Origin of the sequence: Micrococcus terreus, from assembly GCF_900116905.1 — a bacterium.
GTDB lineage: Bacteria > Actinomycetota > Actinomycetes > Actinomycetales > Micrococcaceae > Citricoccus > Citricoccus terreus.
Genome location: NZ_FPCG01000002.1, coordinates 55,495 through 112,238, shown reverse-complemented (window position 1 = coordinate 112,238; position 56,744 = coordinate 55,495). Strand labels below are relative to the sequence as shown.

Annotated in this window: 50 protein-coding genes, 4 tRNA genes, 1 other RNA gene and 1 pseudogene (2 of these 56 only partly in view); 32 read left to right on the top strand and 24 right to left on the bottom strand. The window is 68.5% G+C overall.

Annotation, left to right across the window (positions count from 1 at the left end; all coding sequences use genetic code 11):
- Positions 1 to 1,285, top strand: the 3' portion of a protein-coding gene (gene gndA, locus BM355_RS02950; RefSeq protein ID WP_245760588.1) for an NADP-dependent phosphogluconate dehydrogenase. 167 nt of this gene lie to the left of the window's left edge; only the last 1,285 of its 1,452 coding nucleotides appear in the window; its start codon lies off the left edge, out of view; its stop codon occupies positions 1,283 to 1,285.
- Positions 1,286 to 1,419: 134 nt separating this feature from the next.
- Complete coding sequence (locus BM355_RS02945) at positions 1,420 to 2,610, top strand: M14 family zinc carboxypeptidase (RefSeq protein ID WP_091695241.1); 1,191 nt, start codon at positions 1,420 to 1,422, stop codon at positions 2,608 to 2,610.
- A gap of 91 nt (positions 2,611 to 2,701) precedes the next feature.
- On the opposite strand, the gene epsC is transcribed toward BM355_RS02945, so the two are convergent.
- The 3 genes from epsC to msrA all read right to left on the bottom strand — a co-directional run bounded on the left by epsC (position 2,702) and on the right by msrA (position 4,942).
- The gene (epsC, locus tag BM355_RS02940; protein ID WP_091694321.1) at positions 2,702 to 3,298 is read right to left on the bottom strand and encodes a serine O-acetyltransferase EpsC; all 597 of its coding nucleotides are present in this window, start codon (positions 3,296 to 3,298) and stop codon (positions 2,702 to 2,704) included.
- A gap of 64 nt (positions 3,299 to 3,362) precedes the next feature.
- Positions 3,363 to 4,298 (bottom strand): cysteine synthase A, encoded by a 936-nt coding sequence (gene cysK / locus BM355_RS02935; RefSeq protein WP_091694318.1) that lies wholly within the window; start codon positions 4,296 to 4,298, stop codon positions 3,363 to 3,365.
- A gap of 122 nt (positions 4,299 to 4,420) precedes the next feature.
- Entirely contained in the window at positions 4,421 to 4,942 is a 522-nt protein-coding gene (gene msrA, locus BM355_RS02930) for a peptide-methionine (S)-S-oxide reductase MsrA (protein ID WP_091695238.1), read from the bottom strand.
- A 183-nt stretch (positions 4,943 to 5,125) separates the two neighbouring features.
- On the opposite strand from msrA, the gene BM355_RS02925 reads away from it, so the two are divergent.
- The 3 genes from BM355_RS02925 (at position 5,126) to BM355_RS02915 (ending at position 7,791) form a co-directional block, all read left to right on the top strand.
- Entirely contained in the window at positions 5,126 to 6,004 is an 879-nt protein-coding gene (locus BM355_RS02925) for a Nif3-like dinuclear metal center hexameric protein (RefSeq protein WP_091695235.1), read from the top strand.
- 67 nt (positions 6,005 to 6,071) lie between these two features.
- Positions 6,072 to 6,815: a zinc ribbon domain-containing protein gene (locus BM355_RS02920; protein WP_091694313.1), complete on the top strand. Its 744-nt coding sequence runs from the start codon at positions 6,072 to 6,074 to the stop codon at positions 6,813 to 6,815.
- Positions 6,816 to 6,834: 19 nt separating this feature from the next.
- Entirely contained in the window at positions 6,835 to 7,791 is a 957-nt protein-coding gene (locus BM355_RS02915; protein ID WP_245760560.1) for a reverse transcriptase-like protein, read from the top strand.
- Positions 7,792 to 7,882: 91 nt separating this feature from the next.
- Here BM355_RS02915 and BM355_RS02910 read toward each other — a convergent pair whose 3' ends face one another.
- On the bottom strand, positions 7,883 to 8,683 hold the full coding sequence (locus tag BM355_RS02910; RefSeq protein ID WP_091694309.1) for a YaaA family protein: 801 nt from the start codon (positions 8,681 to 8,683) through the stop codon (positions 7,883 to 7,885).
- A gap of 44 nt (positions 8,684 to 8,727) precedes the next feature.
- Here BM355_RS02910 and rnpB point away from each other — a divergent pair.
- The 5 genes from rnpB (at position 8,728) to BM355_RS14910 (ending at position 12,242) form a co-directional block, all read left to right on the top strand.
- An RNA gene (rnpB, locus tag BM355_RS02905) (RNase P RNA component class A) lies at positions 8,728 to 9,129 on the top strand.
- 290 nt (positions 9,130 to 9,419) lie between these two features.
- Positions 9,420 to 10,859: a glyceraldehyde-3-phosphate dehydrogenase gene (locus BM355_RS02900; protein WP_091694305.1), complete on the top strand. Its 1,440-nt coding sequence runs from the start codon at positions 9,420 to 9,422 to the stop codon at positions 10,857 to 10,859.
- A gap of 236 nt (positions 10,860 to 11,095) precedes the next feature.
- Positions 11,096 to 11,338: a hypothetical protein gene (locus BM355_RS02895; protein ID WP_091694300.1), complete on the top strand. Its 243-nt coding sequence runs from the start codon at positions 11,096 to 11,098 to the stop codon at positions 11,336 to 11,338.
- A 394-nt stretch (positions 11,339 to 11,732) separates the two neighbouring features.
- Positions 11,733 to 11,873 carry a hypothetical protein gene (locus BM355_RS14040; protein WP_245760559.1) on the top strand — a complete coding sequence of 47 codons (141 nt, stop codon included), beginning with the start codon at positions 11,733 to 11,735 and terminating at the stop codon, positions 11,871 to 11,873.
- A gap of 117 nt (positions 11,874 to 11,990) precedes the next feature.
- The gene (locus BM355_RS14910; protein WP_091694297.1) at positions 11,991 to 12,242 is read left to right on the top strand and encodes an HNH endonuclease signature motif containing protein; all 252 of its coding nucleotides are present in this window, start codon (positions 11,991 to 11,993) and stop codon (positions 12,240 to 12,242) included.
- A 102-nt stretch (positions 12,243 to 12,344) separates the two neighbouring features.
- On the opposite strand, the gene def is transcribed toward BM355_RS14910, so the two are convergent.
- The 9 genes from def to orn all read right to left on the bottom strand — a co-directional run bounded on the left by def (position 12,345) and on the right by orn (position 19,063).
- Positions 12,345 to 13,001 (bottom strand): peptide deformylase, encoded by a 657-nt coding sequence (gene def, locus BM355_RS02885; RefSeq protein ID WP_091694294.1) that lies wholly within the window; start codon positions 12,999 to 13,001, stop codon positions 12,345 to 12,347.
- Positions 13,002 to 13,114: 113 nt separating this feature from the next.
- Positions 13,115 to 13,525 (bottom strand): four-helix bundle copper-binding protein, encoded by a 411-nt coding sequence (locus BM355_RS02880; RefSeq protein ID WP_091694291.1) that lies wholly within the window; start codon positions 13,523 to 13,525, stop codon positions 13,115 to 13,117.
- Positions 13,526 to 13,582: 57 nt separating this feature from the next.
- A complete protein-coding gene (locus tag BM355_RS02875) occupies positions 13,583 to 13,879 on the bottom strand; it encodes an antibiotic biosynthesis monooxygenase family protein (RefSeq protein ID WP_091694288.1) in 297 nt (98 codons plus the stop codon).
- A complete protein-coding gene (locus BM355_RS02870; RefSeq protein ID WP_245760558.1) occupies positions 13,827 to 14,405 on the bottom strand; it encodes an MFS transporter in 579 nt (192 codons plus the stop codon). The genes BM355_RS02875 and BM355_RS02870 overlap by 53 nt, the downstream gene beginning before the upstream one ends.
- 281 nt (positions 14,406 to 14,686) lie before the next feature.
- Complete coding sequence (locus BM355_RS02865; RefSeq protein ID WP_091694283.1) at positions 14,687 to 16,381, bottom strand: alpha-amylase family protein; 1,695 nt, start codon at positions 16,379 to 16,381, stop codon at positions 14,687 to 14,689.
- Positions 16,382 to 16,415: 34 nt separating this feature from the next.
- Positions 16,416 to 17,372, bottom strand: a complete 957-nt coding sequence (locus BM355_RS02860; RefSeq protein ID WP_091694280.1) for a TIGR03885 family FMN-dependent LLM class oxidoreductase — start codon at positions 17,370 to 17,372, stop codon at positions 16,416 to 16,418.
- Between the two features lie 43 nt (positions 17,373 to 17,415).
- Entirely contained in the window at positions 17,416 to 18,246 is an 831-nt protein-coding gene (locus BM355_RS02855; protein ID WP_091694276.1) for a CPBP family intramembrane glutamic endopeptidase, read from the bottom strand.
- A 60-nt stretch (positions 18,247 to 18,306) separates the two neighbouring features.
- Positions 18,307 to 18,382 (bottom strand) — tRNA-His (locus tag BM355_RS02850).
- 57 nt (positions 18,383 to 18,439) lie between these two features.
- The gene (gene orn, locus BM355_RS02845; protein WP_218154297.1) at positions 18,440 to 19,063 is read right to left on the bottom strand and encodes an oligoribonuclease; all 624 of its coding nucleotides are present in this window, start codon (positions 19,061 to 19,063) and stop codon (positions 18,440 to 18,442) included.
- A gap of 73 nt (positions 19,064 to 19,136) precedes the next feature.
- Here orn and mptB (BM355_RS02840) point away from each other — a divergent pair, with 73 nt between their 5' ends.
- Genes mptB (BM355_RS02840) through BM355_RS02830 form a run of 3 tightly spaced genes read left to right on the top strand, consistent with a single transcriptional unit; the run spans position 19,137 to position 23,754 of the window.
- Positions 19,137 to 20,687, top strand: a complete 1,551-nt coding sequence (gene mptB / locus BM355_RS02840; protein ID WP_091694268.1) for a polyprenol phosphomannose-dependent alpha 1,6 mannosyltransferase MptB — start codon at positions 19,137 to 19,139, stop codon at positions 20,685 to 20,687.
- Positions 20,621 to 22,357 carry a polyprenol phosphomannose-dependent alpha 1,6 mannosyltransferase MptB gene (gene mptB, locus BM355_RS02835; protein WP_091694264.1) on the top strand — a complete coding sequence of 579 codons (1,737 nt, stop codon included), beginning with the start codon at positions 20,621 to 20,623 and terminating at the stop codon, positions 22,355 to 22,357. Before mptB (BM355_RS02840) ends, mptB (BM355_RS02835) begins: the two co-directional genes overlap by 67 nt.
- Positions 22,357 to 23,754 (top strand): glycosyltransferase family 87 protein, encoded by a 1,398-nt coding sequence (locus BM355_RS02830; protein WP_143109397.1) that lies wholly within the window; start codon positions 22,357 to 22,359, stop codon positions 23,752 to 23,754. Before mptB (BM355_RS02835) ends, BM355_RS02830 begins: the two co-directional genes overlap by 1 nt.
- Here the strand turns inward: BM355_RS02830 and BM355_RS02825 are convergent.
- A complete protein-coding gene (locus BM355_RS02825; protein ID WP_091695223.1) occupies positions 23,742 to 25,259 on the bottom strand; it encodes a DUF2079 domain-containing protein in 1,518 nt (505 codons plus the stop codon). The two genes, BM355_RS02830 and BM355_RS02825, sit on opposite strands and share 13 nt — an antisense overlap.
- Before the next feature lie 147 nt (positions 25,260 to 25,406).
- A tRNA-Arg gene (locus BM355_RS02820) sits at positions 25,407 to 25,482 on the bottom strand.
- A gap of 237 nt (positions 25,483 to 25,719) precedes the next feature.
- On the opposite strand from BM355_RS02820, the gene BM355_RS02815 reads away from it, so the two are divergent.
- Positions 25,720 to 26,313: a single-stranded DNA-binding protein gene (locus BM355_RS02815; protein ID WP_091695219.1), complete on the top strand. Its 594-nt coding sequence runs from the start codon at positions 25,720 to 25,722 to the stop codon at positions 26,311 to 26,313.
- Between the two features lie 114 nt (positions 26,314 to 26,427).
- Positions 26,428 to 28,110 carry an energy-dependent translational throttle protein EttA gene (gene ettA, locus BM355_RS02810; protein ID WP_091694261.1) on the top strand — a complete coding sequence of 561 codons (1,683 nt, stop codon included), beginning with the start codon at positions 26,428 to 26,430 and terminating at the stop codon, positions 28,108 to 28,110.
- Positions 28,111 to 28,205: 95 nt separating this feature from the next.
- Here ettA and BM355_RS02805 read toward each other — a convergent pair whose 3' ends face one another.
- From BM355_RS02805 to BM355_RS02790, 4 genes are all read right to left on the bottom strand, one after another.
- Positions 28,206 to 29,249, bottom strand: a complete 1,044-nt coding sequence (locus tag BM355_RS02805; protein ID WP_091694257.1) for a glutathione synthase — start codon at positions 29,247 to 29,249, stop codon at positions 28,206 to 28,208.
- Positions 29,250 to 29,303: 54 nt separating this feature from the next.
- Positions 29,304 to 30,509, bottom strand: coding sequence for a peptidase MATCAP family protein (locus BM355_RS02800; RefSeq protein ID WP_177227806.1), 1,206 nt, complete (start codon positions 30,507 to 30,509; stop codon positions 29,304 to 29,306).
- On the bottom strand, positions 30,506 to 31,384 hold the full coding sequence (locus BM355_RS02795; protein ID WP_091695214.1) for an N-formylglutamate amidohydrolase: 879 nt from the start codon (positions 31,382 to 31,384) through the stop codon (positions 30,506 to 30,508). The genes BM355_RS02800 and BM355_RS02795 overlap by 4 nt, the downstream gene beginning before the upstream one ends.
- 76 nt (positions 31,385 to 31,460) lie before the next feature.
- Positions 31,461 to 32,468: an acyl-CoA thioesterase gene (locus BM355_RS02790; protein ID WP_091694250.1), complete on the bottom strand. Its 1,008-nt coding sequence runs from the start codon at positions 32,466 to 32,468 to the stop codon at positions 31,461 to 31,463.
- Positions 32,469 to 32,578: 110 nt separating this feature from the next.
- Between BM355_RS02790 and BM355_RS02785 the strand changes: the two genes are divergently transcribed.
- A complete protein-coding gene (locus BM355_RS02785; protein WP_091694245.1) occupies positions 32,579 to 33,289 on the top strand; it encodes a DUF8185 domain-containing protein in 711 nt (236 codons plus the stop codon).
- Positions 33,286 to 34,032: an aminoglycoside 3'-phosphotransferase gene (locus BM355_RS02780; protein ID WP_245760557.1), complete on the top strand. Its 747-nt coding sequence runs from the start codon at positions 33,286 to 33,288 to the stop codon at positions 34,030 to 34,032. Before BM355_RS02785 ends, BM355_RS02780 begins: the two co-directional genes overlap by 4 nt.
- A gap of 3 nt (positions 34,033 to 34,035) precedes the next feature.
- Here the strand turns inward: BM355_RS02780 and BM355_RS14520 are convergent, their stop codons facing one another.
- From BM355_RS14520 to pepN, 3 genes and pseudogenes are all read right to left on the bottom strand, one after another.
- A complete protein-coding gene (locus BM355_RS14520; RefSeq protein ID WP_375544984.1) occupies positions 34,036 to 34,533 on the bottom strand; it encodes a globin in 498 nt (165 codons plus the stop codon).
- A 123-nt stretch (positions 34,534 to 34,656) separates the two neighbouring features.
- A pseudogene (locus tag BM355_RS14430) lies at positions 34,657 to 35,001 on the bottom strand (OsmC family protein); the annotation flags it as partial.
- Between the two features lie 192 nt (positions 35,002 to 35,193).
- Positions 35,194 to 37,791, bottom strand: coding sequence for an aminopeptidase N (gene pepN, locus BM355_RS02770; RefSeq protein ID WP_091694233.1), 2,598 nt, complete (start codon positions 37,789 to 37,791; stop codon positions 35,194 to 35,196).
- A gap of 201 nt (positions 37,792 to 37,992) precedes the next feature.
- On the opposite strand from pepN, the gene BM355_RS02765 reads away from it, so the two are divergent.
- Both BM355_RS02765 and BM355_RS02760 read left to right on the top strand, forming a co-directional pair.
- Positions 37,993 to 38,466, top strand: coding sequence for a ribose-5-phosphate isomerase (locus BM355_RS02765; RefSeq protein WP_091694228.1), 474 nt, complete (start codon positions 37,993 to 37,995; stop codon positions 38,464 to 38,466).
- Between the two features lie 36 nt (positions 38,467 to 38,502).
- Positions 38,503 to 39,480, top strand: coding sequence for an Fpg/Nei family DNA glycosylase (locus BM355_RS02760; RefSeq protein ID WP_091694225.1), 978 nt, complete (start codon positions 38,503 to 38,505; stop codon positions 39,478 to 39,480).
- Between the two features lie 72 nt (positions 39,481 to 39,552).
- Here the strand turns inward: BM355_RS02760 and BM355_RS02755 are convergent.
- Positions 39,553 to 39,623: transfer RNA gene (locus BM355_RS02755), tRNA-Gly, on the bottom strand.
- Between the two features lie 212 nt (positions 39,624 to 39,835).
- Here BM355_RS02755 and BM355_RS02750 point away from each other — a divergent pair.
- The 7 genes from BM355_RS02750 to BM355_RS02720 all read left to right on the top strand — a co-directional run bounded on the left by BM355_RS02750 (position 39,836) and on the right by BM355_RS02720 (position 45,915).
- Positions 39,836 to 39,909, top strand: a tRNA-Pro gene (locus BM355_RS02750).
- A gap of 58 nt (positions 39,910 to 39,967) precedes the next feature.
- Positions 39,968 to 41,749 carry a trigger factor gene (gene tig / locus BM355_RS02745; protein ID WP_091694222.1) on the top strand — a complete coding sequence of 594 codons (1,782 nt, stop codon included), beginning with the start codon at positions 39,968 to 39,970 and terminating at the stop codon, positions 41,747 to 41,749.
- 290 nt (positions 41,750 to 42,039) lie between these two features.
- Complete coding sequence (locus tag BM355_RS02740) at positions 42,040 to 42,633, top strand: ATP-dependent Clp protease proteolytic subunit (RefSeq protein WP_091694220.1); 594 nt, start codon at positions 42,040 to 42,042, stop codon at positions 42,631 to 42,633.
- A gap of 80 nt (positions 42,634 to 42,713) precedes the next feature.
- Positions 42,714 to 43,400: an ATP-dependent Clp protease proteolytic subunit gene (locus BM355_RS02735; protein ID WP_091695210.1), complete on the top strand. Its 687-nt coding sequence runs from the start codon at positions 42,714 to 42,716 to the stop codon at positions 43,398 to 43,400.
- Positions 43,401 to 43,620: 220 nt separating this feature from the next.
- Positions 43,621 to 44,937, top strand: a complete 1,317-nt coding sequence (gene clpX, locus BM355_RS02730) for an ATP-dependent Clp protease ATP-binding subunit ClpX (RefSeq protein WP_091694216.1) — start codon at positions 43,621 to 43,623, stop codon at positions 44,935 to 44,937.
- Positions 44,938 to 44,999: 62 nt separating this feature from the next.
- Entirely contained in the window at positions 45,000 to 45,629 is a 630-nt protein-coding gene (locus tag BM355_RS02725; RefSeq protein ID WP_091694213.1) for a mycothiol-dependent nitroreductase Rv2466c family protein, read from the top strand.
- A gap of 4 nt (positions 45,630 to 45,633) precedes the next feature.
- Entirely contained in the window at positions 45,634 to 45,915 is a 282-nt protein-coding gene (locus BM355_RS02720) for a hypothetical protein (RefSeq protein ID WP_091694210.1), read from the top strand.
- 91 nt (positions 45,916 to 46,006) lie between these two features.
- Here BM355_RS02720 and valS read toward each other — a convergent pair whose 3' ends face one another.
- A complete protein-coding gene (gene valS / locus BM355_RS02715) occupies positions 46,007 to 48,697 on the bottom strand; it encodes a valine--tRNA ligase (RefSeq protein WP_091694207.1) in 2,691 nt (896 codons plus the stop codon).
- Between the two features lie 237 nt (positions 48,698 to 48,934).
- Here valS and BM355_RS02710 point away from each other — a divergent pair, with 237 nt between their 5' ends.
- The 6 genes from BM355_RS02710 to ndk form a co-directional block, all read left to right on the top strand.
- The gene (locus BM355_RS02710; RefSeq protein ID WP_245760556.1) at positions 48,935 to 49,939 is read left to right on the top strand and encodes an NAD(P)-dependent alcohol dehydrogenase; all 1,005 of its coding nucleotides are present in this window, start codon (positions 48,935 to 48,937) and stop codon (positions 49,937 to 49,939) included.
- Positions 49,940 to 49,961: 22 nt separating this feature from the next.
- Positions 49,962 to 50,750, top strand: coding sequence for an SDR family oxidoreductase (locus BM355_RS02705; RefSeq protein ID WP_091694203.1), 789 nt, complete (start codon positions 49,962 to 49,964; stop codon positions 50,748 to 50,750).
- A gap of 274 nt (positions 50,751 to 51,024) precedes the next feature.
- Positions 51,025 to 54,420, top strand: a complete 3,396-nt coding sequence (gene ileS, locus BM355_RS02700; protein WP_091694201.1) for an isoleucine--tRNA ligase — start codon at positions 51,025 to 51,027, stop codon at positions 54,418 to 54,420.
- A 20-nt stretch (positions 54,421 to 54,440) separates the two neighbouring features.
- Positions 54,441 to 56,027, top strand: coding sequence for a bifunctional folylpolyglutamate synthase/dihydrofolate synthase (locus BM355_RS02695; protein WP_091694197.1), 1,587 nt, complete (start codon positions 54,441 to 54,443; stop codon positions 56,025 to 56,027).
- The gene (locus BM355_RS02690) at positions 56,024 to 56,476 is read left to right on the top strand and encodes a DUF4233 domain-containing protein (RefSeq protein WP_091694194.1); all 453 of its coding nucleotides are present in this window, start codon (positions 56,024 to 56,026) and stop codon (positions 56,474 to 56,476) included. Before BM355_RS02695 ends, BM355_RS02690 begins: the two co-directional genes overlap by 4 nt.
- A 49-nt stretch (positions 56,477 to 56,525) precedes the next feature.
- A protein-coding gene (gene ndk / locus BM355_RS02685) for a nucleoside-diphosphate kinase (RefSeq protein ID WP_091694191.1) crosses the window boundary here: on the top strand, positions 56,526 to 56,744 show its 5' portion. The gene runs 204 nt beyond the window's last position; 219 of the gene's 423 nt are visible here — the first part of the coding sequence; its start codon is at positions 56,526 to 56,528; its stop codon lies off the right edge, out of view.

Genomic DNA, 56,744 nt, shown 5'->3' with positions numbered 1-56,744 from the left:
CCGGGTGCTGGTGATGGTCAAGGCCGGCCAGCCGGTGGACGATGTCATCGAGCAGCTGATCCCGCTGCTGGAGGCCGGGGACATCGTGATCGACGCCGGCAACTCCCACTATGAGGACACCCGCCGCCGTGAGGCCGCGCTGGCCGAGCAGGGCCTGCACTTCGTGGGTGTGGGCGTCTCCGGTGGCGAGGAGGGTGCACTCAACGGCCCGGCCATCATGCCCGGGGGCCCGAAGGAGTCCTACCAGGCCCTCGGCCCGCTGCTGGAGAGCATCGCCGCGGACTACGACGGCGACCCCTGCTGCGCGTGGATCGGCACCGACGGGGCCGGGCACTTCGTGAAGATGGTCCACAACGGCATCGAGTACGCGGACATGCAGGTGATCGGTGAGGCCTACGACCTGCTGCGCCGCGTGGGCGGGTACGAACCGGCCGAGCAGGCCACGATCTTCGATCAGTGGAACCGCACCGAGCTGGCCAGCTACCTGATCGAGATCACCTCGGACGTGCTCTCCCAGGTGGACGTGGAGACCCAGCGCCCGCTGGTGGACCTGATCGTGGACGAGGCCGGGCAGAAGGGCACCGGGCGCTGGACGGCGATCTCCGGCCTGGACCTGGGCTCCCCGATCGCCGCGATCGCCGAGTCCGTGTTCGCCCGGTCCCTCTCCAGCCAGACCGCCGTGCGTGCCCAGGCCCAGAAGACCCTGCAGTCCGGACTGGACGAGGCCGATGTGGCCCGCCTGGCCGAAGGGGAGGACCGGGAGGCGTTCGTGGAGGACGTCCGGCTGGCGCTCTACGCCTCCAAGCTCGTCTCCTACGCGCAGGGCCTGGACATGCTGCAGGCCGCCGGCGCCCAGTACGGGTGGAGCCTGGACCTGGGCACCATCGCCTCACTGTGGCGCAACGGCTGCATCATCCGCGCCGACCTGCTGGACACCATCATGAAGGCCTACGGGGGGCGGGACACCGAGCGTCACCCGGAGCCGGGCACCGTGGCCGAGGGACAGCCGCTGAACCTGCTGTTCGCCCCGGAGTTCACCGAGGCGATCGCTCAGGCTGTCCCCGCCTGGCGGCGCGTGGTGGCCCGTGCGGTGGCCGCAGGAGTGCCCGTCCCGGTCTTCTCCTCGGCCCTGGCCTACTACGACGGTCTGCGCCAGGACCGACTGCCGGCCGCCCTGACCCAGGGGCTGCGCGACTACTTCGGCGCGCACACCTACCGCCGCACCGATCGCGAGGGCGCCTTCCACACCCTGTGGTCCGGCGACCGCTCGGAGATCACCGCCTGATCCGGTCCGGCCGGGAGACGGATTGACCGTGAGCCCGTCTTCCCGCCACCGGATGTCTGCTACCGGTCCGTAGCCGCGCCGAGTGCGGTCGAGTCCGTTGATCGGTCAGGTTCCAGAGGACTAGCGTGCGTGAGATGGATCACACTTGCATCATCTCCCAGACTCCTTCAGGCCCTCAGATCTCCCGCCGGACAGCACTGACCGCACTCGGTGCGCTCGGCGCACTGGCCGCCACCCCCGCTCTCGCTGGCCCAGCGGCGGCCACCACCTACCCCAACCCGAACAACACCCCCACCAGCGCCATCCGCACCTACGGGGACATGATCAAGGGGTTGGAGCAGCTGCAGCGCACCTCGCGCGGCGCGGTCACGGTCACCACCCTGCGCGAGGTCGGCACCGCCGAGTACCTCTCCGAGCAGGGGCGGGAGCTGTACGTCGCCCAGGTCGGCACCGGCACGCGGCATCTGTGGATTCAGGGCCGCATCCACGGCGACGAGCCCTATGGCCTGGACTCGCTGATGACCGTGCTGAGGTCCCTGGTCTCCAGCGGCAGCCCCACCTACCGGCAGATCCGTGAGCAGTTCACCATCCACTTCATCCCCGTCTACAACCCCGACGGCTCGGAGATGAACACCCGCACCACCACCCTGTGGGACGAGACCACGAACCAGCCTCGCCTGGGTGCCAACGGCCGTCCGCTCACCGTGGACCTGAACCGCGACTGGGCCGTCAACGGCTTCCGTGCCCGTGAGTCCCGCGCCTGGTACGAGTACTGGACCATGGTCAAGCCCGAGTACGCCCTGGACATCCACCATCAGGGCATGAAGGTGGACCGGACCACCGGAGAGGCCATCACCCTGTCCCTGGGCGTCTCCCTGGCTCCGGGCGGACCCACCCTGCCGGGCATCCGCGGCGGGGAGTATGACGTGCTGACCCGTCAGATGGCCGGCCATGTCTGGCAGCAGGTGGACCACCGTGGCCACATCACCACCGACCGCTACGACGTCGGTGAGGGAGTGGTGATCGACATCCATGGCGGCGTGGTCTCGGCCATGATGATGGGGCTGAACTGGAACGGACTGAACCCCACCGGCCACTCCAATGCGGCCATCTTCTTCGAGACCTCCGGCAACACCCGTGACGGCAGCCTGGGCCAGAAGGCTCGCGGCAAGCTGATCCAGCAGAACGTGCTGGGTGTGGAGGCCTGGCTCTCCGGTCTGGCCACCGGCGCCGTGCAGCGCCTGGACCCGGAGATCTGGGAGCAGATCCCGCATGATCCGGTCCAGTACTACTTCACCGACTGGGGCGGGACCATCCCCGCCTGAGCGGGCTGGTGCGACTCAGCACACCCCTGCCACGACGACGCCCGTCACCTTCAGCGGAAGGTGACGGGCGTCGTCGGGCTGGGTGCTCAGATCAGATCCACATGGCGGGGTCCACGTACTCCGCCGGGTCCACCGCCGCCTGGTGCTCGGAGGCGCCGCGCACGCGGAAGGTGGCGGGGATGCCGGTGGCGATCGAGTCCGGGGGAGTGTCCTTGACCACCACGGCGTTGGCGCCCACGGAGGATCCCTGACCGATCTCCACCGGACCCAGGATCTTGGCCCCGGCTCCGACCACCACGCCGTCATGCAGGGTGGGGTGGCGCTTGACCTTGGCCAGGGACCGGCCGCCGAGGGTGACCCCGTGGTAGAGCATGACGTCATCGCCGATCTCGGCGGTCTCACCGATCACCACGCCCATGCCGTGGTCAATGAAGAAGCGCCGGCCGATCTGCGCACCGGGATGGATCTCGATCCCGGTCACCGCCCGCGCGGCCTGCGAGACCAGACGGGCCGGGGTCTTCAGCCGTTCGTGCTGCCACATGGCGTGCGAGACGCGGTGGGCCCAGATCGCGTGGAGACCCGAATAGGCCAGTGCCACCTCCAGGTCGCCGCGCGCGGCAGGGTCGTGCGCGCGGGCGTTGGCGATGTCTTCCTTCAGGGTGTCCTTCAGGCGGGAGATCAGTCCCATGCGGGGCCTTTCGGTGGTGCTGGCATCAAGTGGTGCGGTGGCGGTCCGGGGTCGGAGGGACCGGTCAGCCGCGGATGTCCTCGTACAGGACGGTGGAGATGTAGCGCTCACCGAAGTCGGGGACGATCGCCACGATCAGCTTGCCCTCGTTCTCCGGCTTCTTGGCCTGCTCCAGGGCGGCCGCCACGATCGCACCGGCGGAGATGCCGCCCAGGATGCCCTCCTGGGTCCCCAGGGCACGGGCGGTGGAGACGGACTCCTCCAGGGTGGCGGTGTAGACCTCGGAGTAGATCTCGGTGTCCAGCACCTCAGGGATGAAGTTGGCGCCGATGCCCTGGATCTTGTGCGGACCGGGCTTGCCGCCGGAGAGGATGGGGGAGTCGGCCGGCTCCACGGCCACCAGCGTCACCTCGGGCTTCTGCTCCTTGAGGTAGCGTCCAGCGCCGGTGATGGTGCCGCCGGTGCCGATGCCGGAGACCAGGATGTCCACGGCGCCCTCGGTGTCCTCCCAGATCTCCGGCCCGGTGGTGTCATAGTGGGCCTGCACGTTGGCCTGGTTGGCGAACTGCTGGGCCCAGATCGCGTTCTCGGTGGTCTCCACGATCTGCTGGGCCTTCTCCACCGCTCCACGCATGCCGTCCGCGCCCGGGGTCAGCACGATCTCCGCGCCGTAGGCACGCAGCATGACCCGGCGCTCGTTGGACATGGTCTCGGGCATGGTCAGCACCACCTTGTAGCCGCGCGCGGCGCCGACCATGGCCAGGGCGATGCCGGTGTTGCCGGAGGTGCCCTCCACGATGGTCCCGCCGGGCTTGAGCTGGCCGGAGGCCTCAGCGGCGTCCACGATGGCCGCGCCGATCCGGTCCTTCACGGAGTTGGCCGGGTTGTAGAACTCCACCTTGACCGCCACCTGCGCGGGCAGGCCCTCGGTCAGGCGGTTCAGGCGGACCAGGGGGGTGTGACCCACGGCCTCGGTGATGTTCTCCAGGATCTTGCCCATGAGTGCGGTGTCCTTCCGATGGGGGGATGTGATGTTGACGGGTGAGGGGTGCTGCTCAGCGTGCTGACCTTCGCGGAGGCACAGATCCGGTCCAGCCTAGAAGCGTCGCGGACCGAGGCCTCTCAGTCCAGCCACTGGGCGTAACGTTGCCGGACCTTGGCCAGCTTGGGGTTGATGACCACCTGGCAGTAGCCGTTGTACGGCTGACGGCTGTAGAAGTCCTGGTGGACCTCTTCAGCGCGGTGCCAGGGACCCAGGGGCTCGATGGTGGTGACGATCGGGTCCTGCCACAGGGGCTGGTGGCGTTCGATCGACTCCCGGAAGAGCTGCTCGTCGGCGGCGTCTGCAGGGAACAGTGCCGAGCGGTACTGGGTGCCGATGTCATGGCCCTGGCGGTTCAGGGTGGTGGGATCATGCCCGGTGAAGAACAGGTCCATGATGACCTCAGCGGGGACCACGGACTCATCGAAGAGCACCCGGACGGCCTCGGCATGACCGGTGGTCCCTGAGCAGACCGATCGATAGTCCGGGTCCTCGGTGTGCCCACCGGTGTAGCCGGACTCCACCGCCTGCACACCCCGCACACGGCGGTACACGGCGTCCAGGCACCAGAAGCAGCCGCCGGCCACCGTCAGTTCACGCAGGGTGGAGCGGCCGTCACCTCCGACCGAGCGGTCGGCGGCGTCGGGCGCGGGGGAGGTCTGGTTCTCGCTCACACCCGGGTCAGCAATCGGCAGGCCCCGATCATTCCCGGACCGCTGCGTGCGGTGGGCCAGGCACCCGGCCAGCCTGCCGTCGTCGGGCGTGACACGCGGCACAATGGGGACATGAGCACCGATCAGACGCTGTCAGCCTCACCCTCCACTCCCACCCTCGCCCAGGTGCTGGAGGCGGTGGAGGAACTGTGGCCGCAGAGCCTGTCCGAGGGGTGGGACGCCACCGGACTGGTGGTCGGCCGTCCGGAGAGCCCCGTGCAGCGGATCCACTTCGCGGTGGACCCGGTGATGGAGGTGGTGGACGAGGCCGTGGGCGCCGGTGCCCAGCTGCTGATCACCCACCACCCGCTGCTGCTGCGCGGAGTCAACACGGTGGCGGCCACCTCCTACAAGGGACAGCTGGTCCACACGCTGATCGAGGGCGGCTGCGGACTGCTGACCTGCCACACCAACGCCGACTCCGCGGTGGGTGGGGTCTCGGATGTGATCGCCGAGATCCTGGGACTGGAGGACCTGCGTCCTCTGGCTCCGGCGAAGGACGGACTGCCGGAGGAGGGGATCGGGCGCGTGGGCACCCTGCCGCAGGCGCTCACCCTGGCCGACTTCGCCGCGCGGGTGTTCTCCGCCATGCCCGCCGTGGCCGGAGGCGTCCGTGTGGCCGGCGACCGGGACGGCCTGGTCAGCACGGTGGCAGTCTGCGGCGGTGCAGGGGACAGCCTGTTCGACCAGGTCCGTGCCTCCGGTGCCGACGTCTACATCACCGCCGATCTGCGCCACCACCCGGCCTCGGAGGCCCGCGAGACCGCCCTGCTCAACGGGGGCCGTCCGTATCTGATCGAGGTCTCCCACTTCGCCAGTGAGTGGCTGTGGCTGCCCGCTGCCGCCCAGACCCTGGACAACCTGCTGACCGACCGCGGGTTCGAGGTGGACATCGCCGTCTCCGGCCGGAACACCGATCCCTGGGACTTCGTCCTCACGCCGGGCGCGTAGGGTCGGGCACAGGACCGCGCCTCCGTCAAGAACGTCAGATCCGTCAGAACCGAGGAATCGAGGAGCCATGTCGGCACCGACCACCGTCAGCCCCGCCCACCAGCTGGCCCTGCTGGAGCTGCAGCGCACCGACACCGAGCTGGACCAGGCCCGGACCCGCATGCAGGCCCTGCGGCAGGACGCGGAGTACCAGCGGCTGCGCACTGAGGCGGACCGGCTCCAGGCCGAGGTCCAGGCCGCCCAGGAGCAGCTGGGCACCGCACAGTCGGCCCAGACCGAGGCCGAGCGCAAGGTGAGCTCCACGCGCGAGCACCTGGATCGGAACCAGAAGCGGATGGAGTCCGGGCAGGGCTCGGCCAAGGACCTGCAGGGCATGCAGCACGAGATCGAGACCCTGCAGCGCCTGGTGGGTGAGCAGGAGGACGCCGAGCTGGAGACCATGGGCGCCGTGGAACAGGCCGAGTCCGCCCACGCCTCCGCTCAGCAGGCCCACGCCGAGGCCGAAGCGGCGGCGAACGCGCGTGGACGAGCGGTCAAGGCCGAGGCCGCCCAGGTGGCGGCCCGTGGCAAAGAGCTCACCGGCACCCGCCAGCAGCAGGCCGCCGCGCTGCCGGCTGACCTGGTGGCCCTGTACGAGAAGATCCGCGCACGCACCGGCGGGATCGGCGCGGCCCGACTGGTGGGCAACCGATCAGAGGCCTCCGGCATGGGCATCAGCCCCGTGGAGCTGGAGCAGATCAAGGCCACCCCTGCGGATCGGTTGGCCTACTGCCCGGACACCGGTGCCATCCTCGTCCGTGACGCGGACTGAACCGGCTAACGTGTCCGAGGTGCAGACGACTTCTCAGACTCAACGGACCCTGCAGGTCGAGGCCGACGGCGGCTCCCGCGGCAACCCAGGCGTGGCCGGATACGGTGCGCTGGTGCGGGACCCGGAGACCGGCCAGATCCTGGCCACGGACGCCCAGCCGCTGGGCAGGGCCTCCAACAACGTGGCTGAGTACTCCGGGCTGATCGCCGGGCTCACCATGGCCCGCCAGATCGACCCCGAGGCCCGCGTGCACGCCCTGATGGACTCCAAGCTCGTGGTCGAGCAGATGAGCGGCCGCTGGAAGATCAAGCACGAGGACATGCGCCGCCTGGCCGCCCAGGCCCGCAGCATCATCCCCGCCGGACAGGTCACCTACGAGTGGATCCCGCGGGAGAAGAACAAGGACGCCGACCAGCTCTCCAATGAGGCCATGGATGCCGGCGCCGCGGGGACGCAGTGGGACGCCGGTGCATCCAAGGTCCCGGTGAGCGCGCCCGGCGAGGGGGCGCAGAAGGCTCCGGCCGCCGAGAAGGCGACGGAGCCGTCGTCGGGAAGCTCCTCCTCTGCCGGCTCTGCGACGCACACCGGGCGACTGCACCATGTGGAGATCTGGGTGGAAGACCTGGCCCAGGCACGGCGCACCCTGGGGTGGCTGTTCGAGGAGCTGGGGTACGTGCTCAGCGGGGAGTGGTCCGAGGGGGCCAGCTACCAGGGCGCGGGGGAGTATCTGGTGATCGAGCGCGGGCCGGACGTGTCCGCGGGGGCGCATGACCGACTCCGGCCCGGCTTGAACCACCTGGCCTTCCGCGCTGGCACCCGGGCAGACGTGGACCGTCTGGCTCAGGCCGCCCAGGCGGTGGGCTTCACACTGCTCTTCGCCGAGCAGCACCCCTTCGCGGGCGGCCGGAACCACTACGCGGCCTACCTGGAGGCGCCGAACGGCTTCGAGGTGGAGCTGGTGGCCGACCCGGCCTGACCCACGGCGGATCCATCCAGGGGTCAGAAATCGACCTCATCCACGGATTCGGGGGCTCATGAGGTGGATGTCTGACCCGCAGATGCAGGCGTCAGGACTCGGGAAGGGTGACCTCGAGCTTGGCCGAGGTCTTCCCGTGGGCCGCCACCAGGTCGACCTCCCACTGATGGCCCACGGCGTGCGCACCGTCCCCGGCCTGCGCCACGGCCTCAGCCGCAGACTGCGGGGAGCGTACCGTCCGTCCACCGGCCTCGAGCAGGATCCGGGCCACCAGTCCGCGCGTGTGCTTGGCGAAGTGTGAGACCACGGTGCGCCTGCCCTCACGTATCTGGAACACGTCCACGGTCACCGCGGTCTCGGCCGGAGCCTTCCACAGGGCGGCGTAGCCACCGGACCGGCAGTCCACCACCACACCGGTGTGCTCGGCGAGTCCGTCCAGCTCCGGCCCGATCCTCGGCTTCCACCACGCCGCCAGACCGCCCAGGCCGGGCAGCTTGGCGGTGATCGGCAGGCGGTAGGCCGGGATGCGGTCCCCCAGTGCGGTGGCGCCGAACAGTCCGGAGAAGACCAGGGCGTCCTTGCGGGCACGGGTCCGGGCGCCGTCGGAGAGGCTCGAGTAGTCCAAGGCGTCGAAGAGCACCCCGGAGTACACCTGGTGCCCGGGGGCGGCGTGTGCTTCCAACAGGTCCACGTTCGCGCGGACCTCGTCCTCCAGGGAGGCGCCCACGCCCAGGACCGAGAGGGCGTCCGGCAGAGCCGAGGCCGTGGTCAAGGCGCCCAGCACCGTGCGGCGCTCGCCGGCCAGGGTGGGAAAGATCAGGGTGTCCAGGTCCAGGGGTGCGCCGGAGCGCGGCGAGGTCTTGCCCTCCGAGGGCGGCAGCAGGATCAGCACCGGTCCAGCCTAACGGGGTGGCAGACGTAGACTGGACCCTCGGAACGGGCCGGCAGACGGCCGCGTGCCCCTCCCGTTCGCGGGATGAGGGCACGAGGAACGTCCGGGCTCCACAGGGCAGGATGGTGGCTAACGGCCACTCGGGGCAACCCGCAGGACAGTGCCACAGAAAGCAGACCGCCCGCCCGGTCGGTGTTCGCACCGAACGGCGCAGGTGAGGGTGAAAGGGTGGTGTAAGAGACCACCAGCGGCCCCGGTGACGGGGTCGGCTCGGTAAACCCCATCCGGAGCAAGGCCGAACAGGATGCGTTCGAAGGCTGCCCGCCTGAGCATCCGGGTTGGCCGCTCGAGCCTGCCGGCAACGGCAGGCCTAGATGGATGGCCGTCACCTCGGCTGGAGCGATCCGGCCGAGGCACAGAACCCGGCGTACCGCCGGCCCGTTCCCTCGCACCTGCACCCTTCAGTGCCCTGCGATCCCCACGGCGGTCGCCCCCGCAGGCACGTCCTCCCATACCGAGTGCTCGGTGACGCGTATCGCATCCTGGACCGGCCGTCGTCGGGCCCTGCCGTTCCGTGACGGGGCCAGGAATTCACTAGACTGTCACTGCCGAGCCCTGCCGGGGCCGCGGACGGCCACGACGGGCCGTGACCGTCATCTGACGTGCGCCCGCCGGGCGCTTGAGGCGACAGCGCCGTCGCCCCCTGGGAACAGGGCCAACGAGGGAAGGACCCACCGTGGCAGAGAACACCGCCGAGACCGGCTGGAACAACCGCGAGGCACTCGCCGAGAAGATGGTGCCGCTGATCGGCACCCTGTACCGCGACCACAACGTGGTGACGAGCATCTACGGCCGTCAGCTGGTGCACAAGGGCGTCATTGACATCATCAAGGCCCACCGCTACGCCCGTCAGATCGACGAGGCCGTGCTGCCGGTCGAGGAGACCTACCCCCTCGTGGAGGCCATGGCGCAGATGAACCTGGGCGCCGCCTCGGTGGACCTGGCCCGCCTGGCCAACAAGTTCAAGCAGTCCGGCAGCTCAGACGTGAAGGCCTTCCTGGAGACCGAGCTGGCTGACGTGGACGGTCAGGGCGGCCAGGGCATCACCGAGCCCACCGACGTGGTCCTCTACGGCTTCGGCCGCATCGGGCGTCTGCTGGCCCGCATCCTGCTCTCGCACGCCGGCGGCGGCTCCTCACTGCGTCTGCGGGCGATCGTGGTCCGCAAGAACTCCGAGGACGACCTGGTCAAGCGCGCATCCCTGCTGCGCCGCGACTCCATCCACGGTCCCTTCGAGGGCACCATCACCGTGGACCAGGAGACCAACACGATCACCGCCAACGGCACCGACATCCAGGTGATCTACTCCAACGACCCGGCCACCGTGGACTACACCTCCTACGGGATCGACAACGCGATCATCGTGGACAACACCGGCCGCTGGCGGGATGAGGAGGGCCTGGGGCAACACCTCAAGGCCAAGGGTGCCGCCAAGGTGCTGCTCACCGCACCGGGCAAGGGCGACATCAAGAACATCGTCTTCGGCGTGAACTCCGAGGACATCGCCGAGGGAGACACCATCCTCTCCGCCGCCTCCTGCACCACCAACGGCATCACTCCGGTGCTCAAGGTCATCAACGATGAGTACGGGATCGACCACGGCCACGTCGAGACCGTCCACGCCTACACCAACGATCAGAACCTGACCGACAACTTCCACAAGGGCTCGCGCCGTGGACGTGCCGCCGGGCTGAACATGGTGCTGACCGAGACCGGTGCGGCCAAGGCCGTGGCCAAGGCACTGCCCGAGCTGCAGGGCAAGCTCTCCGGCAACGCCATCCGCGTCCCCACCCCGGACGTGTCCATGGCGATCCTGAACCTGGAGCTGGAGAAGCCCACCACCGTGGAGGAGCTGAACACCCGCCTGCGCACCGAGTCCCTGACCGGTGAGCTGCGGGCACAGATCGACTACATCCACTCCCCGGAGATCGTCTCCACGGACTTCGTCGGCTCCAACCGCGCCGGCATCGTGGACGGTCTGGCCACCATCGTCAACGGCGGCACCCACGCCATCGTCTACGTCTGGTACGACAACGAGTTCGGCTACTCCTGCCAGGTGGTCCGCGTGATCGAGAAGATGGCTGGCGACGCACTGCCCACCTTCCCGAAGGCCTGACGTCCAGGTCTTGACCTGAGCGACTGACGAACGGGGCGGTCCCACCGGAGACGGTGGGGCCGCCCCGTTCTCTGTCTGCCGAGCAGTTCCGCCTCCTGCACAGCGGACCCTCGGAGGTGGCGTTCCAGGACCGGGGGCTCCTCGCCTTAACCCGTCCGTCGCCTGTGTTCGAATATGTGTACGAATAGCTGACGGTGGGCGTCGGGACACGGATCGAACGGGCGGAGGTGGAGACCATGACCGAGGTGTTGGGGACAGATCTGGACGGGCAGGGCTTCGGTGACCTGCTCGAGGCCGCTGCGACTCTGCTGGCCGAGATTGCCCCTCGTGCCGTGGATCCCGGCTTCCTCGACGCACTGCCGCCGGTTCTCACACCAGCGGCAGACCAGGACTGGGGCGTCTACTCCGCCGATACCCAGCCCCGCCTCGCCAGACCGAGGTCCTGCCGCCGGTCTGGCCGATGCTGGCCGAAGCTCTGACTCAGGGGACCATCCCGTCCAGCTCTGTAGACCACATCGCCTCAGCACTGTCCACCGCACGCAGGCTGGGCAGTCACCGTGAGGTCGACCACGCTCGGGTGGCCTCCCTGCTGCGCGAGGCCGAGGTGACACTGACCGAACAGGCCCAGGGGCTTGACCCAGACGTCATGCGTCGAGTGGCCGCACACTGGCTCGCCTGGTTCGAGGCGGCGATCGATCCAGACGGAGACGTACCGTCGGACGCTGAGCTGCAGGCGCGGCAGGGGCCGGCGCAGACAGAGCCGCCGTCCAGACCGAGACCGGTTCCCCGGCCGAGCCGATCGACCAGCGGACTCGACCGCAACGTCAGCTGGACGGGCTGGTCAGCGCACTGGTCGGAGCGCTCGCGCTCGCCATGACCGGCGATCTGCCCAAGGTCGCCGGTGCCAGACCGCATGTGTCCGTCACCATCGACCTGCAGACCCTGCTCCGCGGCGCCCGCACCGACGGCGAGGCCCGGCAGGGATCCCTGCTCCAGGCTCTGGGATCACCGTAGCGGCTGGGCGCCACCGGGGATCCGGCGGACGCCACGGGCGATCGATTCATCTCCTCGGCGGCATTCACTGGCCCCATCAGCCCAACGTCGATCCGCCGGTGGCTCTGCGACGGAACGGTGCTGCCTGTGGTACTCAACGGACAGGGGCGCGTCCTGGACACCGGCCGGGAACAGCGGCCGTTCCCGCTCCGCCTGCGTCGCGCCGTCGCAGCCGGTGACGGCGGGTGCGCGGCACCGGGCTGCTCGATGCCAGCGCCCTGGTGCGAGGTCCACCACATCCAGCACTGGGACCACGGCGGTCCCACCAGCGTGGACAACGGGGTGCTGCTGTGCTCACACCACCATCACGCGGTGCACGCCGGCGCGTGAAGCATTGAGAATCGCCAGGGTGTGCCGTGGTTCATCCCGGCGGCGTACCTGGATCCAGCCAGGACGGCGCAGCGGAACGTGTTCTGGCGCTCGTGAAGAGACTCAGCGCCGGCCAGTCTCTGGGGCGGGCGCCTCGGTGGCGGTGTCCTCACCGGAGCCGGCGATCTCGGCCGGATCCACCTCATCGTGGCCGAAGGGGTCCTCATCCTCGCCAGGCATCCACGTGGTGCCCGGCACGGTCCAGCCTTCGCGGCGCAGGGCCTTCTTCCAGCGGCGGGTCCACTTGCCGTTCAGCCGGTTCACGTAGAGATAGCCGTCGAGGTGGTCGTACTCGTGCTGCATGATGCGCGCGAACCAGCCGGTGGCCTCGAAGTCAATGGGGTTGCCGTCCACGTCGAAGCCCTGGAGACGAACGTGATCCGAGCGCTTCAGGGGGAAGCCGTAGCCCGGTGCGGAGAGGCACCCCTCCGTCTCGGTCTCCTCGTCCGGCTCCTCCTGGGAGACCTTGCCCAGCAGCGTCAGCACCGGATTGATCACGTGGCCGGTGTTGGGCACCGGGCCGGTGTCCCCGAAGGTCCAGGTGAAGATGCGCAGCCCCACGCCGACCTGAGGTGCAGCCAGTCCTACGCCACGTGCCGCCACCTGGGTCTCATACATGTCCTGGACCAGGGTGCGGATCTCGTCATCGATCACCTCGACATCGGCTGCGCGTCGGTGCAGGACCGGCTCGCCGTGGACGGTGATGGGACGGATGGCCATGCTGGGCACTCCTGGGGGTCGTGGACTGGAGGGATCGGGTGGGCAGGGGGGCCGCGCCTCCCTGTTGCACCGGATGATTCTAGTCCGGGAGCGGCAGACCCAGGGCGGGCCGGTCAGGCCAAGACGCTGAGGAGGTCAGCGCAGGCCTGCTCGCACCGGCGGCAGGCTTCGGCGCAGATCCGGCAGTGCTCGTGCATCTCGGCATGGCTGCCGCACTCTTCCGCGCAGGAGGCGCAGGAGGCTCGGCATGCCTCCACGAGTGCGCGGATGGTGTCGACCTGATCAGACTGACCGGTCAGCCGAGACAGGACCCTGCCCGTAGTGCCGCACACGTCGGCGCAGTCGGCATTGGTGCGGATGCAGGACCGGAGGTGGCCCACATGCTCCTCAGCCAGACACGCGTCTGCGCAGGCCGTACAGGCCTGGGCACACTCGAAGCAGGCGGCGATGCATGCCGCCAGCTTCTCCTGGTCGATCTCAGGGGCGTCAGGGTGGGTCGTCAGCATGGAGGTGATATGCGTCATGCAGCCGACCCTAGCCAGTCGTGGAAGGGTCCGGGAAGGGGCCTGCGGCCCTCGTCCTCATCCCAGGTCCACGACCTCGAACTCCAGCAGATCGGCACCGGTGGCGACCGGCTGACGCTGCTGGCCGTCGTCGTGCCCGGTGTTGCGTCCTGAACGCCACGCCTCGAAGTCCTCCTCCGTGGCCCAGTGGGTGACCACGAAGTACCGGGACTCGCCCTGGACCGGGCGCAGCAGCTGGAAGCCCTCGAAGCCCGGGGCCTGGTCCACGGCATGCTTGCGGGCTGCGAAGCGCGCTTCGAGCTCAGTGCCCTGGCCCTCCGGGACGGAGATGGCGTTGATTTTCACGACGGTCATGATGCTCCTTGAGGTGGGGTGGATGGGGACGGTGCGGTGCCACAGTTGCCCAACGGCGGCGGGGCCACGTCCAGGCGCGCGGTGGGCGGGCCCGTTGAACGGTCCGTAGGGGTGCTGGTGTGGCGGGGACCGTGACGATGATCGAGGCCAGGGCTACACACACCATGGTGACATTGAAGAGCAGCCCCATGGCACCGCCGAAGCGCAGAACCAGGTTGTCCTGGCGCCCCACGAACAGTCCCCATTCCTGGGTTAGGGCGGGGTCGACCAGCTGTCCGCCGGCATAGATGGCTGCCGATATGGCCACTCCCATGGCATTGCCCAGCGAGGAGGCCATCTTGTACATGCCCGCTGCGGCACCTGCCGCGGAGTCGGGCACCGTGGACAGGGCGGCATCCAGGGAAGGCGTGGCGTAGAAGCCCAGCCCGATGCCGAACAGGGTGAAGCCGATGACGGTCAGGACCACGTACTCGCTCAGGTGCAGGAATGTGGTGGAGCACAGGAGCACTCCTAGGCCGGTGATCATGCAGCCCCACATCATCGGCCGGCGCGGAGGGCATGATGCACGCGGCGGAGAGGCCCTGGACGGTGCGCCCGGCCAACAGTATGGCGGAGGTGATTCCGGCGTTCTCCGGGGTCAGCACGATCAGCAGGGAACCGACGATGCTGAAGATGATGCCGATGCGCAGGATCTTCACCCGGCCGATCCGGTCCGCCAGACCGCTGGCCACAGTCGTGGGTCTGCAGGTGGAAGCGCGGTTTGAACCCGGTTGCGCCCGTGGCGGCCCGTGGGCGGGGACCGGACCTCTAGTGCAGCCGACGGTCACCCGGCAGCAACAGACGCAGCCAGTGGTGACCGTACCCGTCCAGGGAGACCGTGAGCCGACCGCCGGCCTCCACGGTCCGGTGCGAACCGTCATGCAGGTCCAGCACCTCGGTGCCCTCCTCCACGTCCTGCAGCGTCACGGTGATCTCCGTGGCCTCCGGCGCAAGGTTGTGCACCAGCACCGAGCTGGCCGTCCCGCCGCCGAACTGGGCCCAGGTGCAGCGGTGGGCCAGCACCGCCGGCACCTCATGGTCCAGCACCTCGAACTCGCCCATCCCCACCTCGGGGCACTCGCGGTACCGCCGGGCCAAGGTGCTGATGAAGGCCAGGAGCGAGTCCGGATCGGAGCGCTGCTGCTCGGCGTTGACGAACTCCGGTGAGTAGGCACCCTCGGTGACCGGTGCCGCCAGACGCGACGGAGCCGCCGTCGAGAATCCGCCGTTCTTGCCGGCGGTCCACTGCATGGGCGAACGCACCGCCATCCGCCCCTCGATCTGAAGGTTCTCGCCCATCCCGATCTCCTCCCCGTAGAACAGCACGGGCGTGCCGGGCAGGGCGAACAGCAGAGAGTAGACCATCCGGATTCGGCGCGGATCCCCGTCCAGCATCGGGGGAAGACGGCGGCGCAGCCCCCGGTCGAAGAGCTGCATGTCCTCCTCCGGACCGAACGCCTCGAACACCTCCTGGCGCTGCTTCTCGGTGAGCTTGTCCAGCGTCAGCTCGTCGTGGTTGCGCACGAAGTTCGCGAACTGGCTGTGCCGGGCCAGCTCCGGCCGTCGGCGCAGCGTCTTCACCATGGGCGTGGCGTCCTGCCGGGCCAAGGCCAGGTACATCCGCTGCATCAGCTCGAAGTCGAACATCATGGTCAGCTCATCGCCCTCGGCTCCGCCGAAGAAGTCCACCTGGTCCCGGTAGGTCACATTGACCTCACCCAGGAAGATGGCATCGCCCCGACGACGGCCCATGAAGGCCTTGAGCTCCCTCAGGTACTCATGGGGGTCACCATAGAGCTCGGACCACCGCTTCGGCAGGCCACGGTCCTCGATGAAGAACGGCACCGCATCCACCCGGAACCCGTCCAGACCCACCTGCAGCCAGAACCCGATGATCTTGGCGATCTGCTCCTGGACCTTCGGGTGGGCGATGTTCAGATCGGGCTGCTCGGTGTAGAAGTTGTGCAGGTAGTACTGACCGGTCTTCTCCTCGAACGCCCACAGCGAGTCCTCCTGGTCCGGGAAGACCACATCGTCCGAGGTGTCCGTGGGCGGCTCGTCCCGCCAGACGTAGAAGTCCCGGTAGGGACTCTCCTTCGAGGACCGGGCGGCCTTGAACCACGGGTGCTTGTGGGAGGTGTGGTTCACCACCAGGTCGGCGATCACCCGCATGCCCCGGTCCTTGGCGGTGCGGATCAGCTCCACCAGGTCCCCGTGGGTGCCCAGTCTGGGGTCTACGCCGTAGTAGTCGATGATGTCGTAGCCGTCGTCCCGGTCATCGGTGGGATAGAACGGCATCAGCCACAGGCACGTCACGCCCAGTTCGGCCAGGTAGTCGATCCGCTGGGCCAGGCCCACCATGTCGCCCACGCCGTCATCGTCCGCGTCGAAGAACTTCTCGATGTCCAGGCAGTAGACCACGGCGGACTTCCACCACAGGTCTGAGGTCTCGGTCTTGAGCATGGAACTCTCCTTCGGGGTGAAGCAGCGGGATCGGTCAGTGCAGCTGGGGGAGCACGCGCTCGCCGAAGGCCTCCAGGAACGGGCGCTGGTCCTGGCCCACGTGGTGGAGGTAGACGGCGTCGAAGCCCAGATCGGCCAGGTCCTGGATGCGCTGGGTGAGCTCGCCCAGGTCCGAGCCGATCAGCACGGAGCGCTCCAGCTGCTCCCGGCTGACCCCGTCGGCACTCACGGCGTCGTAGTCCACCACGCGCAGGTCGGTGTTGGCCGGTGGGGAGAAGACATTGGAACGCCACTGGTCCTGGGCGATGCTCCACGCCAGTTCGTCCGTGGGCGCCCAGCACAGGTGGATCTGCAGGATGCGGTGGTCAGCCCCGCCGGCGTCCTCCCAGCGGCGCAGCATCTCGGTGAGCGTGGCCGGATCCTGGTTGATGGTGACCAGACCGTCCGCCCACCGGGCCCCGCGTTCGGCGGTCTCGGCGCTGATGGCCGGAGCGATCAGCTGCGGCTTCGGGTCGGCGCGTTCCCACACGGTGGCTTCGTGCACGGTGACCAGTCCTTCGTGGGAGACCGTCTCTCCGTCCAGCAGGCGGGAGATGATGTCCACGCACTCCTCGAGCCGCTGCTGGCGCAGGTCCTTGCGCGGCCAGGGCTCGCCGGTGACGTGCTCGTTGGCGTGCTGGCCGGTCCCCAGGGCAGTCCAGAACCGGCCCGGGTACATCTGGCCCAGGGTGGCGATGGCCTGTGCGACGACGGCCGGATGGTAGCGCTGTCCCGGTGCGGTCACGGTGCCGAAGGTGAGGTCGGTGGTCGCCAGGGCGGCGCCCAGCCAGGCCCAGGCCAGCCCCGAGTGGCCCTGCCGGCTGGACCAGGGCTCCAGGTGGTCCGAGCACATGGCTGCCTGGAACCCTGCCTGCTCGGCCAGCTGGACGTCGGCCAGCAGCTGCCGTGGGGAGATCTGCTCGTGGGATGCGTGGAATCCGTACACGGTCATGCTCTGTGTCTATCAGAGCAGGCCGGTGTGGGGGAGGGGTTGATCAGTACACGAAGATCCGCAGCCACTCCGGGTTGTGGGCGTGCACGATCGCCAGGAAGACGATCACGTCGAACAGCAGGTGCACCACCACCACGTAGGTCAGGTTGCGGGTGCGGTTGAAGATCCAGCCCTGCAACAGGGCGAACGGGATGGTCAGCAGCGGACCCCAGGAGCGGTAGCCCAGCTCCCACAGGAAGGAGACGAAGATGACCGCCTGCAGGATGTTCGCGGTCCACAGCGGGAAGTGCCGGCGCAGCAGGGCGAAGCAGGTGCAGATGAAGAACAGTTCGTCCCACAGGCCCACGAAGTTCACGCCCACGAAGAACCGGGCCAGCTCGAAGGCCTCGTGCACGGCCGGCCAGTTCTGATACGCGCCGGAGTGGATGAAGTAGGCCGGCAGGATCGCCCATCCCAACAGGGGGACCGCCACCACATAGGACCACTGGACCCGGTTCCACCGCTTGGCGGTGCGCCACGGGTACACGATCGCACGACGCTTCAGCCACAGCCGGTCCAAGGCCAGCGGGACCAGGACGGCGGCGGTCAGCACCGCGCCCAGGACGAAGAACCGGTCCCAGCGCAGGTCCGCCTCCACGGACGTGGTGCTCACCACGGCGATTCCCGCACCGATCAGGGTCAGATCCCGTCCGAGCTCGCGGTCCACACGCCAGGCCAGCAGCAGGCTCGCCACCAGCACCAGGTGACCCCAGCCGGGCAGGAACAGCCCGAAGAGGATGAACGCCGAAAAGGAGACGCCAGCAGCCCCCGCCAGACCCCCAGGGGAGACGAGCCTCCGGTCTGCGACCACGGTGTCTGGACTCTGCAGTGGCATGGACCCAGTATGACAACAGCAGAGGCCCGGAACCTCGAAGGAGATTCCGGGCCTCTGACCTGGGGTGAGTGACGGGGATTGAACCCGCGACCTTCTGGACCACAACCAGACGCTCTGCCGACTGAGCTACACCCACCATGCGCTGGAACGGAGCGATCCGTTCCTGGCAGCGCGTTCAAGTGTACACGGTTTTTCAGCTGCCCTGTGCGCCATCCGTCCCGGCGATGCGCGCGCTGATGGACTTGGCCGTCTCGGAGTCCGGCCCCGGTGCGGGGACCATGATGGCCTCGCGGTAGTAGCGCAGCTCGTTGATGGAGTCCACGATGTCTCCCAGGGCCCGGTGGTTGCCGGTCTTCTCGGGGGACTGGTAGTAGGCCCGGGGATACCAGCGGCGGGCCAGCTCCTTGACCGTGGAGACGTCCACGATCCGGTAGTGCAGGTGATCAGTCACTGCCGGCATGTACCGACTCAGGAACGCCTTGTCCTGTCCCACCGAGTTGCCGGCCAGCAGCGCCTTGCCCGGCTCAGGGCAGTGCGCGCGGATGTACTCCATGACCCTCTCCGAGGCCTCGTCCAGACTCACGCCGTGCTCGAGCTGCTCCAGCAGTCCGGAGGTGGTGTGCATGGTCCGCACGAAGTCGTCCATCTGCTCCAGCGCCTCCTGCGGGGGCCGGATGACCACATCCACCCCCTCGCCCAGGACGTTCAGCTCGGGGTCGGTGACCAGCACCGCCACCTCCACGAGCGCATCCCGGTCCGGGTGCAGTCCGGTCATCTCACAATCGATCCATACGAGCTTGTCTGCTGTCGTTGCCACGCCTCCCACAGTAGCCGCCACGCCGATGATAGATTGTGCGCAGTCTCCGCAGCCCTGGAAGGATCCGCCCCTGATGAGCGTGCCCGCCACCCGGACGGATCCGGTCTCCGTGACCCGCTCCGGCGCGGTCTGGATCCCCGTGGTCGTCGGCTTCCTCGGTTCCCTGGCCGTGCTGGCCGGGTCACTCTCCGTCGGCTGGCTGGCCTCCGTCTCGCCGATCAACCGGTGGCAGTGGCTGATCCCCTGGCGCACCACGGAGTCCGGCGTCATCACCGGAACCCTGACCCTGACCATCGGCTGCTGGCTGATGTTCTGGGCGTGGATCCGGCTCGGTCAGGTGCTGCGCCCCTTCGGACCGGGCGCTCTGCGCACGGTGAACTGGGTGAGCGCCCTGTGGTGCCTGCCCCAGCTGTTCTGTCTGCCGATCTTCTCCCGGGACATCTTCGCCTACGTGGGCCAGGGACGGCTGATGGTCGCCGGACAGGACCCCTACGAAGACGGGATCTCCACGCTCTCCAACTGGTTCCAGCTCGGGGCCGACACCACCTGGGCGGACACCGAGACCCCCTATGGGCCCGTGTTCCTCTGGATCGAGGAAGCGGTGATGCGGATCGCCGGAACGGAGTCCCCCGACCTGGCGATCTTCCTGTTCCGCCTGGTCGCGGTGGCGGGCGTGGTGCTGATCATGGTCTTCGTGCCGCTGCTGGCGCGCCTGCTGGGCACGGACGGGGCCCGCGCCCAGTGGATCACCGTCGCCAATCCGCTGTTCATCATCAGCTTCGTCGCTTCCGGGCACAATGACTCCCTCATGGTCGGTCTCGCCCTGGCCGGCGTCTGGTGTGTGGCCACCGGGCGAGGACTGCTCGGCGTGCTGCTGGTGACGGCCTCGGTCGGCATCAAGCCCATCACCCTGGTCCTGTTGCCCTTCATTGGCCTGCTCTGGGCCGGGCGCGGGGCATCCTGGACCCGGCGCTTCACCTTCTGGGCACTGACCGCCGGCATCGCCGGGGCCGTGATGGCCGTCGTCGGGGTCCTCAACGGATTCGGCTGGGGCTGGCTGACCGTGATGCTCGGCACCGGGACCGGCTCGGTGCCGTGGTCCCCGGTGGGCATCGCGGCTGAGGCCACCAAGGTGGTCCTGGACTCGCTGAACATCCCGGACCACTGGGTGCTGGACACGTTCAAGACCGCCGGGCGGCTGCTCTCAGTCCTGGTGGTGCTGTGGCTGATGTTCCGTGGCCGCCACGAGCACCTCATGCAGCGCATGACCTGGGCCTTCACCGCGCTGGTCATCCTCTCGCCGATCATCCAGCCCTGGTACCTGCTCTGGCTGCTGCCGTTCTTCGCGGTGATCGGCATCCGCTCCGACTGGCAGCTGAAGTGGGTCGTCTTCACGGTGGCCTTCTTCGTGGCCTTCGGCGCAGCCGACCAGCTCTTCGTCTGGCAGTTCCTGGACATCGAGCAGCCCCTGAAGGTCCTGTCCACCATCGTCTCCTGGGGCTGCATGCTCTGGATCCTGCTGCTGGACCCGCTGACCAGCAGGATCATGAAGGAGGAGTGGCACGTCCGTCCGGCGCTGAGGTCCCTGTGGAGACGGGTACGACGACGGCCGGCGGCTTCGTGAGCACGGCTCACCGCACGCTGCAGTCGGATCTGCGCGGACTGGTCGAGGCCGGGCGGCGCCGGCTGGAGACGGCCCCGGCCACACGATGGCTGATCGGCGGGGACGACCAGGCCACCGGCCACTCGCTGCTGCAGGGGCTCCTGGGGTCCCTGCTGATCATGGTCGGCTCCTGGGGCGTGGGGTGGATGGCCACCACCCCCAGCTCGTGGTTCGCCCGCACCACCGTATTGAACCCGGTGCGGGTGGAACCGGTCGGCGTGATCCTCTGCGCCGTGCTGCTGGTGATCGGCTGCCTGGTCCTGGTCCGTGCCTGGCTGCGCCTCGGCCAGCGTCTGGAGGGACGGTGGGCGGACGGCCGGGGCACCGTGGTCCAGGCGACCTGGCTGTGGACCGCTCCGCTGCTGTTCACCTTCCCGATCTTCTCCCGGGACGTCTACTCCTACCTGGCCCAGGGGCGGCTGCTGCACGCAGGACTGAATCCCTATGAGGAGGGGGTCTCGGCCCTGCCCGGCTGGTTCATGCACGGCGCGGACAGCATCTGGGCCGAGTCGCCCTCTCCCTACGGGCCGCTGTTCCTGATGATGGCCCAGTTCGTCTGGTTCGTCACGCACGGCAGTCCGGAACCGGCGGTGATCCTCTTCCGCGCGATCGCGGTGGCCGGGATGGCCCTGTGCCTGTGGGCGGTGCCTCGGCTGGCGCAGCGGTTCGGGTCCGACCCCGGGTGGGCGGTCTGGATCTGCGTGGCCAACCCGCTCTTCGCGCTGTACATGGTGGCCGGCGTCCACAACGACTCGCTCATGCTGGGCCTGCTGCTGTGCGGGTTCGTGCTGCTGCGCTCCACCGCGGACCCGGTGCGCAACGGGCTGGGACTGGTGCTGGTGGCCCTGTCCGTGGCGATCAAACCGCTCACGGTGCTGGCCCTGCCGTTCGCCGGGCTGCTCATGCACACCGGCAGTGCCCGTCCCGGGCTGCCGGACGGCCTGCCCCGGCCGGTCCCCGGGCTGGCCGATCGGATCCGCTCGTGGGTGCTCACCGGCGCCGTGGCACTGGTGGTGCTGGCCGTCGTCGGGATGCTCAGCGGCCTGTGGTTCGGGTGGATCCCGGCCATGGCGACCTCCGGGGACGCCGCCTTCCCCTACGCCCCGTTCGGGCTGCTGGGCCTGGGTGTGGGCTGGTTGGTGGACATGATCTTTCACACCGGCGTGCGTCCGCCGGCCAGCGTGTTCTATTCGCTGGGCACGGTGACCGCCCTGGTGCTCACCGCCTGGCTGGCGTTGACCCGGAGGCCGATCAACCCGGTGCTGGCCACCGGACTGGCCCTGCTGGCCGCCGTGCTGCTGGCGCCGATCATCCAGCCCTGGTACCTGTTGTGGGTGCTGCCGATGTTCGCCGTGGTGCGCCGCTGGACAGGCTGGCCCGTGTGGTGCCTGCACCTGCTGGTGATGCTGCTCGTGGTGATCGGCGTGGTGGACCAGCTCTCCGTGGCCCAGTGGATTCCGCTGCTGTGGGTGCGCATCATCACCGCCGTGGCCGGTGCGCTGTACCTGGTGTACATCGTGGCCCTGGACCCCAAGACCTCCGCCCTGTTCCCGTTCGCGGGCTGGGCAGCCCTGCGCCGCAGTGCCCGTGCACCGTCCCCGGCGACCACCACCGAACCCAAGGAGCACTGATGTCCCGTTCCTCCTCCTCACGCCCGTCGCATCCGCTGCTGGACCGGGTCGGGGCGGCTGGCCCCCACGGCCCGGACCGCCGCCTCGTGCTGGTGCTGATCGGCGTCACGGTGGTGGCCGCGGTGATCGCCCTGCTGACCAAGCAGTGGTGCCGGATCAATGGCTGGGCCACGCCGGACGTGCACATCCACATGTGCTATTCGGACTTCGGACAGCTCTTCCCCACGCGCGGCCTGGCGGAGGGCTGGTTCCCGTTCTTCACCCCGTTGCCGGAGGAGCAGTGGATGGAGTACCCGGCGCTGTTGGCCGTGGTGGCCGGGGTGACCGCGTGGCTCGTGCCGGGGGAGGGCGCCACCCTGGAGCGGACGGTCACCTACTTCGACATCAACGCAGTGGGTGCGGCACTGTGCTGGATCATCGTGGTGGTGGCCACCGCCTACAGTGCGCGCGGCCGGGCCAAGGACGCCCTGATGGTGGCCGTGGCCCCGGGCATCATCCTCACCGGGTACCTGAACTGGGACCTGTGGGCGGTCATGCTGGCCTCCCTGGGGCTGCTGCTGTGGTCCCGCCGGATGCCCACCCTGGCCGGGTTCGTCCTGGGCCTGGGCGCGGCCATGAAGCTCTACCCGCTGTTCTTCTTCGGCGCCATCCTGGTGCTGTGCTGGCGCACGGGCCGGTGGGGGGTGTTCGCGAAGTCCCTGGTGGCCGGCATCGTGGCCTGGCTGCTGGTCAACGTCCCGTTCATGCTCACCGCCTTCGAGCAGTGGAGCCGGTTCTACACCTTCTCCGGGGACCGGGACGTCTCCTTCTCCTCGATGTGGCTGGCCTTCACCTGGACCGGCTGGTCCGGGGAGACCTTCTCGCTGATCTCCAACGGACTGTTCGCCCTGTGCTGCCTGGGCATCGCCTGGCTGGGCCTGTCTGCACGGCACCGTCCCCGGATGGCCCAGCTGTGCTTCCTGATCGTGGCGGCGTTCCTGCTGCTGGGCAAGGTCTACTCGCCGCAGTTCGTGATGTGGCTGATCCCGCTGGTGGTGCTCGCCCGCCCCGACTGGCGCCAGTTCTGGATCTGGCAGGCCGTGGAGGTCTACCACTGGGGCGGAGTGTGGATGGAGTCGGCCCGGATCACCTCGAACGGCGCGTTCGGCGACGGCGCCCTCTGGATCCCGCTCTGGTACGGCTCCGGGATCGTTCTGCACATGGCCGCGGTCATCTGGATCTGCGTCTCGGTGATCCAGGACATCCGGGACCCCGAACGTGACCTTGTGCGGCGCGGACCGGGTGCCGATCGGCCGCTCTGCGACCCGCTCGCCGGAGTGCTGGAGGACGATCCTGACCGGTTCCTGCTGCCGCCGGCCGGCCGCGGTCCGGTGCGGGCCTCGGCTCAGCCGGCGTAGCCCACGCAGGTGGGATCCACCGGCTGGTCCCGGTGCAGGACCCACACGCCGTCATCGTCTGCGGAGACCACCTGGTAGCCCAGCCGCTCGCCGCGCTCCAGCGCCTGGTCCGGGGTGAGCGGGTCCCAGCCGCCCAGCTCCTCCACCGTGGTGTCGATGATCATCCACGTGGCCAGATCGTCCCCGATGTCCCCGTGCAGCCCCACATACGTGCGGTCCACCAGGTGCGGCACCGCGTTGTCCGCGGCCTCCACGCACACATTGTCCGGGATCATCTGCACCGCCCGATCCAACGCCTGGGCGTGCTCGGGCAGTCCCCAGTTCGAGCCGGTCACGGTGCGCTGCAGGGGGAAGACCTGGGGGAAGGCCAGGGTGCCCAGGACTGCGCAGGCCAGGAACGTCGTCGTGAAGACCAACGGGAGGCGGCGTCCGCGGGAGGCGGGGGAGACCACGGCGGTGGAGGACCGGGCCCAGCGCACAGCGCTGGAGGAGCCCGACGACGGCCCCTCGGCTCGGGCCGCACCCCACCGACGCTCGGCGCGGGAGTCGGTCCAGGCCAGCAGACGGCCCAGAGCCTCCAGGGCGGCCAGCAGGAAGATGACCCCGAGGATCGCGTCGTACTGGTAGACCGGGCTCCACACGTTCAGCCGGTCGTTGAACAGCCGGGACAGCAGGATCGGCAGGCCGATCAGCGTGTAGGGAGAGAGCACCGGCAGCAGCCAGAGCACCACGAAGTGCAGCAGCCACAGGGCGACCTTCAGGGGGTGGTCGAACAGCACCGCGGCGGCGGCGAAGGGCTCGGTGAGCATGAACCGGATCGAGCTGGTCAGGTCCGGGCCCAGCGCCGTGAACTGCCAGTAGCCGAAGTCCCCGGTGGGGGAGAAGTGCGGGATCACCACGGAGGTGGCCACGTAGTATCCGACCACGCCCAGCACCGCTGTCACCACAGCCGGCAGCCAGGCGCGCTTGATCAGCAGGACCAGGGCGAGGGCGAGCAGGGTGATGCCCATGTCCTCGCGGACCAGCAGCAGGATCGAGGCCAGGCCCACGGCCAGCCAGGGTCGGCGGGCGTCCAGGGCCCAGATCACCCAGGCCATCACCGGGACGCCGAGCGTGATCTCGTGGAAGTCCCAGTTGACCATGGCCTGGAACGGCCACCACAGCAGCAGGCCGGCGGCGGCGAGGAGCGATGCCACGTGGCTGAACCGGCGCCGGGCGAAGAGGTAGACGGGGATCGCGCAGGAGACCAGCGCCGCGGTCATGGCGATGTTGAGCATCCGAGGGTCGTCCCAGATCCAGTACAGCGGGGCCACACCGGCCAGGATCGGATGGAAGTGATCGCCGAGGATGTGGAAGTCAGCACCCTTGACGGCCACGATCGGCTCACGGAACAGCGCGTACTGGCGCACCGCCTGATCGAAGATGCCGAGGTCGTAGCCCTTGGCCTCGTAGTTGCGGAAGCGCAACAGGGAGTGGACCAGGTACAGGCCGGCGGCCACGGTCATCACCAGGCCCAGCTGCAGCCAGGTGGCGGCGTCCAGACGTGGACCGCGGTCCACGGCACCGTCTCGGCGGGTCCGCTGCTCAGACTCGATCACGGATCCACCCTCCGAGGCATCTGGTGCTGGTGACGACCCGGTGGACCGTCGGTATGGCGCCCCAGGAGGGAATCGAACCCCCGACCAAGAGATTAGAAGGCTCCTGCTCTATCCGCTGAGCTACTGAGGCTAGGCGCAGGCCAGTCTACCGGGCATGGCGGGAGGACCCTGCGCGGACCTGGTCCCCTCCTGCACAGCAGACCTGACGTCGGCAGCGGTCCCCAATCCGCACCAGGCCCCTCGTGCCTGCGGCGGTTCGGATCTGGACTGGTCCTGTCGGCGCCGGACAGGACGGGTGCCGGCCGCCTCCGGACCCACCGGCGGTGTCAGCGCCGGGCGTGCTCCGGCACCACAGGAAGGGCTCATCATGAGCGATCTGATCACCGTGCGCGGCTTCGTCGCCACCGACCCGAACAATCGGACCATGAAGTCCGGGCAGAGGATGTCCAGTTTCCGGCTGGCCTCCACCGAGCGTCGCTTCGACAAGCAGTCCCAGGGGTGGGTGGACGGAACCACCAACTGGTACACCGTCAACATGTTCCGGGCGCTGGCCGAGAACGCGGGCATGTGTCTTCACAAGGGGCAGCCGGTCATCGTCACCGGTCGGCTGCGCATCCGCGACTGGCAGACGGAGGAGAAGTCGGGCACGGCCATCGAGATCGAGGCGGACACCGTCGGCCATGACCTGGTCTGGGGCACGTCCCTGTTCCACCGCGTCAACCCCAAGACCTCGGCATCCTCCGATGCAGAGGACCAGCAGGACCAGGAGGACGACGCGGACGAGGCATCGGAACAGTCCCCCGCTGCGGCTGCCCCGTCCCAGGTGGACACCGAGACCGGAGAGATCACCGATGGCGCAGGGGAGTCCACGGGGTTCACGGACCCTGGCCCCTCCACGGCGGGCGTCGATGACTGGGGAGCCCCCTTGACCGCGCACCCGGCACCGGTCGGGGCGTACTGACCCGCTGGCGGCCGGGGCCGGTCTCACCGCGCCCCGGCAGCCACCTCGGGCTGGTGGCGGCAGCCACGTTCCTCGATGCGAGGAATCAAGCGGGCAGGGTCTAGCCTGGAGAGCATGGCTGAATTCATCTACACCATGGTCAAGGCCCGCAAGAAGGTGGGCGACAAGCTGATCCTGGACGACGTGACGATGTCCTTCTTCCCCGGAGCGAAGATCGGCATGGTCGGCCCCAACGGCGCCGGAAAGTCCACGATCCTGAAGATCATGGCTGGACTGGACCAGCCCTCCAACGGCGAGGCCCGGCTCTCTCCCGAGTACTCGGTGGGCATGCTCATGCAGGAGCCGCCGTTGAACGAGGAGAAGACCGTGCTCGGCAACGTCCAGGAGGGCGTGGGCGAGATCTACGGCAAGATCCAGCGCTACAACCAGATCTCCGAGGAGATGGCCGATCCTGACGCGGACTTCGACGCGTTGATGGAGGAGATGGGCAAGCTCCAGGAGGAGATCGACGCCGCCGACGCCTGGGACATCGACTCCCAGCTGGACCAGGCCATGGACGCCCTGCGCTGCCCTCCGGGCGATGCCGATGTCACCAAGCTCTCCGGTGGTGAGCGTCGCCGCGTGGCCTTGTGCAAGCTGCTGCTGCAGAAGCCGGACCTGCTGCTGCTCGATGAGCCCACCAACCACCTGGACGCCGAGTCCGTGCAGTGGCTCGAGCAGCACCTGGCCTCCTACCCCGGCGCCGTCGTCGCGGTGACCCACGACCGGTACTTCCTGGACCACGTGGCCGAATGGATCTGTGAGGTCGACCGCGGCCGTCTCTACCCGTACGAGGGCAACTACTCCACCTACCTGGAGAAGAAGCGCGCCCGCCTGGAGATCCAGGGCAAGAAGGACCAGAAGCTGGCCAAGCGCCTCTCCGAGGAGCTGGACTGGGTCCGCTCCAACACCAAGGGTCGTCAGGCCAAGTCCAAGGCCCGTCTGGCCCGATACGAGGAGATGGCCGCTGAGGCAGAGAAGACCCGCAAGCTGGACCTGGAGGAGATCCAGATCCCGCCGGGACCGCGTCTGGGCACCCAGGTGATCGAGGCCAAGAACCTGAAGAAGGGCTTCGGCGATCGCGTCCTGATCGACAACCTGTCCTTCTCCCTGCCGCCCAACGGCATCGTGGGCATCATCGGTCCCAACGGCGTCGGCAAGACCACCCTGTTCAAGACCATCGTGGGCCTGGAGCCCCTGGACGGCGGCGACCTGAAGATCGGCGACACCGTCAAGATCTCCTACGTGGATCAGTCCCGCGGCGGGATCGACCCGGAGAAGTCCCTCTGGGAGGTCGTCTCCGATGGTCTGGACTACATCAAGGTCGGCAACGTGGAGATGCCCTCGCGCGCCTATGTCTCGGCGTTCGGCTTCAAGGGCCCGGACCAGCAGAAGCGCGCCGGAGTGCTCTCCGGTGGTGAGCGCAACCGCCTGAACCTGGCCCTGACGCTCAAGGAGGGCGGCAACCTGCTGCTGCTCGATGAGCCCACCAACGACCTCGACGTGGAGACCCTGACCTCCCTGGAGAACGCCCTGCTGGAGTTCCCCGGCTGTGCCGTGGTCATCTCCCACGACCGCTGGTTCCTAGACCGCGTGGCCACCCACATGCTGGCCTACGAGGGCACCGAGGAGGACCCGGCCAACTGGTACTGGTACGAGGGCAACTTCGAGTCCTATGAGGCCAACAAGATCGATCGTCTGGGCCCGGAGGCCGCACGCCCGCACCGTGTGACGCACCGCAAGCTCACCCGCGACTGATCCCCTCGGTCAGTCCAGCTTGCCTGGACTGCGAACGCCCCCGCACCTTCACAGGGAAGGTGCGGGGGCGTCGTCGTGCTGGCTTGGCGCAGACCTCAGATGGTCACCAGGTCCGTGTTGCTCAGGCGGGCCGAGTAGTGCTGGCGGACATCGACCTTGCGCTCGAGGTCGGCGATGATGGCCGGAGCGAAGTCCACCCCGTACAGTTCCTGGCAGGAGCCCAGGCCGCCGGGGGAGAAGACGTTGACCTCCATGAGCTTGTCGCCCACGATGTCCAGGCCGACCAGGAACATGCCGTCGGCGACCAGTTTGGGCCGGACCAGCTCGACCATGTGCAGCATCTCGTCGGTGACCTTGGCCTTCTCGGCCTTGCCGCCGGCGGACATGTTCGAGCGGACATCCCCCTCGGCGTTGCGGCGGCGGAAGGCTGCGTACTCGCCGTCCACCTGCAGTGGCCGTCCGTTCATCAGGAACATGCGGACATCGCCGTTCTTGGCCTCCGGCAGATATTCCTGGGCCACCACGTAGCCGTCACGGGCGATCGCCTCGACGATCTGGTTCAGGTTGGGGGACTCCTTGCGGTCCACCAGGAACACCCCGGAGCCGCCTGAGCCCTGCAGGGGCTTGAGCACGGCCTTGCCGCCCATCTCGTCCACGAAATCCGAGATCATGGCCTCATCACGGGAGATGAGTGTCTTGGGGCGAACAGCCTCGGGGAAGTGCTGGAAGTAGGCCTTGGAGAGGGCGTTGGCCAGCGTGTGCGGGTCGTTGACGACCAGGACGCCCGTGGAGGCGATCAGCTGTCCGAAGGCCACTCCGGCGGTGGGTGCCCACGGGCGGTCGGAGGCGTCATCGGCCGGGTCGTTGCGCAGCATCACCACGTCGAAGTCATGCACCGAGACCTGTTTGCTGGACTCCGGCTTCTGCACGTCCTCGAGGTACCGCTCCAGGGAACGGTAGTTCTTGTCACCGGCGCCGGCCGCCCGGACGGACAGGGTGCCGTCGGGTTCGTAGGCAAAGTCACCGGTGCCGGTGAGCCAGACTTCGTGGCCAGCCTGGCTGGCGGCCATGGCCAGCCGGGTGGTGGTGTAGGTGTGCTTCTCGGTGGCGACGTCGTTGACGACGAATCCGATCTTCATGGGGTCTCCTTCGGGGACGGGGTGTGGAAGGTCTGGATGAGGTGGTGCGTGAGGTCAGGAGGCGACCAGCAGCGCCGGATCGCCCAGGGCGGCGGCGCGTCCGAGACGGGCCGCGGAATCCTCGTCCTCCAACCACCGCGGGGTGAGCCGGGGCGGCTCCAGGACGCCGCGCTCCTGCAGGTCGGTGACCAGCGGCAGGTCCTCCAGGGCGAACTTGCCCAGCAGCAGCAGGTCCAGGGAACCTCCGTCCTTGAGGTGCTCGAGCAGCTCGAGCATGCCGCGCAGATAGATGGCGTCCTTGGTCATGCCACCGGAGCGGAAGGCACGCATGGTGGTGGTGAAGGCCGAGGAGGCGGGGATGCCGTCCTCCAGCAGCGCCTGGTGGGCCTCGGCGAAGTTCGCTCCGGAGACCATGCGATGCACGGTGAGCACGCGGGCGGCAAGCTGACGCAGCCGGAAGGCGGTCAGCCCCCCACAGGCGACCTCGGCCAGCACCGCCAGTCCCTCCTGGGTCTCGTCATAGCCGGCCAGGCCGCTGCCCATGATCTTCACCGGCTGGGCCGAACCGTTGACATGGGTGACCAGGTGTGTGCCGACCTCATGGTGCAGCAGCGCAGCGGCACGCACCTTCTGCACCTTGGAGGACGGTCCCATCAGCAGGGACTCGCCGGAGACCATCACGCCGGAGACGTCTTCACGGATCTCGGCGTGCATCTCGATGTCCGGGTCCTGTTCGCGGTAGTGACCGATCTCCTCGAAGGCCAGCTTCAGGAACTCCTCGGCCCGGTAGCTGCTGTCCTTGGTGGACTTGGGCACCGTGACGGACTCGAGGATCTGTTCGGCGGTATGGCGCAGGGAGGGGGTGATGGCGCCGTAGAGCTCGATGCTCAGCGGCATGAAGGCCTCGGTGTCCCGGGACTCGAGCAGATCGATCTGCAGGGAGAGTTCACGGTGCTTGTTGCGCAGCAGGGTGCCCAGGACGGCGTCGTCGACCTCCTGGATGGGGATGTCCTTGAGGACCCGGCGCAGCACATCGGGGTCGTCCTCGAGGTCTCGGTAGACGAACTCGGGGAGTCGACCGCTGGAGAGGAACTCCTCCCGGGCAGGCTCGACGTTCACCGGGGTGACGTCCAGCAGGAAGCGGAAGCTCTGGGAGACCAGGGCCAGCTCATGGTCGATGGCACGGTCACGCAGGGAGATGCCCCCGCTGGTGGACGGGGCAGGTTCATCTGGTGTGGTTCGCGGTGTCTTCGCGGTCATGGCGTGGGCACCTTCACCTGCTTCAGCGCCTCGGTCACCGCGGGCACGGTGGAGGCCAGGATCTGGGCCAGCTGCTCCATGTGCTCCTGGTCCGGCTGACCGGTCCATTCGTCCATCCAGGTCTTCTTGAACTCCAGGGCCAGGACGCAGGCGGTGTCCGGGTAGCGCCGATGGATCCACCGGGCCTGGTTCTGGCCCCAGAACCGCACGTTCTCACGGACGTCCAGGGAACGACCGGTGGACGCCACCGTGGGCGACCCCATGGCCTCCATGAAGGCATCCACGACCGGGATCCAGGGTTCACGATCCAGGGAGCCGGTGCCGACGTTGATGTCCGGGTTGCCGTCCTGGGGTGCGGGCGGCTGGTCCTGTCCGTCCCGGTAGTGGTTGTAGGAGTGGATGTCGAAGACCACGAACGGACCGCGGGCGGCCAGCACGTCCAAGCGCCGGCCGAGCTCGGCGAACCAGGCATCGTGGACCTCGCGGCTGCGTTCGGCGATGTCATCCGGCAGTCGTCCGTCCCGCCACACGTCCAGTCCCCAGCACTCGTCCGGGGTCTGATAGACGGAGGTGGCCCGCGGACGGTTCACGTCCACCTCGAACCGAGAGCGGTTCATCACCAGTCCGGATCCGACCCCAGCGCCCAGACGATCGGTGAAGGGATCCTCCTCGCGCAGCCGGGTGTCCTCGTCCAGGATCATGAGCTCACGGACTTCGTCGCGCAGGTCATGACCGGTGTGCACCGCCGTGAAGACCACCTGGCTGGCAGCGTCGGCTCTGGAGTCGGCCCAGGGCCCGACGGCGCGGAACGGAGCGGCCCCGTCCTCGCGGTCTCGACCATGCTGGGAAAGCTGATCTGCAGTGTGCGTGTCCATGGTGATCACGCTAGACCATGACAGGCGCGCCTGTGAGGCGGTTCACAGGAAGGGGGCAGGGTGACGATGGGGTGATTCAGCGGGTGGGTCGCCGCCACGCGGTCTTGAGCACCAGGTCCTGGACGGCGTTGCGCATGGAGGACTGCACGCCGGTGGGCACCCGGATCATCCCCTCCTGGGCGACCGAGGCCACCAGCTCCCCGCTGCGCGTGTAGATCCGGCCCTGACCGAGTCCACGGGATCCCTGCGCTGAGGTGCTGGTCTGGACGTACAGCAGCCATTCGTCGACCGGGGCGGGGCGGTGCCACCACATGGCGTGGTCCAGGGAGGCCACGCTCATACCGGGGCGGACCCAGGCCAGTCCATGGCGGCGCAGCACCGGTTCCAGCAGGGTGTAGTCCGAGGCATAGGCCAGGGCGGCCCGTTGGACGTTCGCGTCCCCCTCCACCGGGGTAAAGGTCTTCATCCACACCAGGTTGGTGGCCACCTTCTCCTGAGCCGGGTGGAGGTACACCGGTGCGTCCACATGCCGGATGTCGAAGGGCCGGGCCCACGACCACTCGTGAGCGATCGGATGGTTCAGATGTCCCAGCCGGTCCGCTGTGGAGGGCAGGGACTCAGGATCCGGCACACCCTGGGGCATGGGCGCCTGATGCTCCAGCCCCCCGGAGGGCTCTTGGAACGAGCAGGTCAGGGACATCAGCGCCTTGCCGTCCTGGCTGGCGTGGACCCGCCGCACCGAGAAGGACCGTCCATCCCGAAGGTTCTCCACGGTGAAGGCGATCGGCTTCTGGGCATCACCAGGACGGATGAAGTAGCAGTGCATGGAGTGGGCTGCGCGCCCAGGATCCACGGTCCGGAACGCGGCGATCAGCGACTGGGCCATCACCTGGCCGCCGAAGACCCGGCCGTGGGCCTGCCGAGGTGTCTGCCCGGTGAAGGTCAGGTCTCCCGTGCGGGGATCGGCTCCGGCGTCCTCGAGAGTCAGCACCTGACGCAGCAGATCGGTGGGATCCTCGGGCGCTGGGACCGGCCGCTGCGCACCTCGCCGCGTGAGCCGACGTCGTCCCTGGTCACCGGTCATGGGGGTCCCTTCGCCGTGGCGCGGCCAGCGCCGGTGGAGTCTGCGGGCCCAGAGGGCCTGCCCGCCATCCTAGACCGGGCGCGGGGGGCCGGGATGGGACAATGGACGGCATGTCTGCCGCGTCTGTGTCCCGTCCCCGTGCCTCCTCCACGCCCGAACCGCTGGTCCTGGAAGACCTGGATGCCGTGCGGGACCTGGAACGCTTCCTGACCCGGGCCAAGGCGATGTCCGACACCGGGGTGCGCCTGCAGAGCGCTGGCTCGGTTCTGGCCGCCTGGGTCTCGGTCCTGCAGCCTCGGGGGCTCGGCGACCGGGTGCCGGTGGCACTGGGGCTGCGGACGCTGCGGCTGACCGAGCCGGCGAGCCCCGCCGTGGACGAGGTCTACCCGATCTCCTCCATCCTGGAGCGGCTGGCGCGGATGCAGGGTGAGGGGCTGACCGCACTGGCCCATCCTCCCGTCACCGAGTCGGTGACCTGGACGGCCGTGACGCCTCCCCGCAGCGGGTGGCAGCCGGTGGCCGTGGTGGAGGACGCCGAGCTGCAGCAGATCGCTCAGGACGGCGTGCGAGAGCTCGGATCGGCCCTGCCCACGGACCCCGGCGCGTCCATGGTGGCCCAGGCGCGTGCCGCGGTGTGGGGCCGCATGCTCGGCGGCCCGAACGAGCACGAGGGCATCTTGCCGGCCGCCGCCGCCTTCGCCGCCCATGGACTGGGATTCCTCACCCCGGGCGGTTCGGCCACCGTGCACGCTCAGGGGCCATGGACCCGGCTCAGCTCCCCGGCCGGTCACGTGCTGTGCCGCACCTCTCCTCGGCTGTGACACGTCCTGCTCGGCGACCAGCACCGGACGAGGTGGGCGCCCCGCCCTCGCAGGTCGAGCAGATCCTGGACGGCAGATCCGCCGTGCCGGTGTGGTTGAACGAAATCGGGGGAGTGACCTGGCAGATCGGCGACGGGGCGGACCGCGAGTTCCTCAAGGTGGGGCCGGTCCATCCCGAGTTCCAGGTGTTCTCGGACGTCGAACGGCTGCGCTGGCTGCAGACCTTCGTCCCGGTTCCGGCGGTGCTCGATGCCGGAGTGCGGGACGGCGTCGGCTGGCTGTGGACGGAGGGGCTTCCGGGAGCCTCGGCGGCGGACCCGGATCTGATGTCAGAGCCGGAGGAGGCCGTCGACGCCCTGGGACGGGCACTGCGACGCTTCCACGATGCGGTGCCCCTGACCGGCTGTCCCTTCACCTGGTCGGTGGCTGCCCGAGGAGGTGCGCCGGACGGACGACCCATCCCTGCCCTGGACCCGGTGGTGTGCCATGGCGACGCCTGCACACCGAACACGCTGCTGGCTCGGAAGGACGGCCGTCTGGAGTGCACTGGGTACGTGGATGTGGGCATGTGCGGGGTCGCCGACCGATGGGCTGACCTGGCCCCGGCGCTGATGAGCCTGGCCTGGAATCTGCCGGCTCCGGCGGACCGGAGTGACTGGACGGACCGATTCCTGCGGGCCTACGGGATCGAGAGGAACGCCGAGAAGCTGTCCTTCTACACGGACCTGTGGAACGCCGGGTGAGACTCAGGCGGAGTTGACCATGGAGTGGGCCGCGCGCTCGAGATAGTCCCAGAGCATGTGCTCGTGCAGGGGGGCCAGCTCCAGGGAGTCCACGGCCGTGCGCATGTGGCGCAGCCAGGCGTCCCGTGCCTCGAAGTCGATGGTGTACGGCATGTGGCGCATGCGCAGCCGCGGATGGCCCCGCTGCTCGCTGTAGGTCCGCGGGCCGCCCCAGTACTGCTCCAGGAACAGCAGCAGCCGCTCCTCAGCCGGTCCCAGGTCCTCCTCCGGGTACATGGGCTTGAGCAGCGGATCCTGTGCCACGCCTTCGTAGAACACCCGGCACAGCTTCGCGAAGGTCTCATGTCCGCCGACCTGATCGTAGAAGGTGGACTGCGGCTCTGCCGGAGCGGATGCGGCCGGGGGAGCCGCAGTGGCGGCTGCCGGCGACGCACCCGTCTCAGAGGTCCGGGTGAACGGCGGGGTGTGGGCCGCACCGGGGGAGACCGGCCGGTTCTCCAGCCCCGTCACCTGGGACGGGCGCTTGGCCTCACGGGGCCGCAGGACGGCGATCGGTGCGCCGAGTCGGCTGCTGAACTCCGGCAGATGCGGCATCTGCCGTGGCGCCTCTGGTTCGATCGTCACCGGAAAGTTCACCGACCGGGCGATGAAGCACCGCTCATGAGCCTGCGGATGGAGGCCATCGGCCTGCTCCCGCTGGGACTCCTCGGCCAGCCACACCTCAGGCCGCAGCACGGCGGAGGTGATCTGCCCGGCACCGTCCGAGGTGGTCTCCAAGGTCACCTCGGCGCGGCAGGCCAGGCCGGTCACGACGACGCCCGCCTGGGTGGCGCTGTGCAGGTAGGAGAGCAGGTGGCATTCGGTGAGGGCGGCCAGCAGCAGCTGCTCCGGATTCCACCGTGACTCGGCCCCGTGGAAGGCTCGGGCAGCCGAGCCCTGAAGCTCACCGGGGCCCTCAGCCTGGATCACCAGGTCACGGTCGTAGTCCTTGTAGCCGGAGGTGCCGGTGCCGCGGTTCCCGGTCCATTCTGCGCGCAGGGAGAAGCTGTGGTTCACACCCTCCAACCTACCGCGTGGGGCGGCGTGAACGATTCGGACGGAACAGGGCCGGGACGTCTGAACGACGACCCGGCCCTGCGGTGCAGCTGCGGTGTGGCGGGATCAGCGGGCGGCGCGCGCCTTGAGTGCCCGGACCACCTCATCGCGGGACTCCGCGACCGTGCGGGCCAGAGCGGCCTGCTTCTCCCGGGCCCGTTCGATCAGCGTGTTCGCCGCGTCCACGGTCTGCTGTGAGACCTGGGAGGTGGGGAAGAGGCCGATGGCGGCGGACTCGGCCATCTCGTGCGAACGCGAGGCCCACAGCTCCTCGGCGCCCTCGAAGAACTGCGGTGCGAAGCCGGCCAGCAGAGCGGGGTCGTTGGTGCGGGCGAACCCAGCCAGGACATTGCGCTGGGTGGTGTTGGACAGCTCCCCGGACACCACCTGGTCCCAGGCGCGCTGCTTGGCCTCAGCGGTCGGCACAGCGGCCCGGGCCTGAGCCGCCGCCAGGGCACCGGTGGCGGTGGCATCGTTCTGCTCGGCCGCCGCGATCTCGGACTCACCGGCACGGCCGCCGGCCACCAGCCCGGTCAGCATCTCCCACTTCAGGTCGGTGTTCAGGTCCAGCCCGTCCAGGGACTGCTCTGCCGAGTGCAGCCCGGCCAGGGTGTCCAGCTGCTCGCCGGTGCGGGCATGCTGGGCGAAGGCCTTGATGAACTGCAGCTGGTTGTCCGACCCGGCCTCGGTGCCACGAGCCAGCTCCAGCAGACGGTCTGCGGCGGTCGCCCGCAGCTGCGAGGCCTGGTCCTCCGGGGTGTAGAGGGACAGGGCGGTGTTGAGCTGACGCAGCAGGGTCTGCACCACCGAGGAGTCCACCTCGTGGCCGATGTTGGCCAGCACCAGGTCCACGAACCACTGCGCCGTGGCCTCTCCGTCCCGAGCGGTGTCCCACGCTGCACCCCACAGCAGGGTGCGCGGCAAGGAGTCCGCCACGTCCTTGAGCCGCTCGGCGGCCACCGTCCAGGAGGCGGAGTCCAGGCGGATCTTGGCGTAGGCCAGATCATCGTCGTTGGGCAGGATCAGCGCGGGGCGGCGCGCGCCGACGGCCTCGGAGACCTCCGTCACCTCGCCGTCCACATCGAGCTCGTACCGCTGGGTGCGGACGAGCCGGCCGTCGTCGTCCAGGTCATAGAAGCCCACCGCCATGCGGTGAGGACGCAGCACTGCGTCTCCCGGCTCGCCCTGCTCCACCCCGCGGGGCGCGGACTGGACCAGGCGCAGGGAGGTGATGACGCCCTCGGGACCCTCGCCCTGCGTGTCCACCTCCACCGAGACGGTGTTCACCCCGGAGGTCTCCAGCCACAGCCGGGTCCACTCGGAGAGGTCGCGGCCGGAGGAGGCCTCGAGCTCGCGCATCAGGTCCGGCAGCTCCGTGTTGGACCAGGCGTGCTGGCCGAAGTACTCGCGCACGCCGGCCATGAAGTTCTCCTGGCCCACCCAGGCCACCAGCTGGCGCAGCACCGAGGCGCCCTTGGCATAGGTGATGCCGTCGAAGTTGACCAGGACATCGTCCAGATCGCGGATCTCGGCCTTGATCGGGTGCGTGGTGGAGAGCTGGTCCTGGCGGTAGGCCCACGCCTTCTCCATGGAGGAGAACGTGGTCCAAGCTCCGGTGTACTTGGTGTTCTCCGCCGCGGCCAGGGTGGACATGAACTCGGCGAAGGACTCGTTGAGCCAGAGGTCGTTCCACCACTTCATGGTGACCAGGTCGCCGAACCACATGTGGGCCAGCTCGTGCAGCACGGTGATGGCTCGGCGCTCCACCATGGCCTCGGGGACACGGGAGCGGAAGACGTAGTTCTCCAGGAACGTGACGGCCCCGGCGTTCTCCATGGCGCCGGCGTTGAACTCGGGCACGAAGAGCTGGTCGTACTTCTCGAACGGGTACGGCGTGCCGAACTGGGCCTCGAAGAACTCGAAGCCCTGGCGGGTCAGCTCGAAGATGTTCTCCGCGTCCAGGTGCTCGAACAGCGACGCCCGGCAGTAGGCACCCAGGGGGATGGTCCGCCCGTCGGCGCTGGTCAGCTCGGAGTGCGTGGAGCGGTATGGGCCAGCGATCAGCGCGGTGATGTAGGAGGAGATCCGTGGCGTCGGCGTGAAGGTCCAGGTGGAGGCGCCGGAGAACGGCGAGCCCTCGGCCAGCTCAGCGCGAACAGGTTCCGGCGTGGGGGAGTTGGACACCACGGCCCAGTGGTCCGGAGCGGTGACGGTGAAGGCGAAGGTGGCCTTGAGGTCGGGCTGCTCGAACACGGCGAACATGCGGCGGGAGTCCGGCACCTCGAACTGGGAGTAGAGGTAGACCTCTTGGTCCACCGGGTCCACGAAGCGGTGCAGGCCCTCTCCGGTGTTCATGTAGTCGGCCAGGCCGTCCACCACCAGGGTGTTTTCTGCGGCCAGCGGACCCACGGTGATGCGGGTGCCGTCCGAGCAGTCTGAGCCCAGCTCAGTGCCGTTGAGGGTGACGGCGGTGAGGTTCGTGGAGACGAAGTCGATGAAGGTCTGACCGCCCACGGCGTCCTCGGACGCGCGGAACCGGACCGTGGTGCGTGAACGGAAGTGGTCTCCCGGCAGGGTGAGGTCAAGATCGATCTCGTAGGACTCCACGGACAGCGCCTCAGCGCGGACGCGGGCCTCCTCGCGGGTGATGTTCAGAGTGGACACAGAGCCTCCAGGGCGACGGTGGTGACAGGGGTGAGGACGGGGCTGAGAGTCCGTCGTGGCACCAGATGTGAAACAAGCGATGAGCAACTCCCCATTGTGCCACCGATGTGTCCCACTGCACAGGATCCGGGGACCGTCCGCGCCGGTAGGGTGGATGGCGAGCCCACAGACCCGTCCGATCCGACCGAACCAGGAGCCCCCATGCGCGTCCACATCGCCACTGACCACGCCGGCCTCGAGCTCTCCGCCCACCTGCAGCGGCACCTGGCCGAGCGCGGCTACGAGATCGTGGACCACGGTCCCCAGGAGTACGACGCCCAGGACGACTACCCCGGCTTCTGCATCAACGCCGCCCGGGCGGTGGCCGCCGAGCGCGCCGAGGGGAAGGACTCCCTGGGCATCGTGCTGGGCGGCTCCGGCAACGGCGAGCAGATCGCGGCGAACAAGGTCGAGGGCATCCGTGCGGCGTTGGCCTGGAACCTGGACACCGCCCGGCTTGCCCGCGAGCACAACGACGCCAATGTGGTGGCCGTGGGCGGGCGTCAGCACTCCCTGGAGGAGGCCACCGAGCTGATCGAGGCGTTCCTGGCCGAGCCCTTCAGCAATGACGAGCGCCACGTGCGCCGGATCGGCAAGATCGGGCACTACGAGCGCACCGGCGAAGTCCAGATGTGAGCCTTCTCTGCGGCAACCGCTCGGAGCGCGTGTCCCATGCCTGAGGGCCATTCCATCCACCGGCTCGCCCGGCAGTTCCAGGACACGTTCGTGGGGCAGTCGGTGCGGGCCACCTCTCCGCAGGGGAGGTTCGCCGAGGGTGCCGCTCTGCTGGACGGTCATGTTCCCGTGGAGTCGATCGCCCACGGCAAGCACTTCTTCCTCACCTTCGACCACGGTCACACCCTCAATGTGCACCTGGGGATGTACGGGGCCTGGACCTTCGGCGGGGACCACACCTTCACGGTGGCCTCCTCCATCGGTGCACCCCGGAGGATCGGCGAGCGGGAGATCCACCGTGAGTCGGCTGACCCTGCCCACCCCCGTCCCGACGACGGCCGGTCGCCTTCCGCAGGTGCGCCAGGTGACGCCGTGGCTGGGAGAGCGGCGGCGGAGCCGCCGGAACCCACGCCGACCACCCGCGTGCGGCTGGTGACCCAGCACGGCTGGGCGGACCTGGTGGGTGCCTCGATCTGCCGCGTCCTGACACCGGATGAGGTGGAGCAGGTGCGCTCGAACCTCGGTCCGGATCCGCTGGATCCGCAGGCGGACGCGGGGGAGTTCGTGCGGCGAGCCAGCCGGACCGGGCGGGCCATCGGCGCCGTGCTGATGGATCAGTCGATCATCGCGGGTGTGGGCAACATCTTCCGCGCGGAGACACTGTTCCGGCAGCTGATCGACCCCCACCGTCCGGCGCGGTCGCTCTCCGACCAGGAACTGCGGGGCCTGTGGGAGGACCTGGTCCTGCTGATGGGGATCGGGGTGAGACGCGGACGGATCATCACCACCGCACCGGAGCACCGGCCCGGCGTGCCGGAGGCCGAGGCGTGGCCGGAGCATGCGACCTACGTGTACCAGCGGCAGGGACAGACCTGCCTGGTCTGCGGGACCACCTCGCGGGACGGTGCCGACGCGATCGTGGTGGAGGAGATGGTCCAGCGCAAGCTGTACCGCTGCGCCGTCTGTCAGGCGTGAGCAGGACGGAAACGGTCCAGAACAGCAGCAGGGCCCCGGACCGGATCGGTCAGGGGCCCTGCTGGGATGCGGAGGGGATGACGGGAATCGAACCCGCGTAGCCAGTTTGGAAGACTGGGGCTCTACCATTGAGCTACATCCCCGGAACAGCGAGGTTGAGCCTACCAACCGGAACCCTCGCTCTGCAAAAGGCGCTCTGATCGCCCTGGTGGACGCGCCGTCGTCGGGACCTGCTGTGCCTCCGGCACGAGGTCACCTGGAACCGTGATTACTCGCCTGCTGAATGCAGGGGGTAGTCTTGGACGGTCCGTCTCCGCCCTGACGGTGCACTGCTGTGCGCTCGAGGGCGGATCGGCGGGGTGTAGCTCAGCTTGGTAGAGCGCGCGCTTTGGGAGCGTGAGGCCGCAGGTTCAAATCCTGTCACCCCGACGTCATCTCGACATCAAGCATCAGTACGACGTTCCCGATCCATCTACAGGAGTCCTACGTGGTCAAGAGCACCGCAGAAAACCTCAGCCCCACCCGGGTCAAGCTGGACGTGGAGGTCCCCTTCGAGGACCTCAAGCCGCGCATCGACGAGGCCTACTCCACCGTGGCGAACCAGATCCAGGTTCCCGGCTTCCGCAAGGGCAAGGTGCCGGCGCGCATCATCGACCAGCGGGTCGGCCGCGGCTTCGTGATCGAGACCGCCATCAACGAGGGTCTGAACGAGTTCTACCAGGCGGCCCTGATCGAGGCCGAGATCACGCCTCTCTCCCGCCCCGAGGTGGAGATCACCTCCACGCCCGGCACCGACGGCGACGCTGAGGCTCCGCTCAAGTTCACCGCCGAGCTGGACGTGCGCCCGGAGATCGAGCTGCCCGACTACAAGGGCCTGAAGGTCACCGTCGAGCCCGCCGCCGCCACCGAGGAGGACGAGCAGAAGGCACTGGACGACCTGCGCTCCCGCTTCGGCACCCTCAAGGACGTGGAGCGTCCGGCGAAGAAGGACGACTTCGTCACCATCAGCCTGACCGCCACCATCGACGACGAGCAGGTCGACCAGGCGGAAGGTCTGTCCTACCAGGTCGGCGCCGGCACCATGCTCGACGGCATGGACGAGGCCCTGGAGGGTCTGTCCGCCGGCGAGGACGCCATCTTCGAGACCACCCTGGCCGGCGGCGATCGCTCCGGCGAGAAGGCGCAGGTCAAGGTCGTGCTCGACGCCGTCAAGGAGCGTGAGCTGCCCGAGGCCGACGACGAGTTCGCCCAGCTGGCCTCAGAGTTCGACACCATCGACGAGCTCAAGGAGGACCTGAAGAAGCAGGCCGCCGAGGGCGCCGTCACCGGTCAGGGCGTCGAGGCCCGCGACAAGGTCCTGGAGGAGCTGGTCAAGCTCGTCGAGGTCGCCGTGCCGGACTCGATCATCACCGAGCAGGTCGAGCAGCACTTCGCCCAGGGCGGCCACACCGAGGGCGATGACCACGACACCGAGGAGCACCGCGCCGAGGTCGAGCAGAACACCCGCGAGGCCTTCCGCAACGAGGTCATCCTGGACGCCGTGGCCGACGCCGAGGAGATCGGTGTGGACCAGGGCGAGCTGATCGAGTACATCATCACCACCGCCTCCCAGTACGGCATGGACCCGAACCAGTTCGCCCAGATGCTGGACCAGGCCGGCCAGGTCCCGATGATCATGGGCGAGGTGCGCCGCCGCAAGGCCCTGGCCAAGGTGCTGGAGTACGCCGAGGTCACCGACACCGACGGCAACAAGGTCGACCTGACCGCCTTCGTCACCCCGGGCGGCCAGGATGCTGTGGAGTCTGCTGACTCGGCGGATTCCGCTGATTCGGCCGATTCCGCCGACTCCCCGGAGTCTGCCGAGTCTGCTGACTCGGCTGATGAGGCCGCACAGAAGAAGACTCCGGAGAAGAAGGCTCCGGCTCGCAAGCCGGCCGCCAAGTCGACCGCCGCCAAGACCACGGCTGCCAAGTCGACCACGGCCAAGAAGGCTCCGACCAAGAAGGCCGACGACGCCGAGGCTGGCGAAGCGACGGAGGAGAAGGCTCCGGCCAAGAAGGCTCCGGCTCGCAAGCCGGCCGCCAAGTCGACCGCCGCCAAGACCACGGCTGCCAAGTCGACCACGGCCAAGAAGGCTCCGGCCAAGAAGGCTGAGGGCGAGGTCGCCGAGGAGACCGAGAAGAAGGCTCCGGTCAAGAAGGCTCCGGCTCGCAAGCCGGCCGCCAAGAAGGCACCGGCCCAGAAGGCTGAGGAGACCGCCGAGGGCTGATCCTCTCCGGTGATCCACCAGGCGCCCGGGCGCCTCCCACCCCTACGGGGCAGGGCGGCGACCCGGGCGCTCTGCTGTCCGGGCGCCGTCGGGACCTGCTGAGGCAACCGGTGCAGACCATGCGCCAACAGCGAACAGTGCGGTGCCGCACGGGTGGTGGACGAGCCGTGACAGTAGTCTCGAAGAAACCGCGCGGCCGGTGAGCCGGACCTGTGTCCGGACCCGACGCGCACACGGCCAGAGCATCAGGAAGGCAGGGCGCAATGACTGCATCCACTCCCGCACCCCGCATGGCGTCGGTGGACCCGGCGGCCCGCGAGGACTACATCTACAACCGGCTGCTGAAGGAACGCATCATCTGGCTGGGATCCGAGGTGATGGACGAGAACGCCAACGCCATCTGCTCGCAGATGCTCCTGCTCTCGGCCGAGGATCCGCACAAGGACATCTACCTGTACATCAACTCCCCGGGCGGCTCGATCACCGCGGGCATGGCGATCTACGACACCATGCAGTACATCCCCAATGATGTGGTGACCGTGGCCACCGGCATGGCCGCCTCCATGGGGCAGTTCCTGCTCTCCTCCGGCACCAAGGGCAAGCGCTACGCCACCCCGCACGCGCGCATCCTGATGCACCAGCCCTCCGGCGGCATCGGCGGCACCGAGTCGGACATTCGCATCCAGGCCCAGCTGATCCTGCACATGAAGCAGGTCATGGCCGAGCTGACCGCCGAGCAGACCGGTCAGACCGTGGAGACCATTCTCAAGGACAATGAGCGTGACAAGTGGTTCACCGCTCAGGAGGGCCTGGAGTACGGCTTCTTCGACCACATCGCCGAGCGGGCCGGCACCGTGACCGGCGGCGGTGGCGTGGACAGCTGAGCTGTCTGCTCCAGCTCCAGCCGATCCAACCGACCGACCCCGTCAGACGTCACCAGCTCTGTCCAGGAGACCTTCAGATGATGAACCAGTACCCCACCGGAATGACCGATCAGCCCGGCATGCCCTCCGGCATCGGGCGGACCTCCCCGACCTCGCGGTACATCCTGCCGCAGTTCGAGGAGCGCACCCCCTACGGTTTCAAGCGCCAGGACCCCTACGCCAAGCTGTTCGAGGATCGCATCGTCTTCCTCGGCGCCCAGGTGGACGACGCCTCGGCCGATGACATCATGGCCCAGCTGCTCGTGCTGGAGTCCATGGACTCCGAGCGCGACATCACGCTCTACATCAATTCGCCGGGCGGCTCCTTCACCGCCATGACCGCGATCTACGACACCATGCAGTTCATCCGTCCTGAGGTGCAGACCGTGTGCCTGGGACAGGCTGCCTCTGCGGCCGCGGTGCTGCTGGCTGCCGGTGCCCCGGGCAAGCGACTGGCGCTGCCCAACGCGCGCGTGCTGATCCACCAGCCCTCCATGGGTGGGGACCGCGGCACGGCCACCGACCTGCAGATCCATGCGGAGGAGCTGCTGCGCATCCGCACCTGGATGGAGGAGACGCTGGCCTCGCACACCAACAAGAGCGCGGAGCAGGTCCGTCAGGACATCGACCGGGACAAGTTCCTCTCCGCCCAGGGCGCCAAGGAGTACGGCCTGGTGGACGAGGTGCTCGAGCCCCGCAAGATCAGCCGCCCCCAGCTGAGCAGCTGAGATCGGCTGATCCGCTGAATCGACACTGAAGGGCCGCCTCCCGAGACCGGGTGGCGGCCCTTCAGCTGTGGTCGACCCGGGTCGGTGCCGACATCCGCCGTTGCGGACCGCTATCGCGTCCGGCACCGGACGTATGCTGGACAAACTGCGATCGATAGCCCCGGTCGACCACCGGCCCATCACCCGCGATCGCCCCCCTGATGTCTGAGGAGACCCCCGCATGGCACGCATCGGCGAAAGCGCTGACCTGCTCAAGTGCTCGTTCTGTGGAAAGAGCCAGAAGCAGGTCAGGAAACTCATCGCCGGCCCCGGTGTCTACATCTGCGATGAGTGCATCGAACTGTGCAACGAGATCATCGAGGAGGAGCTCGCGGAGGTCGTGGAGACCGCTGAGGTCGAGCTGCCCAAGCCCAAGGAGATCTACGCCTTCCTCGAGGAGTACGTGATCGGCCAGGACGCCGCCAAGCGGTCTCTGGCGGTGGCCGTCTACAACCACTACAAGCGGATCCGCGGCGGGCACACTGCCGGCAAGGAGTCCTCCTTCGCCGAGCACCTGGAACAGCACGCCTCCTTGGAGGACTCCCTCTCCGATGTGGAGGTCGGCAAGTCCAACATCCTGATGGTCGGTCCCACCGGTTCCGGCAAGACCTATCTGGCCCAGACGCTGGCCCGGATGCTGAACGTCCCCTTCGCCGTGGCCGACGCCACCTCGCTGACCGAGGCTGGCTACGTGGGCGAGGACGTGGAGAACATCCTGCTCAAGCTCATCCAGGCCGCAGACTATGACGTGAAGAAAGCCGAGCAGGGGATCATCTACATCGACGAGATCGACAAGATCTCGCGCAAGTCGGAGAACCCCTCGATCACCCGTGACGTCTCCGGCGAGGGCGTCCAGCAGGCGCTGTTGAAGATCCTGGAGGGCACGGTGGCCTCCGTGCCGCCCCAGGGCGGGCGCAAGCATCCACATCAGGAGTTCCTGCAGATCGACACCTCCAACGTCCTGTTCATCGTGGCCGGTGCCTTCGCCGGACTCGACGAGATCATCGGCTCCCGGGCCGGACGCAAGGGGATCGGCTTCGGCGCTCCGCTGAACCATCTGGGCAGCGGAGACGTCACCTATTCCGAGGTGCGCCCCGAGGACCTGCTCAAGTTCGGTCTGATCCCCGAGTTCATCGGGCGCCTCCCGGTGATCACCACCGTGGAGAACCTGGACCGAGCCTCGCTGATCCAGATTCTGACTGAACCGAAGAACGCCCTGTTGAAGCAGTACCAGAAGATGTTCCTGCTGGACGGCGTGGAGCTGCAGTTCGACCAGGACGCCTTGGACGCGGTGGTCGAGCAGGCCGAGGAACGGGGGACCGGTGCCCGTGGACTGCGATCGATCATGGAAGAGGTCCTGAAGCCGGTCATGTTCGATCTGCCCTCCCGAGACGACATCGCCACGGTGGTCATCACCGCAGATGTGGTCCGTGACGGTGCCGAGCCCACGCTGATCTCCCGTGAAGTGGACCGCAAGCGGCGGAACAAGTCAGCCTGATCACCTGTTGGACCGTGTGACGGGCTGAACCGCCCGACCCCGAGCATTCAAGGAGCGCTTTCGTGACCGAGACCCCGCAGACCGCACAGGACACCCAGAAGGTCGACTTCTGGTTCGACTCGACCTGCCCCTTCGCCTGGATCACCTCCCGGTGGATGCTCGAGGTCGAGAAGGTCCGCCCCGTGAAGGTCACCTGGCATGCCATGTCCCTCTCTGTCCTGAACGAGGGCCGCGACCTGGACCCGGGCTACCTGGAGCGCATGGAGAAGGCCTGGCTCCCGGCCCGTGCCGCGATCCAGGTCCGTGAGCGCCACGGCGTGGAGGCCCTGGGCGAGTGGTACACCGCCGTGGGCACCCGGATCCACAATCAGGGCAACAAGGACTACGAGGCCGTGATCGCCGAGGCCCTCCAGGAACTGGGTTACGACGCCGAGATCCTCGACGCAGCGAAGACCGATGCTGAGGATGAGAAGCTGCGCTCCTCGCACCAGGAGGCGATCGACCTGGTCGGGGACGACGTGGGCACTCCCGTGGTCTCCTTCAACGGCACCGCCTTCTTCGGTCCGGTGCTGACGCGCATCCCGCGCGGCGAGGAAGCCGGCCGGATCTTCGACGGCGCGGTGGCCCTGGCGGAGTACCCGTACTTCTACGAGATCAAGCGTTCTCGCACCACCAGCCCCGAGTTCGACTGACCTGATGGACCGGCGGGACGGAATCGGCCAGGACGAGCTGGACCAGAAGATCGCCGCCTACATCGAGGCACGGCGACGCCGTGAGGCGCATCAGCCGCGAGTGTCCAGTCGTCAGCTGGTGGTGGTCGTGTTGGTCGCCGCCATCGTCAGCTCCCTGCTGCTCTCTGGGTCTCTGACGTCCTCGGAGGGGACCGGCAGCGGTCTCACCGTCATCCTGGCCGTGGCTGGGGCTGTGGCGCTGGGTGGCTGGCTTCTACATCGTGGAGCGTCCAGGCACCAGCGTTGAGCGTCGCTGAACATCGGTCCTGATGCAGCCGGGCTCCCGCAGATCGAGTCTGCGGGAGCCCGGCTGTGTCGTGGACCGGATCAGGCGGTGATCAGCTCTGATCCTCGGCGGGTGCCAGCTCCACGTCGGAGACCACCAGGACGGCGTCACCCTCCGGTGTGCCCTCCACCAGGGACAGGTCGGTGACGTTGCCGGCGGCCTTCAGATCCTGCAGGGCGCCGCGCAGCTGCTCCAGTCGGTCGGCTGGAGCCGTGACCACAGCAGAACGCACCTCGGTGCGCTGCTTGACCTTGGCCTCGGACTTGGACTTGCGGATCCCGCCCAGGGCCTGGGCGACCGTGGAGAGGACACCGGCGTCGCCGCCGTCGGAGGCCGCCTGGATGCCGGTGACCTCCTGGGCCAGGCCCGGCCAGGCCGCGCGGTGCACCGAACCGGCGCGCCACCAGCTCCAGACCTCGTCCGTGGCGAAGGGCTGGAAGGGTGCCAGCAGGCGCAGCAGGGCATCCAGCGTGGTCGCCAGGGCGGCCAGCACGGACGCCTGCTCGCCCTCGCCGTGTCCTCCGTACGCACGGTCCTTGATCAGCTCCACATAGTCATCAGTGAACTGCCAGAAGAAGGACTCCGTCAGGTTCAGCACGCGGGCGTAGTCATATGCCTCGAATGCCCGGGTGGACTGCTCCACGGTCTCCCGCAGCCGCACCATCAGTGCACGGTCCAGAGGGTTGGTGATGACCGCTGCCTGCTCAGCGGAGCGGATCACGTTCTGCTCGGTGGCACCCAGGTTCAGGGCGAACTTGGAGGCGTTGAGCAGCTTGATGGCCAGGCGTCGCCCGATCTTCATCTGCGCGACCTCGTAGGCCGTGTCCGCGCCGAGCTTGGCCGAGGCAGCCCAGTAGCGCACAGCATCGGAGCCGAACTCATCCAGCACGTCGGTGGGGACCACCACATTGCCCTTGGACTTGGACATCTTCTTCCGGTCCGGGTCCAGGATCCAGCCCGAGAGCGCGGTGTGCTTCCACGGGATGGACTCGTTCAGGGCCTCAGCACGGACCATGGTGGAGAACAGCCAGGTCCGGATGATGTCGTGTCCCTGGGGACGCAGGTCGAACGGGAAGACCGTACCGAAGTAGTCCTCGTCATGGCTCCACTGACCCACGATCTGCGGAGTCAGCGAGGAGGTGGCCCAGGTGTCCAGGACGTCCGGATCGCCGGTGAAACCACTCGGGACATCGCGCTGGGACTCCTCATAGCCCGGAGCGGCCTCGGCCACGGGGTCCACGGGCAGCGCCTCGTCAGAGGGGAGGATCGGGTGCTCGTAGTCCGGCTCACCGTCCTGGTCCAGGGGGTACCAGACCGGGATCGGCACGCCGAAGAACCGCTGACGGGAGACCAGCCAGTCGCCGTTCAGGCCCTCGACCCAGTTCTCATAGCGAGAGCGCATGAACTCCGGGTGCCACGCGACCTCCCGCCCACGCGAGACCAGTGCGTCCCGACGAGCTGCGTCACGTCCGCCGTTGCGGATGTACCACTGGCGGGAGGAGATGACCTCGAGCGGCTTGTCGCCCTTCTCGTAGAAGTTCACCGGGTGGGTGATCTTCTTCGGCTCGCCGTCCAGCAGGTCGGCCTCCTTCAGTGCAGCGACCACAACCTCCTTGGCGGAGAACACCGTCTTGCCGGCCAGCGCCTCGTAGTGGGCACGTCCGGCCTCGCTGGTGATCCACTCGGGAGTCTCGGCGTGGAAGCGCCCGTCCCGGCCGATCAGCGTTCGGGTGGGCAGCTGCAGCTCACGCCACCAGGTGACGTCGGTCAGGTCGCCGAAGGTGCAGACCATGGCGATGCCCGAGCCCTTGTCCGGCTTGGCCAGGGCGTGGGCCTTGACCTCCACCGGGACCTCGAACAGCGGTGAGGTGACCATGGTGCCGAACAGGCCCTGGTACCGCTCGTCGTCGGGGTGGGCCACCAGAGCCGCGCAGGCCGGCAGCAGCTCGGGGCGGGTGGTCTCGATGATGACCTGCTCGCCGGACTCGGTGAAGAACGGAATCCGGTGGTAGGCACCGGGCATCTCCCGGTCCTCCAGTTCGGCCTGGGCCACGGCGGTGCGGAAGGTGACGTCCCAGAGGGTGGGAGCTTCGGCCAAGTAGGCGTCGTCAGAGGCCAGGTTGCGCAGGAAGGCACGCTGGGAGACGGCACGGGAGACGTTGTCGATGGTCCGGTAGGTCAGCGACCAGTCCACGGACAGTCCCAGGCGGGTGAACAGCGCCTCGAAGACCTTCTCGTCCTCGACCGCCAGCTCCTCGCACAGCTCGATGAAGTTCTTGCGGGAGACCACATCCCAGTCGCGCTGGTTCTTCGCGGGGGTTTCCGGGGGGCGGTAGCCCTCCACGTACGGCTTGGTGGGATCGCACCGGACACCGTAGTAGTTCTGCACGCGCCGCTCGGTGGGCAGGCCGTTGTCATCCCAGCCCATGGGGTAGAACACGTTCTTGCCGTTCATCCGTTGGAAGCGGGCCAGCACGTCGGTCTGGGTGTAGGAGAACATGTGACCCACGTGCAGAGACCCGGACGCGGTGGGCGGCGGGGTGTCGATCGAGTAGACCTGTTCGCGCGTGGTGTCAGCCTCGAAGGCGTAGGTGCCCTCGGTGCGCCAGCGCTCGGAGAGCTTGTCCTCCAGGCCCTCCAGGGCGGGGCGGTCAGGGACGTTCACCGAGGTGGCGGCGGTGCCGGAAGTGGATGCGTTCGGATCGGAGATGGGCGTGTCTGTGCCCTGCGCGTGGTCAGCCATGCCGCCCATCATCCCACGGTGCGCGCAGGCGCTCCGAATCCGCAGACACGTCCTGACGACAGCCGTGCATGCTCGGGGCACGGCCACGTGCCACGGCCCCCAACGATTGACCTCGGCTGAGATCAGGACCACCATGAGCACACCAGCCGCTCAGTCTGCGTGACCGCATCCGTCACCCCTTCGCGCAGCAGGATCCTGTGGAATCCACCGATCACCTACGCTCCGTGAGGGAACGACATGAGCAGCATTGCCACACCCATCCGCACGTCCATGCGCGCCATCGTGCAGGACGCCTACGGGTCCGCCGCGGTCTTCCGATCTGCACGGATCGCCCGGCCACAGATCGCCGAGGAGGAGGGGCTCATCCAGGTCAGGGCGGCTGGCCTCGATCGAGGGACCTGGCATCTGATAACCGGGCAGCCGTATCTGGTCAGGATCCTGGGGTTCGGTCTTCGCGCACCGAAGAACCGCGTGCCGGGGCTCGATGTGGCGGGCGTCGTCGTCGGCGTCGGATCTGCAGTGACGCAGTTCGCTCCAGGCGGCGAGGTGTTCGGGATCTCCCGGGGCTCTTTCGCCGAGTACGCTGCCGTCCGCGAGGACAAACTGGCCCACAAGCCGCCGAATCTGACGTTCGCCCAGGCGGCCGTCGTCCCGATCTCTGCCGGCACGGCACTGCAGGCGTTGACCGAGGTCGGCAGGATCAGTCGGGGACAGCGAGTCCTCGTCATCGGCGCGTCCGGTGGAGTCGGGAGCTACGCGGGGCAGCTGGCCCGAGTCTTCGAGTCCGAGGTCACCGCCGTGTGCAGCACCTCCACGCTCGGTGACGTGCGGTCGCTGGGGGCTGACCACGTGCTCGACTACACCTCCCAGGACTTCGCCGATGGCACCCACCGGTACGACCTCATCCTCGACATCGCCGGCAACGCACCACTGTCGCGACTGCGCAGGGCCCTGACCCCGGGAGGAACACTCGTGATCGTCGGCGGTGAAGAGGGAGGGCGCTGGACAGGGGGGTTCGGCCGATCCCTGCGTGCCTCGATCCTCTCCGCGTTCGTGCCTCAACGTCTGACCATGCTCGCCAGCAAGGAGCGTGCCAGTGATCAGGAGCAGCTCGCGGCACTGATGGCGGCCGGCACGGTGACGCCCAGCGTGGACTCCACCTACCCCCTCGACCACGTTGGCGAGGCGATGCGGCGGCTGGAGGCCGGGGACGTGAGGGGCAAGATCGCCATGACCATCTGACGGGCCGGTCTACCCTGGGTCTATGAGCGCAGAGACCTCCATCGCCCACGCCGCCGTCGTCACCGGAGCCTCATCCGGCATCGGGCGGGCCACCGCCCTGCGCCTGGCCCAGGACGGCTGGACCGTCTACGCGGTGGCCCGCCGTGCTGAGCGCCTGCAGGACCTGGCCGAGGAAGCGGCCGGTGAGGGGGCCGGCGTCGGGAAGGTCATCCCGCTGCCCGCGGACGTGACCGATCCGGCCCAGGTGGCCCGGGTGAGGGACCACGTGGAGGCCGCCGGAGGAGCGGACACCGTGCTGGCGATCGCCGGCGGTGCGCTCGGCACTGATTCTGTGGCCGAGGGGAAGCTGGAGCAGTGGGAGACCATGTTCCGCTCCAACGTCCTCGGCACGCTGAATGTCACCCAGGCGTTCCTGCCCATGCTGAGGGCCTCCGGACGGGGCACCGTGCTGGTGCTGACCTCCACGGCCGGGCTGGTCTCCTACGAGGGCGGGGGTGGCTACAACGCGGCGAAGATGGGCCAGCACGGACTGGTGGGCGCACTGCGGCTGGAGGAGGCCGAGCATGATGTCCGGGTGATCGAGGTGTTGCCTGGACTGGTCCACACCGAGGAGTTCTCCCTGAACCGGCTCGGCGGTGACCAGGCCAAGGCCGACGCCGTCTACGCCGGCGTGGAGAACCCCTTGACTCCAGAGGATGTGGCAGACGTGTGCGCCTACGCGGTCAACGCCCCGCATCACGTGAACCTGGACCAGATCGTGGTCCGTCCCGTGGCCCAGGCTGCGGCCCACAAGCTGATCCGGAAGGGCTGAACCCGCGATACACTGGACCGCACAGGTACTGACCCGGCCATCACCGGTGAGCCTCCGGAAGAACAGGTCCCGCCCGGACGTCTCCAGACATCGCGTGCAGACCCCAGTAGAACCGGACGGGTAAGCCCGTCACAGCAGTCACGAGCGGTCGTCCGCCGCACCGGCACCCCCGGAACGGCAGGCGGCAAGCAGGGTGGTACCGCGCCGCACGGCGTCCTTGCAGTGGACCGTCAGGTCCGCAGACCAGCCGCCGACCCCGCACGAAGGACCGCCCGTGTACCCCCTCGCCAGTTCGAACCCCGAGCACCCGGCCAGCACCCCCGCCTCTCCCCGTTTCCCGGAGATCGAGGAACGCGTGCTGTCCTACTGGGACCAGGACGGGACCTTCCAGGCCTCCATCGACGCTCGCCCGGCGCACACCGAGGACGGCACCCCCAACGAGTTCGTCTTCTATGACGGACCTCCCTTCGCCAACGGCCTGCCCCACTACGGGCACCTGCTCACCGGGTACGTCAAGGATCTGGTGGCCCGCTACCAGACGCAGCAGGGCCGCCGGGTGGAGCGCCGCTTCGGTTGGGACACCCACGGACTGCCCGCCGAACTGGAGGCGATGAAGCAGCTGGGCATGACGGACAAGGCCCAGATCGAGTCCATGGGCATCGACCGCTTCAACGACGCCTGCCGGGCCTCGGTGCTCAAGTACACCGAGGAGTGGAAGGACTACGTCAACCGCCAGGCCCGCTGGGTGGACTTCGAGAACGACTACAAGACCCTGAACCCCGAGTTCATGGAGTCGGTGCTGTGGGCGTTCAAGTCCCTGCATGAGAAGAACCTGACCTACCAGGGCTTCCGCGTGCTGCCGTACTGCTGGAAGGACGAGACCCCGCTCTCCAACCACGAGCTGCGCATGGACGACGACGTCTACCAGCAGCGCCAGGACCCCTCCGTCACCGTCTCCTTCACGCTGCAGGGCCTGCCCGAGGACCCCGCCGACGTGCCCGCCGGGGGAGCCGATGCCGCGCTGGCAGCTGAGCTGGCCGGCGTCGAGGTGATGGCCTGGACCACCACGCCCTGGACCCTGCCCACCAACCAGGCCCTGGCCGTCGGGCCGGAGATCACCTACGTGGTGGTGCCGGCCGGTCCGGACGCCGCCGAAGGGGTGACCGGGAAGCGTTACCTGCTGGCCCAGGACCGGCTGGCCGCGCACGCCAAGGAGTTGGGCTATCCCGACGCCGGCTCCGTCACCGAGGCGGTGACCGGCACCTACCTGGGTGCTCGCCTGGCCGGGCTGCGCTACGCCCCGCTGTTCACCTACTTCGTGGACGCCGAGGGCGATGACACCTACGGAACCGCCCACGCGTGGCGGCTGCTGGCCGATGACTACGTCTCCACCGAGGACGGCACCGGCGTGGTCCACCAGGCCCCGGCCTACGGTGAGGACGATCAGCGGGTGTGCGAGGCCAACGGGATCCCCGTGGTGCTCTCCGTGGACGACGGCGCCCGTTTCCTGCCGCTGTTCGCAGACCCGAACCGTGGCGGGGGAGTCCTGGCCGAGATCGCCGGCGTCCAGGTCTTCGAGGCCAACCGCACCATCATCCGCGCCCTGCGCGCGGAGGGGCGCCTGGTGAAGGAGACCAGCTACGAGCACTCCTACCCGCACTGCTGGCGCTGCCGCACGCCCCTGATCTACCGGGCCATCACCTCCTGGTACGTCAAGGTGACCGAGTTCAAGGACCGGATGCTGGAGCTGAACCAGCAGATCAACTGGATCCCGGGCAACGTCAAGGACGGGCAGTTCGGCCGCTGGCTGGAGAACGCCCGCGACTGGTCGATCTCCCGCAACCGGTACTGGGGCTCGCCCATCCCGGTCTGGCAGTGCGACGACCTCGAGTGCACCCATCAGGAGGTGTTCGGCTCCCTGGCTGAGCTGCAGGACCGCTTCGGACGCCTGCCGCTCAACGCCGCCGGCGAACCGGATCTGCACCGCCCCTGGATCGACGAGCTGACCGTGGAGCATGAGGGCTGCGGCGGCACCCTGCGCCGCGTGGAGGACGTGCTGGACGTCTGGTTCGACTCCGGCTCCATGCCCTACGCCCAGGTGCACTATCCGTTCGAGCAGCGCGAGTGGTTCGACACCCACAACCCGGCCGACTTCATCGTGGAGTACATCGGCCAGACCCGCGGCTGGTTCTACACCATGCACATCCTGGCCACCGCCCTGTTCGACCGGCCGGCGTTCTCGAACGTGATCAGCCACGGGATCGTGCTGGGCTCGGACGGGCAGAAGATGTCCAAGTCCCTGCGCAACTACCCGGATGTGTCCGAGGTGCTGGACCGGGACGGCTCGGATGCCATGCGCTGGTTCCTGATGGCCAGCCCCATCCTGCGCGGCGGCAACCTGGTGGTCACCGAGGAGGGCATCCGTGAGGGCGCCCGTCAGGTGCTGCTGCCGGCCTGGAACGTCTGGCACTTCTTCTCCCTCTACGCCAACACTGCCCGCGCCGGAGGAGAGCGTCCGGGCGGGTACCGTGCCCAGGCCCGGCACACCTCCACCGACCCGCTGGACCAGTACATCCTGGCCGCCACCGGGCGGATGCTGCGCGAGGTCAAGGCCGGACTGGACGCCTACGAGGTCTCGGACGCCTGCGACGCCCTGCGCACCTACATGGACACCATGACCAACTGGTACGTGCGACGCTCCCGGCACCGGTTCTTCGACGAGGACACCCAGGCGCTGGACGTGCTCTACACCTGCTTGGAGGCCTTCTGCCGGGCCGCCGCACCGCTGATGCCGCTGGTCTCCGAGGAGATCTGGCGCGGACTGACCTGCGGCCGCTCGGTGCACCTGACCGACTACCCGGACGCCGCCCCGTTCTTCTCCGGGTTCGACTCCGAACAGGACGCCGAGGCGCTGGTGGAGCGGATGGAGACCGTGCGGCGCATAGCCTCCGCCGGGTCGTCCCTGCGCAAGGGCGCCAAGCGCCGGGTGCGCCTGCCCCTGCGCCAGCTGACCGTGGTGGTGCCGGACGCCGCCGGCCTGCAGGGAGCCTTCGCGGACATCGTCCGGGACGAGCTGAACCTGAAGTCGGTGGAGCTGCTGGACGCCTCCGAGGTCTCCGCCGCGGACTTCGGGATCTCCCAGCAGCTGGCGGTCAACGCCCGCGCCGCAGGACCGCGTCTGGGCAAGCAGGTCCAGGTGGCCATCAAGGGCGCCAAGTCCGGGGACTGGTCCGTCGCCGAGGACGGCACCGTCACCGCGGGCGGGATCGCCCTGCAGGAGGGCGAGTACACCCTGGAGACCACCGTGGGCTCTCCCGACGACGCCGCCTCCTCCCAGCAGGAACGCGCCGTGACGGTCATCCCGGGCGGTTTCCTGGTCCTGGACACCGCGGTGCCGGCCGACCTGGCCGCCGAGGGCACCGCCCGGGATGTGGTGCGTGGCGTCCAGGCCGCCCGCAAGGACGCCGGGCTGGAGGTCTCTGACCGGGTCCGCACCGTGATCACCGGTCCGGCTCCTGTCGTGGCGGCCGTGCGGGCTCACCAGGACCTGGTGGCCGAGGAGACCCTGACCACCGAACTGGTGCTGGAGGACTCGGGAGCTGCCGACCCGCGCCAGGACCCGGCCGATGACGCCACCAAGCTGGTCCAGGTGGCGGTGAGCCGGGCATGACCATGGACAGGAGTGCGGGGATGGGGCAGGACGCACCCGCTTCGGTGCGCGAGGTCTACCGAGACCTGCTGGACCGGGCCCCGGAGAACCGGATGGAGCCACGCATGGCGCCGCTGCGGCGGGCCATGGAGCTGCTGGGCGAGCCCCAGCACGCCGCCCCGGTGATCCACCTGACCGGGACCAACGGCAAGACCTCCACCGCCCGGATGATCGAGTCGGCGCTGCGGGCCTACGGGTTGCGCACCGGGCGGTACACCTCACCGCATCTGAGCTCGGTCACGGAGCGGATCAGCGTGGACGGCGCGCCGGTGGACGATGAGACCTTCGTGCGGACCTGGAACGAGATCCTGCCCATGGTCGAGGTGGTGGACGCAGAGCTGGAGCAGGCGGGGGAGAACCCGCTGACCTACTTCGAGGCCGTCACCGTCCTGGGCTTCGCCGTCTTCGCCGATGCCCCCGTGGACGTGATGATCCTGGAGGTCGGTCTCGGCGGGATCACCGACGCCACCAACGTGGCCGACGGCCAGGTCTCCGTGGTCACCCCCATCTCCCTGGACCACACCGATCTGCTGGGGGACACGCCCGGGGAGATCGCCCAAGAGAAGGCCGGCATCATCAAACCCGGAGGGTTCCTGGTCTCGGCGGCGCAGGATCCGGACGCAGCCCAGGTGCTGCTGGACGCCGCCCGCGAGGCGAACGTGCCGTTCCGCTTCGAAGGCGTGGAGTTCGGCGTGCAGTCCCGAGCGGTGGCAGTGGGCGGACAGCAGGTGGATGTCCAGGGACTGGCCGGCAGCTACAACGGCCTGAACCTGCCTCTGCACGGAGCCCACCAGGCACAGAACCTGGCCGTGGCCGTGGCCGCCTTGGAGGCCTTCCTCGGAGGCGGCGAACAGGAGCTGGACCACGAGCTGCTCCAGCAGGGGCTGGCCCAGGTCACCTCACCCGGACGGCTGGAGGTCGTCCGGGCCGCCCCCACCATCGTGGTGGACGCCGCGCACAACCCCGCCGGCCTGGCCGCCACCGCCGCTGCCGTGGAGGAGGCCTTCAGCTTCAGTCGACTGGTGCTGGTGGTGGGCATCCTGCAGGACAAGGACGCGCTGGGCATGCTGCAGGAGCTCTACGAGCGCTTCGGTGACGAGGTCTCCGACCTGTGCCTCACTCAGTCCTCGTCCCCCCGGGCCATCCCGGCGGGGGAACTGGGCCAGCTGGCCCTGGATGCGGGCTGGCCGGAGGAGGACCTCTACGCCACCGAGTCGTTGCCCGATGCCCTGGAATGGGCCGTCGGTCGCTCCGAGGCCGTGGACTCACTGGACGCCGGGGACCCTGGACTGAATGCCGGGACCGGCGGCGGGGTGCTGGTGACCGGCTCGATCACGGTGATCGCTGAGGTTCGTGAGCTGCTGGGCGCCGGAGCGGTGGAGACCGCACCGGAGCAGAACCAGGGCCGCGGGGGTCTGGGGACCGTGGACGTGATGCCCCCTGATCTGGGCGACCTCGAGGAACTTGACCTCGGGCTCGGCCTGGACGAGGACGACGACGACTCCGATCTGTTCGGGGACGACGAGGACACCGACGACCAGAAGGACCATCAGGAGGACCGTCGATGAGCGGCACCGAGGACTGGCGTCCCCAGCGCGAGACGAAGTCTCAGCGTGCCTGGCAGCCCGGTCAGATCAAGAAGCCCCGGTCCATCCGGGTGACCTTCGCCTCCACCGTGCTGGTGATGGAGGCTATGGTGCTGGTGTTCTTCGGCATCACCATCGTCAACCTGCACCGTCAGGAGGGCACCCACGGCTGGGTGCTCTGGGTGTCCCTGGTCCTGGCGGTCATCGCCATCCTGGACTGCGCCCTGCTGCGTCGGCCCCTGGGCTACTGGATCGGCTGGGGCATCCAGCTGGCTCTGTTGGCCGCCTCTGTCCTGGAGTACACCATGCTCTTCGTGGCGGTCGGCTTCGGACTGGCCTGGTGGTACGCCGTGACCAAGGGCGGACAGCTGGACCGGGAGAACGCCGAGCGCCATGCGGCGGAGGAGCGCCTGCGCGCCGAACAGGACTGATCCGGCCGGATACAGTGGAGTCAGATCCCTACAACACCAAGGAGCTTCTGTGACCACTCACGTCGAAGAGACCCTCGTCCTCGTCAAGCCGGACGGCGTGGAGCGCAACCTCACCGGCGTCGTCCTGGCCCGGATCGAGGCCAAGGGCTACGTCATTGCGGACCTGAAGATGCTCGTGCCTACACGCACCATGCTGGAGAAGCACTATGAGGAGCACCAGGGCAAGCCGTTCTTCGAGCCGCTGGTCGAGTTCATGTCCTCCGGTCCG

Bases quoted from the DNA above. Each gene is read 5' to 3' on its own strand.
- BM355_RS02695 (WP_091694197.1), top strand. From the start codon at position 54,441: ATGGGGCAGGACGCACCCGCTTCGGTGCGCGAGGTCTACCGAGACCTG.
- BM355_RS02920 (WP_091694313.1), top strand. From the start codon at position 6,072: ATGTCGGCACCGACCACCGTCAGCCCCGCCCACCAGCTGGCCCTGCTG.
- BM355_RS02815 (WP_091695219.1), top strand. From the start codon at position 25,720: ATGAGCGATCTGATCACCGTGCGCGGCTTCGTCGCCACCGACCCGAAC.
- BM355_RS02785 (WP_091694245.1), top strand. From the start codon at position 32,579: ATGTCTGCCGCGTCTGTGTCCCGTCCCCGTGCCTCCTCCACGCCCGAA.
- BM355_RS02710 (WP_245760556.1), top strand. From the start codon at position 48,935: ATGAGCAGCATTGCCACACCCATCCGCACGTCCATGCGCGCCATCGTG.
- BM355_RS02830 (WP_143109397.1), top strand. From the start codon at position 22,357: ATGTCCCGTTCCTCCTCCTCACGCCCGTCGCATCCGCTGCTGGACCGG.
- valS (WP_091694207.1), bottom strand. From the start codon at position 48,697: ATGGCTGACCACGCGCAGGGCACAGACACGCCCATCTCCGATCCGAAC.
- ettA (WP_091694261.1), top strand. From the start codon at position 26,428: ATGGCTGAATTCATCTACACCATGGTCAAGGCCCGCAAGAAGGTGGGC.
- BM355_RS02875 (WP_091694288.1), bottom strand. From the start codon at position 13,879: ATGACCGTCGTGAAAATCAACGCCATCTCCGTCCCGGAGGGCCAGGGC.
- BM355_RS02735 (WP_091695210.1), top strand. From the start codon at position 42,714: ATGAACCAGTACCCCACCGGAATGACCGATCAGCCCGGCATGCCCTCC.
- clpX (WP_091694216.1), top strand. From the start codon at position 43,621: ATGGCACGCATCGGCGAAAGCGCTGACCTGCTCAAGTGCTCGTTCTGT.
- BM355_RS02860 (WP_091694280.1), bottom strand. From the start codon at position 17,372: ATGACCGTGTACGGATTCCACGCATCCCACGAGCAGATCTCCCCACGG.
- BM355_RS02895 (WP_091694300.1), top strand. From the start codon at position 11,096: ATGACCGAGGTGTTGGGGACAGATCTGGACGGGCAGGGCTTCGGTGAC.
- BM355_RS02925 (WP_091695235.1), top strand. From the start codon at position 5,126: ATGAGCACCGATCAGACGCTGTCAGCCTCACCCTCCACTCCCACCCTC.
- BM355_RS02880 (WP_091694291.1), bottom strand. From the start codon at position 13,525: ATGACGCATATCACCTCCATGCTGACGACCCACCCTGACGCCCCTGAG.
- BM355_RS02765 (WP_091694228.1), top strand. From the start codon at position 37,993: ATGCGCGTCCACATCGCCACTGACCACGCCGGCCTCGAGCTCTCCGCC.
- BM355_RS02865 (WP_091694283.1), bottom strand. From the start codon at position 16,381: ATGCTCAAGACCGAGACCTCAGACCTGTGGTGGAAGTCCGCCGTGGTC.
- BM355_RS02855 (WP_091694276.1), bottom strand. From the start codon at position 18,246: ATGCCACTGCAGAGTCCAGACACCGTGGTCGCAGACCGGAGGCTCGTC.
- BM355_RS02825 (WP_091695223.1), bottom strand. From the start codon at position 25,259: ATGACCGTGGCCGCCGGCCTGTACCTGGTCCACTCCCTGTTGCGCTTC.
- def (WP_091694294.1), bottom strand. From the start codon at position 13,001: ATGGCCATCCGTCCCATCACCGTCCACGGCGAGCCGGTCCTGCACCGA.
- epsC (WP_091694321.1), bottom strand. From the start codon at position 3,298: ATGGGACTGATCTCCCGCCTGAAGGACACCCTGAAGGAAGACATCGCC.
- BM355_RS02760 (WP_091694225.1), top strand. From the start codon at position 38,503: ATGCCTGAGGGCCATTCCATCCACCGGCTCGCCCGGCAGTTCCAGGAC.
- BM355_RS14040 (WP_245760559.1), top strand. From the start codon at position 11,733: ATGACCGGCGATCTGCCCAAGGTCGCCGGTGCCAGACCGCATGTGTCC.
- BM355_RS02800 (WP_177227806.1), bottom strand. From the start codon at position 30,509: ATGACCGCGAAGACACCGCGAACCACACCAGATGAACCTGCCCCGTCC.
- BM355_RS02795 (WP_091695214.1), bottom strand. From the start codon at position 31,384: ATGGACACGCACACTGCAGATCAGCTTTCCCAGCATGGTCGAGACCGC.
- BM355_RS02790 (WP_091694250.1), bottom strand. From the start codon at position 32,468: ATGACCGGTGACCAGGGACGACGTCGGCTCACGCGGCGAGGTGCGCAG.
- BM355_RS02705 (WP_091694203.1), top strand. From the start codon at position 49,962: ATGAGCGCAGAGACCTCCATCGCCCACGCCGCCGTCGTCACCGGAGCC.
- mptB (WP_091694268.1), top strand. From the start codon at position 19,137: ATGAGCGTGCCCGCCACCCGGACGGATCCGGTCTCCGTGACCCGCTCC.
- BM355_RS02805 (WP_091694257.1), bottom strand. From the start codon at position 29,249: ATGAAGATCGGATTCGTCGTCAACGACGTCGCCACCGAGAAGCACACC.
- BM355_RS02945 (WP_091695241.1), top strand. From the start codon at position 1,420: ATGGATCACACTTGCATCATCTCCCAGACTCCTTCAGGCCCTCAGATC.
- cysK (WP_091694318.1), bottom strand. From the start codon at position 4,298: ATGGGCAAGATCCTGGAGAACATCACCGAGGCCGTGGGTCACACCCCC.
- BM355_RS02740 (WP_091694220.1), top strand. From the start codon at position 42,040: ATGGCGTCGGTGGACCCGGCGGCCCGCGAGGACTACATCTACAACCGG.
- BM355_RS02720 (WP_091694210.1), top strand. From the start codon at position 45,634: ATGGACCGGCGGGACGGAATCGGCCAGGACGAGCTGGACCAGAAGATC.
- BM355_RS02690 (WP_091694194.1), top strand. From the start codon at position 56,024: ATGAGCGGCACCGAGGACTGGCGTCCCCAGCGCGAGACGAAGTCTCAG.
- BM355_RS02870 (WP_245760558.1), bottom strand. From the start codon at position 14,405: ATGATCACCGGCCTAGGAGTGCTCCTGTGCTCCACCACATTCCTGCAC.